The sequence below is a fragment of the Aliiglaciecola sp. NS0011-25 genome (assembly GCF_040370605.1).
GTDB classification, from domain to species: Bacteria; Pseudomonadota; Gammaproteobacteria; order Enterobacterales; family Alteromonadaceae; genus Aliiglaciecola; species Aliiglaciecola lipolytica_A.
Genome location: NZ_BAABWR010000002.1, coordinates 115343 through 173013, shown reverse-complemented (window position 1 = coordinate 173013; position 57671 = coordinate 115343). Strand labels below are relative to the sequence as shown.

The 57671-nt window shown below is 40.2% G+C and carries 50 protein-coding genes and 1 tRNA gene (2 of these 51 running past the window's edge); 23 read left to right on the top strand and 28 right to left on the bottom strand.

Going from position 1 to position 57671, the window contains the following annotated elements:
- A protein-coding gene (locus ABWV72_RS02610; protein WP_216046528.1) for an NUDIX hydrolase crosses the window boundary here: on the top strand, positions 1–471 show its 3' portion. Its footprint begins 168 nt before the window's first position; the window shows 471 of its 639 coding nt (coding positions 169–639); its start codon lies off the left edge, out of view; its stop codon occupies positions 469–471.
- A gap of 26 nt (positions 472–497) precedes the next feature.
- Here the strand turns inward: ABWV72_RS02610 and ABWV72_RS02605 are convergent, their stop codons facing one another.
- The 4 genes from ABWV72_RS02605 to ggt form a co-directional block, all read right to left on the bottom strand.
- Positions 498–857: a Fis family transcriptional regulator gene (locus ABWV72_RS02605; protein ID WP_216046527.1), complete on the bottom strand. Its 360-nt coding sequence runs from the start codon at positions 855–857 to the stop codon at positions 498–500.
- An 85-nt stretch (positions 858–942) separates the two neighbouring features.
- Positions 943–1227 (bottom strand): pyrimidine/purine nucleoside phosphorylase, encoded by a 285-nt coding sequence (gene ppnP / locus ABWV72_RS02600; protein WP_216046526.1) that lies wholly within the window; start codon positions 1225–1227, stop codon positions 943–945.
- 271 nt (positions 1228–1498) lie between these two features.
- A complete protein-coding gene (locus ABWV72_RS02595) occupies positions 1499–2116 on the bottom strand; it encodes a hypothetical protein (RefSeq protein WP_342808137.1) in 618 nt (205 codons plus the stop codon).
- A gap of 104 nt (positions 2117–2220) precedes the next feature.
- The gene (gene ggt / locus ABWV72_RS02590) at positions 2221–3960 is read right to left on the bottom strand and encodes a gamma-glutamyltransferase (RefSeq protein ID WP_252728723.1); all 1740 of its coding nucleotides are present in this window, start codon (positions 3958–3960) and stop codon (positions 2221–2223) included.
- Positions 3961–4071: 111 nt separating this feature from the next.
- Between ggt and rrtA the strand changes: the two genes are divergently transcribed.
- Positions 4072–4719: a rhombosortase gene (gene rrtA / locus ABWV72_RS02585; protein ID WP_353368544.1), complete on the top strand. Its 648-nt coding sequence runs from the start codon at positions 4072–4074 to the stop codon at positions 4717–4719.
- Between the two features lie 22 nt (positions 4720–4741).
- Here rrtA and ABWV72_RS02580 read toward each other — a convergent pair whose 3' ends face one another.
- Positions 4742–7246, bottom strand: coding sequence for a S9 family peptidase (locus ABWV72_RS02580; RefSeq protein WP_353368542.1), 2505 nt, complete (start codon positions 7244–7246; stop codon positions 4742–4744).
- A gap of 154 nt (positions 7247–7400) precedes the next feature.
- On the opposite strand from ABWV72_RS02580, the gene ABWV72_RS02575 reads away from it, so the two are divergent.
- Positions 7401–7943: a glutathione peroxidase gene (locus ABWV72_RS02575; RefSeq protein ID WP_216046521.1), complete on the top strand. Its 543-nt coding sequence runs from the start codon at positions 7401–7403 to the stop codon at positions 7941–7943.
- 244 nt (positions 7944–8187) lie between these two features.
- Here the strand turns inward: ABWV72_RS02575 and ABWV72_RS02570 are convergent, their stop codons facing one another.
- Positions 8188–9429 (bottom strand): cystathionine gamma-synthase family protein, encoded by a 1242-nt coding sequence (locus ABWV72_RS02570; protein ID WP_353368540.1) that lies wholly within the window; start codon positions 9427–9429, stop codon positions 8188–8190.
- Positions 9419–10045, bottom strand: a complete 627-nt coding sequence (locus ABWV72_RS02565; protein WP_216046519.1) for a 1-acyl-sn-glycerol-3-phosphate acyltransferase — start codon at positions 10043–10045, stop codon at positions 9419–9421. The genes ABWV72_RS02570 and ABWV72_RS02565 overlap by 11 nt, the downstream gene beginning before the upstream one ends.
- A 274-nt stretch (positions 10046–10319) precedes the next feature.
- Here ABWV72_RS02565 and ABWV72_RS02560 point away from each other — a divergent pair, with 274 nt between their 5' ends.
- From ABWV72_RS02560 to ABWV72_RS02540, 5 genes are all read left to right on the top strand, one after another.
- The gene (locus ABWV72_RS02560; protein WP_342808129.1) at positions 10320–11573 is read left to right on the top strand and encodes a S1 family peptidase; all 1254 of its coding nucleotides are present in this window, start codon (positions 10320–10322) and stop codon (positions 11571–11573) included.
- Entirely contained in the window at positions 11564–12529 is a 966-nt protein-coding gene (locus ABWV72_RS02555; RefSeq protein WP_303499861.1) for an FHA domain-containing protein, read from the top strand. The genes ABWV72_RS02560 and ABWV72_RS02555 overlap by 10 nt, the downstream gene beginning before the upstream one ends.
- A 3-nt stretch (positions 12530–12532) precedes the next feature.
- Positions 12533–13300 carry an NRDE family protein gene (locus ABWV72_RS02550; protein WP_353368537.1) on the top strand — a complete coding sequence of 256 codons (768 nt, stop codon included), beginning with the start codon at positions 12533–12535 and terminating at the stop codon, positions 13298–13300.
- Positions 13301–13382: 82 nt separating this feature from the next.
- Entirely contained in the window at positions 13383–14573 is a 1191-nt protein-coding gene (locus ABWV72_RS02545) for an amino acid aminotransferase (RefSeq protein WP_216046515.1), read from the top strand.
- A 175-nt stretch (positions 14574–14748) separates the two neighbouring features.
- Positions 14749–15987 carry a DEAD/DEAH box helicase gene (locus tag ABWV72_RS02540; RefSeq protein WP_216046514.1) on the top strand — a complete coding sequence of 413 codons (1239 nt, stop codon included), beginning with the start codon at positions 14749–14751 and terminating at the stop codon, positions 15985–15987.
- Here the strand turns inward: ABWV72_RS02540 and ABWV72_RS02535 are convergent.
- From ABWV72_RS02535 to topA, 3 genes are all read right to left on the bottom strand, one after another.
- Entirely contained in the window at positions 15984–16439 is a 456-nt protein-coding gene (locus tag ABWV72_RS02535) for a YaiI/YqxD family protein (RefSeq protein ID WP_353368534.1), read from the bottom strand. The two genes, ABWV72_RS02540 and ABWV72_RS02535, sit on opposite strands and share 4 nt — an antisense overlap.
- Before the next feature lie 54 nt (positions 16440–16493).
- Entirely contained in the window at positions 16494–17057 is a 564-nt protein-coding gene (locus tag ABWV72_RS02530) for a DUF2058 domain-containing protein (protein WP_216046512.1), read from the bottom strand.
- Positions 17058–17133: 76 nt separating this feature from the next.
- Complete coding sequence (gene topA / locus ABWV72_RS02525) at positions 17134–19770, bottom strand: type I DNA topoisomerase (protein WP_216046511.1); 2637 nt, start codon at positions 19768–19770, stop codon at positions 17134–17136.
- A gap of 334 nt (positions 19771–20104) precedes the next feature.
- On the opposite strand from topA, the gene astB reads away from it, so the two are divergent.
- Complete coding sequence (gene astB / locus ABWV72_RS02520; RefSeq protein WP_353368532.1) at positions 20105–21445, top strand: N-succinylarginine dihydrolase; 1341 nt, start codon at positions 20105–20107, stop codon at positions 21443–21445.
- Between the two features lie 62 nt (positions 21446–21507).
- Here the strand turns inward: astB and ABWV72_RS02515 are convergent, their stop codons facing one another.
- The gene (locus ABWV72_RS02515) at positions 21508–23682 is read right to left on the bottom strand and encodes an Ig-like domain-containing protein (protein WP_353368530.1); all 2175 of its coding nucleotides are present in this window, start codon (positions 23680–23682) and stop codon (positions 21508–21510) included.
- A gap of 122 nt (positions 23683–23804) precedes the next feature.
- On the opposite strand from ABWV72_RS02515, the gene ABWV72_RS02510 reads away from it, so the two are divergent.
- Entirely contained in the window at positions 23805–25166 is a 1362-nt protein-coding gene (locus ABWV72_RS02510) for a dicarboxylate/amino acid:cation symporter (protein ID WP_216046508.1), read from the top strand.
- A 52-nt stretch (positions 25167–25218) separates the two neighbouring features.
- Here ABWV72_RS02510 and ABWV72_RS02505 read toward each other — a convergent pair whose 3' ends face one another.
- The 7 genes from ABWV72_RS02505 to pnp all read right to left on the bottom strand — a co-directional run bounded on the left by ABWV72_RS02505 (position 25219) and on the right by pnp (position 34410).
- Complete coding sequence (locus ABWV72_RS02505; RefSeq protein ID WP_303499854.1) at positions 25219–26460, bottom strand: lipoprotein-releasing ABC transporter permease subunit; 1242 nt, start codon at positions 26458–26460, stop codon at positions 25219–25221.
- Positions 26457–27146 (bottom strand): lipoprotein-releasing ABC transporter ATP-binding protein LolD, encoded by a 690-nt coding sequence (lolD, locus tag ABWV72_RS02500; RefSeq protein WP_342808122.1) that lies wholly within the window; start codon positions 27144–27146, stop codon positions 26457–26459. Before lolD ends, ABWV72_RS02505 begins: the two co-directional genes overlap by 4 nt.
- A gap of 10 nt (positions 27147–27156) precedes the next feature.
- The gene (locus ABWV72_RS02495) at positions 27157–28215 is read right to left on the bottom strand and encodes a CNNM domain-containing protein (RefSeq protein WP_216046505.1); all 1059 of its coding nucleotides are present in this window, start codon (positions 28213–28215) and stop codon (positions 27157–27159) included.
- A 5-nt stretch (positions 28216–28220) separates the two neighbouring features.
- The gene (locus tag ABWV72_RS02490; protein ID WP_353368526.1) at positions 28221–30275 is read right to left on the bottom strand and encodes a S9 family peptidase; all 2055 of its coding nucleotides are present in this window, start codon (positions 30273–30275) and stop codon (positions 28221–28223) included.
- A 165-nt stretch (positions 30276–30440) separates the two neighbouring features.
- Positions 30441–31778: a M14 family zinc carboxypeptidase gene (locus ABWV72_RS02485; RefSeq protein ID WP_353368524.1), complete on the bottom strand. Its 1338-nt coding sequence runs from the start codon at positions 31776–31778 to the stop codon at positions 30441–30443.
- Positions 31779–31904: 126 nt separating this feature from the next.
- Positions 31905–32213 carry a DUF1244 domain-containing protein gene (locus ABWV72_RS02480; protein WP_216046502.1) on the bottom strand — a complete coding sequence of 103 codons (309 nt, stop codon included), beginning with the start codon at positions 32211–32213 and terminating at the stop codon, positions 31905–31907.
- Between the two features lie 85 nt (positions 32214–32298).
- The gene (gene pnp, locus ABWV72_RS02475) at positions 32299–34410 is read right to left on the bottom strand and encodes a polyribonucleotide nucleotidyltransferase (RefSeq protein ID WP_216046501.1); all 2112 of its coding nucleotides are present in this window, start codon (positions 34408–34410) and stop codon (positions 32299–32301) included.
- Between the two features lie 310 nt (positions 34411–34720).
- Here pnp and ABWV72_RS02470 point away from each other — a divergent pair, with 310 nt between their 5' ends.
- Both ABWV72_RS02470 and ABWV72_RS02465 read left to right on the top strand, forming a co-directional pair.
- Positions 34721–35455, top strand: coding sequence for a transporter family protein (locus ABWV72_RS02470; RefSeq protein ID WP_342808119.1), 735 nt, complete (start codon positions 34721–34723; stop codon positions 35453–35455).
- A 171-nt stretch (positions 35456–35626) separates the two neighbouring features.
- The gene (locus tag ABWV72_RS02465) at positions 35627–36898 is read left to right on the top strand and encodes an O-acetylhomoserine aminocarboxypropyltransferase/cysteine synthase family protein (RefSeq protein WP_303499850.1); all 1272 of its coding nucleotides are present in this window, start codon (positions 35627–35629) and stop codon (positions 36896–36898) included.
- A 134-nt stretch (positions 36899–37032) separates the two neighbouring features.
- Here ABWV72_RS02465 and ABWV72_RS02460 read toward each other — a convergent pair.
- The 7 genes from ABWV72_RS02460 to ABWV72_RS02430 all read right to left on the bottom strand — a co-directional run bounded on the left by ABWV72_RS02460 (position 37033) and on the right by ABWV72_RS02430 (position 43285).
- Positions 37033–37117, bottom strand: a tRNA-Leu gene (locus ABWV72_RS02460).
- Positions 37118–37139: 22 nt separating this feature from the next.
- Positions 37140–37487, bottom strand: coding sequence for a preprotein translocase subunit SecG (secG, locus tag ABWV72_RS02455; RefSeq protein ID WP_216046498.1), 348 nt, complete (start codon positions 37485–37487; stop codon positions 37140–37142).
- Between the two features lie 9 nt (positions 37488–37496).
- Positions 37497–38222, bottom strand: coding sequence for a triose-phosphate isomerase (tpiA, locus tag ABWV72_RS02450; protein WP_353368662.1), 726 nt, complete (start codon positions 38220–38222; stop codon positions 37497–37499).
- Between the two features lie 118 nt (positions 38223–38340).
- Positions 38341–39681 carry a phosphoglucosamine mutase gene (gene glmM, locus ABWV72_RS02445; RefSeq protein WP_216046497.1) on the bottom strand — a complete coding sequence of 447 codons (1341 nt, stop codon included), beginning with the start codon at positions 39679–39681 and terminating at the stop codon, positions 38341–38343.
- Positions 39682–39685: 4 nt separating this feature from the next.
- Positions 39686–40513: a dihydropteroate synthase gene (folP, locus tag ABWV72_RS02440; RefSeq protein WP_216046496.1), complete on the bottom strand. Its 828-nt coding sequence runs from the start codon at positions 40511–40513 to the stop codon at positions 39686–39688.
- Positions 40514–40607: 94 nt separating this feature from the next.
- Entirely contained in the window at positions 40608–42551 is a 1944-nt protein-coding gene (ftsH, locus tag ABWV72_RS02435; protein WP_353368519.1) for an ATP-dependent zinc metalloprotease FtsH, read from the bottom strand.
- Between the two features lie 104 nt (positions 42552–42655).
- Positions 42656–43285, bottom strand: a complete 630-nt coding sequence (locus ABWV72_RS02430; protein WP_303499846.1) for an SAM-dependent methyltransferase — start codon at positions 43283–43285, stop codon at positions 42656–42658.
- A gap of 94 nt (positions 43286–43379) precedes the next feature.
- Here ABWV72_RS02430 and yhbY point away from each other — a divergent pair, with 94 nt between their 5' ends.
- The 5 genes from yhbY to ABWV72_RS02405 all read left to right on the top strand — a co-directional run bounded on the left by yhbY (position 43380) and on the right by ABWV72_RS02405 (position 47314).
- Positions 43380–43676, top strand: a complete 297-nt coding sequence (gene yhbY, locus ABWV72_RS02425) for a ribosome assembly RNA-binding protein YhbY (protein WP_216046493.1) — start codon at positions 43380–43382, stop codon at positions 43674–43676.
- Between the two features lie 224 nt (positions 43677–43900).
- The gene (locus tag ABWV72_RS02420; protein WP_353368516.1) at positions 43901–44461 is read left to right on the top strand and encodes a GNAT family N-acetyltransferase; all 561 of its coding nucleotides are present in this window, start codon (positions 43901–43903) and stop codon (positions 44459–44461) included.
- Positions 44448–45254, top strand: coding sequence for an SAM-dependent methyltransferase (locus ABWV72_RS02415; protein ID WP_342808108.1), 807 nt, complete (start codon positions 44448–44450; stop codon positions 45252–45254). The genes ABWV72_RS02420 and ABWV72_RS02415 overlap by 14 nt, the downstream gene beginning before the upstream one ends.
- A gap of 114 nt (positions 45255–45368) precedes the next feature.
- Positions 45369–45590 (top strand): hypothetical protein, encoded by a 222-nt coding sequence (locus ABWV72_RS02410; protein ID WP_216046490.1) that lies wholly within the window; start codon positions 45369–45371, stop codon positions 45588–45590.
- Between the two features lie 2 nt (positions 45591–45592).
- Entirely contained in the window at positions 45593–47314 is a 1722-nt protein-coding gene (locus ABWV72_RS02405) for a tetratricopeptide repeat-containing diguanylate cyclase (protein ID WP_342808106.1), read from the top strand.
- A gap of 51 nt (positions 47315–47365) precedes the next feature.
- On the opposite strand, the gene ABWV72_RS02400 is transcribed toward ABWV72_RS02405, so the two are convergent.
- The 3 genes from ABWV72_RS02400 to ABWV72_RS02390 all read right to left on the bottom strand — a co-directional run bounded on the left by ABWV72_RS02400 (position 47366) and on the right by ABWV72_RS02390 (position 51252).
- Positions 47366–48154 (bottom strand): peptidoglycan-binding protein, encoded by a 789-nt coding sequence (locus tag ABWV72_RS02400; protein WP_353368513.1) that lies wholly within the window; start codon positions 48152–48154, stop codon positions 47366–47368.
- Between the two features lie 200 nt (positions 48155–48354).
- Positions 48355–48837, bottom strand: a complete 483-nt coding sequence (locus tag ABWV72_RS02395; protein WP_303499840.1) for an FKBP-type peptidyl-prolyl cis-trans isomerase — start codon at positions 48835–48837, stop codon at positions 48355–48357.
- A 27-nt stretch (positions 48838–48864) separates the two neighbouring features.
- On the bottom strand, positions 48865–51252 hold the full coding sequence (locus ABWV72_RS02390) for a Lon protease family protein (RefSeq protein WP_353368510.1): 2388 nt from the start codon (positions 51250–51252) through the stop codon (positions 48865–48867).
- Between the two features lie 244 nt (positions 51253–51496).
- On the opposite strand from ABWV72_RS02390, the gene leuS reads away from it, so the two are divergent.
- The 6 genes from leuS to mrdA form a co-directional block, all read left to right on the top strand.
- Positions 51497–54100, top strand: coding sequence for a leucine--tRNA ligase (gene leuS / locus ABWV72_RS02385; RefSeq protein WP_353368508.1), 2604 nt, complete (start codon positions 51497–51499; stop codon positions 54098–54100).
- A gap of 4 nt (positions 54101–54104) precedes the next feature.
- Positions 54105–54620 (top strand): LPS-assembly lipoprotein LptE, encoded by a 516-nt coding sequence (locus tag ABWV72_RS02380; RefSeq protein ID WP_342808102.1) that lies wholly within the window; start codon positions 54105–54107, stop codon positions 54618–54620.
- On the top strand, positions 54620–55642 hold the full coding sequence (holA, locus tag ABWV72_RS02375; RefSeq protein ID WP_216046483.1) for a DNA polymerase III subunit delta: 1023 nt from the start codon (positions 54620–54622) through the stop codon (positions 55640–55642). The genes ABWV72_RS02380 and holA overlap by 1 nt, the downstream gene beginning before the upstream one ends.
- A gap of 119 nt (positions 55643–55761) precedes the next feature.
- Positions 55762–56079 carry a ribosome silencing factor gene (gene rsfS, locus ABWV72_RS02370; RefSeq protein WP_216046482.1) on the top strand — a complete coding sequence of 106 codons (318 nt, stop codon included), beginning with the start codon at positions 55762–55764 and terminating at the stop codon, positions 56077–56079.
- Positions 56080–56110: 31 nt separating this feature from the next.
- A complete protein-coding gene (gene rlmH / locus ABWV72_RS02365) occupies positions 56111–56581 on the top strand; it encodes a 23S rRNA (pseudouridine(1915)-N(3))-methyltransferase RlmH (protein ID WP_216046481.1) in 471 nt (156 codons plus the stop codon).
- A gap of 2 nt (positions 56582–56583) precedes the next feature.
- Positions 56584–57671, top strand: partial view of a penicillin-binding protein 2 gene (gene mrdA / locus ABWV72_RS02360; RefSeq protein WP_216046480.1) — the 5' portion only. It continues 826 nt past the right edge of the window; the window shows 1088 of its 1914 coding nt (coding positions 1–1088); its start codon is at positions 56584–56586; its stop codon lies off the right edge, out of view.

Here is a 57671-nt window from a genome sequence, read left to right as displayed (position 1 = left end):
AAACAAATTTCAGACTTGGTTACCCCTTTTCATCGTCGGTATGTGACACCACAAGTTGAAGTGCGCGGTGCAGTGATAAAAGACGGCAAAATCCTTTTAGTGCAAGAAAAAAGTGATAAGAAATGGACTCTGCCAGGTGGTTACGCTGATGTTGGCTTGACCGCAGTGCAAAATATCAAGAAAGAGATCGAAGAAGAAGCAAACGTCTATGTCAGTCACACTCGTTTGATATCGTTACGGCACAAAGCCTCAGGAGACTATGATCCTGACATCCGCGATTTTTATAAAATGCTATTTTTATGCGAGCCCATTGAGCCAATAAATCAAACAGCTGGGATGGAAACCTGTGGAGCTGACTTTTTTACTTTGCAACAAATTCCCCCACTCTCTACTGGCAGAACAATAATGCGCGATTTACAGGATGCATTCGCCTATCATGCTGACCAGAACAAACTCACCACCATTGAATAATCGTTTAAAGCAGATAGATTTTTAAATTAATGGAATAACCTGAGACGTTTATCCCAATTTCCTTGATGGCTCATTGCGCACGCTTCTTCGCTATCAAAAAATACATTATGTTTGGGATTCTTCAATAAAATCCCCACTTTTAATAATTGTTTATGGATTAATTTTCGTAAATAGGCATCTTGTTGCTGTGCTTTTGCATCGATAACCTGTTGTTCCGTTAAAAACACGCAAGTAATGACTAAACTAGACGGGAAGTTACTGTAATCGGCTGTGTGAGTTAACCAGTCAAATCCTTGAACAGTTCGTTTCGCTTCTTCGCACACTTTAGTCAGTGCCTTAACGGTATTTTCATCTAACTTTTTTACTGTTGATTTTGCAGAGGACATTTGACACTTAAATTAATTGAAAATTGGACACTTTTTTAAATAAAGTGCCCGTCAGTTTTAACTAAACTTTAGCAAATAAAAACCACTATTTACCGTATGTACAAAGATAAGCAGTATCTACTGTTACTTTTACTTGAAATTTCACATTTGCTTCAATGGTAAAGACCTGATTAGTTGTAAAAGTTTGCCATTCTGTTTGCCCTGGCAACAACACAGTTAACGCACCACTCACCACTGTCATGGTTTCAAATTCGCTAGTACCAAACTCATACTCTCCTGGCGCCATCACCCCAACCGTAGCGGGTAATGTAGCGGTTTGAAACGCCATAGAAGTTACTTTTCCTTCAAAATATTCATTTACTTTAAACATGTTAAGCCTTTATCTAATTATTAATGGCGAATAACTTAGCAGTTTTCATAAAAAAACACACAATCAAAAACAGCTAAATTAGATTACCTAGCTCTAGAACAATAGGATTTATTATCAACGAGTAGAATATATCAGTGGTAATCGAGGCTAAAGAAAGCGCACAGCGACGCTCAATTTTTTAAGGCTGAATGTTTATAAACAGCGAAGCTAAACAATATTTGTTTAGCTTCGGGCATAACCTGATACAAATAAACCAACGATAGTGAGCTTACTACCCCGCCTCGCAAAGGTTCGTTTGTTTCAAATCAATATCGTTATCTTTGGCTTGTTCAATGACATCTACATCTTCTAAAAACAACATATAACCATCTTCTTTGACGGCTTGCAGAAACACATCTACTTCCAAGGATGCAAAGTTATTTAAATTACCAAAACAATTATTCTCAGTGCTGATGGCAAATTCTCCTCGTCCTTTAGCATCTAACGCTTTATATTGCTTGGCTTTAGCCAGTAAATCTTTCATTGCTTGGGCATCGCTATCAGATAACTTAAGAATAGTAACGCGCTCATTATCTTCAATGTCGTCTAACAAAATTTCAGGCATTTCTGAATGTTGATATTGCAGTATTTCCACACTAAAATTATGTTCTTCGTAAAAAGCAGGCAAGCTATCGTTTCCATCAGAACTGTAACTCATGAAAATTTTAGCTGCGCCATTTTTCACCTCGATACTTTTATCGGTGCGCAGTGCAATTCGTATATCCTGAGGCTCCATATCAAAAGGGGAAAATTGTGACATTTTGTACATGGTCGATATAGGCATACTCATGCAACCACTCAATATTACTGTGGCGACCATCGCACCGAACATTTTTAAACTAGACTTCATTATCATTCCTTTGGTTAAGACTTCTGCGCCTCAAATTTTTTAAACTATCATTAGCTATTGCTACCGTGGATGCCTTTACATTAAGCATAGGTTTAAACAATGCTTTAATCTCCAACCGCGACACCTTCCCTTCTCGGATCCGCACCACCTATAATTTTTCCGTTTTTAAATTGAATTCCGTGAAGCCCGCTATTTAAATCAATGATCTTAACGTTATGGCCCATAGCACTCAATTTAGCTTCCCACTTCTCTAAAGAAGTGCCTTTTTCTAGCGCAGTATAATCATTTCGATTGGTGATTTTAGGTAAATTAATAGCCTGCTGAATATCCAATCCCCAATCGACTACACCTACAATAGTTTGCGCCACATAACTGACAATTCGACTGCCGCCGGGAGAGCCTATTACCAACATTAGTTGACCGTTTTGGTCAAATACCATAGTAGGACTCATGGCACTACGAGGACGTTTATTAGGTTCGACTCGGTTAAGGGCTGGACGATTATTAGGACTAGGATTCAATGAAAAATCAGTTAGTTGATTATTCAGTAAAAACCCTTCAACCATTAACCCTGAGCCAAAGCCAAATTCAATACTGGTGGTCATGGCAAGAGCGTTACCTTCTTTGTCTACAATGGAAACGTGACTAGTATTAGGTAATTCAAAGGATGTATCCATGCCAATCAAAGAAGCATTGATATAAGGTTCACCGGCTTCAGCCTTGCCCATATCTTTATCTGCTTTGATTAATTCAGCACGTTGCGACAAATAAGTTTGATTAATCAATGCGGCAAAGGGCAATTGCACAAAATCACTGTCCGCAATGTATTTATCCCGATCGGCATAGGCTAATTTGGATGCTTGTGTGAATAAATGAATAGATTCTAATGAGTCTGGATCCATTTTTGACAAGTCATAGTCTTCAAGCATTTTAAGTATTTGTAATACGCTTATGCCACCGGAACTAGGAGGAGCCATGCCGCAAATTTTATATTTACGATAGAATCCACAAATAGGGTCCCGTTCTTTCGCTTGGTAATTTTCAAGATCTTGAACACTTAATTTACCGGGGTTAATTGTTGAATACTGAACGGTTTTCGCGATTTTATCCGCCAATTCACCTTTATACAGATAATCGGCTCCTTGTTCTGATATTTTTTCGAACACTTTAGACAGTTTAACGTTGGTTTTATTTGTCCCTTCTTTGAGTTCTATACCATTTGGATAAAAATAGGTTTTAGGATTTAAAAAGGCTTCTAAGCCAGGATGAAAACGCAATGAAAGAAGCTTCTCTAAACGAGCCGAAACCGTGAAACCTTTCTCTGCTGTATTAATCGCATCAGTAAACAGTGAATTCCAAGGTAATTTGCCAAACTGTTTGTGTGCTTTCTCTAATGCTTTTAACGCGCCTGGTACGCCTACAGAACGCCCACCAACTACGGCATCTCGCCATTTTAAGGGTTTTCCTTCATGCATGAACAAATAAGCATTAGCTTCTGAAGGCGCCGTTTCGCGACCATCAAATGTATGCAGCTTTTTAGCTTTATTATCCCAGTATAAAATGAAATTTCCGCCACCAATACCTGATGATTGCGGCTCAACAAGGGTTAGCATCGCTTGAACAGCAATGGCGGCATCGATAGCACTTCCACCATTACTAATAATATTTTTACCTGCCCATGAAGCATATGGGTTTGCGGACACCACCATATATTCTTCAGCAATCCGTGCTTTTTTCTGACTAACACCAGTGGCGGCTTCTGGCTCGCGATCTTCCCTAGTCGTTTGCTTAGCGTTAACTTGGTTAAACGATATTAAACAGAGTACGCATATTACTTTAAACAATGATTTCACAGACAATCTCAATAAACGGCTTTTGGGATGATGGAAAGATAACGAGCCACAGATTAGGATGCAACACAAAATGTAGTTATTAAAGCATTCTTGTACGAAATCATGGATTTAGTTAAGGTGTTCACCATTATTTATAAATATTATGTTGGCAACTTGTTAAATTTACCCATAAAATTTCAACAAATAACTGGACCTATTTTTATCGCGCTCTTGTGCTGTTTATTGTGGCTATTTGAACCTACCACTTCGGCATATCTAGCATTGCAGCGAGAAATGGTGCTAAACGGCGATTGGTGGCAATTTCTCAGTGCTAATTTTGTGCACACCAATAGCAACCACTTATTGCTTAATATTGCAGGCATAGGCTTACTTTGGGCTATTCACGGACAATATTACACCCTTAAAAATTATCTATTAAGCACCTTGCTGCTAAGTTTGTTTGTCACCTTTGGCATATTCCTTTATTCACCTAATCTAGATTGGTACGCAGGCCTTTCAGGCACATTACATGGCATCTTTGTTTACGGCGCATATTTAGACATCCGTCATAAAGTAAAATTTGGCTGGATTTTAATGTTAGGAGTTTGGGCAAAAATTATTAACGAACAACTATTTGGCGCAGACCAAATGATCACTGAATTGATTGCTGCAAATGTAGCTGTTGATGCTCATTTATACGGTGCAGTGGGTGGTTTAGGATGTATCTTAGTTTACTGGATAAAAAATAAATATTTGCCTCAGAATACCTGAGGCAAATAGACAATTAATAAGTTTATAAGTTTTCTTCAAACAATTTAAAGATTCTACGATACTCGTCTAACCAAGAACTCGGTTCAATGAAACCATGAGATTCAACTGGATAAATAGCCGTTTCAAAGTTTTGTTTTTCTAATTCAATCAATCGCTGTACCAAACGCACTGTATCAACAAAAAACACATTTGAGTCAACCATAGGTGCATTGATAAGCAGTGGTTTAGTCAGACCTTCGGCAAAATAAATAGGTGAACTGCGTTCATAGGCAATAGGATCAACGTCGGGAGTATTTAGAATATTGCTTGTGTATGGATGGTTATAATGTGCCCAATCCGAAACAGGACGCAAGGCAGCGCCAGCTTGAAAGAGGTCGGGCTCAGTAAACAGTGCCATAAAGGTCATAAAACCACCGTAAGATCCGCCATAGGTCCCTATTCTATTTCGATCGACATTAACGTTGTTCACCATCCAATCAACACCATCAACCAAATCTTCTATTTCAGGTTTACCCATGTGTCGATAAATAGCCGTGCGCCAATCTCTGCCGTAACCTGCGGATGCACGATAGTCCATGTCTAAAACAACATAACCTTTTTGCACCAGCAGATTATGGAACATGAATTCACGGAAGTAAGCTGACCAACCTAGGTGAGAGTTTTGTAGATACCCTGCTCCATGATTAAATATTACAGCGCGTTTTTTCTCTCCTTCACCTGCATCTTTAGGCGCATATAAACGAGCATAAATGGGTTGTTGAGCATGAGAAGATTTAATCGGAACAATCTCGGGAATCGTCCAGTTGATTTGCTTAAATGCCTCACTAGTCGTGAATGTTACCTGTTGCGCTGGCTCCTCAGAACCTAGTGTTTTCACGAATAGCTCTGGCGGCATGGTTAACTTAGAGTGAGTTAACAATAACTTGTTTTGAGCGTCATTAAATAAATAGTCAGTGACACCATTTAAGTTAGTTAACTCTTCAATATCACCACTGTTTAAATCAACCCGATAAATTTCGTAAATGCCAGGATGTTTTTTATTTGCTTTGAAATAAATATATTGGTCATTTGCGGTTAAAGTTAACTCATCAACTTCGTACTCACCACTAGTGAGTTGTTTTGCATTACTATTTAAATCTTTTAAATAGAGATGCGCATACCCACTTTTTTCCGATAAAAAGTATAATTTTGATGAGTGATTCAACCATCCAAAACTATTGAAGTTATAATTAATCCAAGCATCATCGTGCAATCGATCCTGGGTCACTAACGTTTGCGTCGCAAAATCTACTGTGGTTAACCAACGATCCTTGTTATCCCAAGCTTCCAACATGATCGCAACATTTTCACCATCCGCTTGCCAAGCAATAGCGCTCTGATTCCATCCCCAATCTACCAATAAACCTATATCTCTGGGCAGTCGATTACTTTGATAGGTTAGTCCTTTGGCTTCTGCATTTTCTCGTTTAACCTGCTCTAAAACGTCTTCGTTATATCCGGGCAAGCTCTTATAGGACAGTTCTTTTTGTGTGCCCGTTTGTAAATCTAACAACCACAAATATTGGCTTTTGGGCTTAGCATCCGCCACCCGGTGCCTAACTTTCTCAGCTTTAATACGGCCATCTTCTTTAATGTAATTGGGCATAATATCGCCTTCATCTCGACTTGGCGTATCTTTTTCGATGGCTAAAATAAGATATCTACCATTAGGAGAAAGACTTGCATCGGCGGTTTTATTATCAACAGGGAAATAAAAAGGTTCAGGGGTGGTTGATTGATTCTGTTCAGAAATTTGTGCATTAAACTCGAACTTGTCTTGTGTGCGCTGCCTACGATCACGCAAAACTTCAATCAAATTCAATTGCTGCTGAGCGATATAATCTTTAGCGGGTTCGTTGGCTTGCGGTGCTTCTTTGAATTCCCAACTCACCAATTGTTCAGTTATACCTGAGGCAACATCGATGGCATAAATTTTGTTATAAACTCGATAACTCAACCTACCATCTTTTAAAAACTGTAAATTAGTTAAATATTGGTCACTGCGGGTAAGCTGCGAAATCTCACCTGAGTTAAGGTCTTGCATAAATACATTTTGTTTAAACACCCATGCAACTTTGTTTCTGCTTTGGTTAAAAACCTTATTTTTATAGGAAACCTGATGGTAATTTGCAATTGGAACTAAATTGGCCGTTTTCGATGATACCGGCTGTTGAAATAAATCTTTGACCACAGATCCTTCACGTTTCTGTGAATAGAAATAACTATTTCCATCTAGTGACCAATATGGAGATTGAGGTTGTCTACCAATCCAATCTGGATCAGCCATTATTTTTTGTAGGGTTAACTCCTCGTTATTATCACTCAGATAAGAGGCTTGTTGTTTAATTGGCTGATAAATTGAAGCAACTTCCCTATCTGTATTAACCAGATTAGATTCAGCGGGGGCTTCAGAAGTTTGAATTCCAGAACAAGCGAGTAAACTTGAGGTGATAGTAGAAATAATGAGCAGTTTAAAGCTTTTTTGCATTTTTGACTCTCTGCTTTTTGTTATAGTCAGTAGAACGTAAAGCACTATTAAAACGCATGAAAGTATTTAGGTAAACAAGTGATCTAAAATTGCTTAATAAAGATAGTAACGTTTAGCTGCCAAATTTTTGTTCTGTCAAAGCAACGGAGTTTTCATGAAAAAATTAGTATTACTATGTAGTTTAGTTGTTACCCCTATGTTTGCCTCTGCAAACGAATGCCCAGATGTTCTAAAATTTATGAAACGTAAATTAAACTCTCAGGAAACTGTAAACATGTGCAGTGAATACCAAGGAAAAACACTGCTTATAGTAAACACCGCTAGTAAGTGCGGTTACACTCCTCAATTTGAAGGACTTGAATCCTTATACAGTGAATATAGAGATCAGGGGCTTGTGGTGTTAGGCTTTCCCTCACATGATTTTAAACAAGAATTTAGTGACGAGAGTAAAACCGCTGAATTGTGCGAACTTACCTATGGTGTGGAATTTCCAATGTTTGAAGTCACACGGGTAAAAGGCGCAAACGCCGATCCGTTATTCCGTAAACTATCCAAACAAAGTGGTATGGAGCCTGGATGGAATTTCTATAAATACTTAGTGGATAAAAATGGCAACGTCGTAAAAGGGTATAAATCCTCAACCAAACCATCTGATAAAGAATTTCGAAAAGATATAAAAGAAGCGATAGCACTCTAACTGTTTTAGTCTTGCTAGCCTTCACTGATGTTTAAAATATTAGACAAAAAAAAGCCCCGATAAACGGGGCAATAAACACACATCACTTGGAACACACAATGAAATGTTTTACTGTTTTAGCAATAAAACATCTTTACAACTAAATATTAGTCAATGATAAAAATAATTAGTTCATAATATTTTGTGAAATTTAAATATTTTCATCCAAGTAATTGAATTTTATGGATTTATTTCGATTAAATAATTAGATCTTAGTAAATGCTTGTTCAAAGTCTGCAACAATATCGTCAATATCTTCGATACCGACCGAAAATCTAATCATATTCTCATTAATCCCCATTTGAGCTCGTTGTTCAGCGCCATTTTCATAAAATATTGTAGAGGCTACCGGCAAACATAAGGTACGAGTGTCACCTAAGTGCGTCGCTATCACTACAGTCTTCAATGAATTGAGAAATTTATGAATATCCAATCCAGGTGACAAATCCATACTAAATACACCACCATAATTACCATTAAACAATTCTCTGGCGATATAGTGTTGTGGATGGTCAGCTAATCCGGGGTAATAAACATTGGCGACTTTACTGTGCCCATGTAAATAAGTAGCAAGTCTTAGCGCGTTTTGACAGGTTCTTTGCAGTCGTAATGCTAAGGTTTCTAAGCCCACAGAAATTTGTTGCGCTGAATGAGGCGATAATGTCGCGCCCAAATCACGCAACCCTTTTTTACGAATTTGCGTCATTCCCCAGGTGGCAGGATCTCCCACTCGGTACAAATCAAAAATATTTGGATACGCTGACCAATCGTAAAAGCCGGTATCAACCACAGCACCACCTAATACATTGCCGTGACCAGCAATATATTTAGTCAATGAAGTAACCGTTAATGATGCTTTCACTGCTTTAGCATCAAATATATACCCTGGTGTCATAGTATTATCGATGATAAAGAGCAGTTTATTTGTTTCACAGAACTCACCAATAGCTTGTAAATCGGCAACCTGAGTCACTGGGTTAGCTATAGTTTCGGTAAATACCATTCTGGTATTTTCTTTAAGCTCTTGAGTTATCAAATTGATATTCGTGGTATCAACATAGCTAACTTGAATGCCTAAACTTTGCAATGTCACCATTAAACTACTGGTATTGCCGAACAAAAATTGGCTGACAATAATATGATCGTCTTTCTTCAATAGCGCCAACAGCATAGAGGAAATTGCCGCCATTCCAGTGGCAAAAGTAACTGCTGCTACGCCTCCTTCTAAATCAGCCAACATATTTTGTAAGGCTGCGTTAGAAGAAGAAGAAGATCTCGAATATACATGTCCTAGTTTCTTTCCTTGAAAAACGGCAACTAAATCATTGACGTCTTCAAACTCAAAAAGTACAGAATTACTAGTAGGAGAATGAACAGAACCATCTTGGGGCTTGTTTAAAATGCGGTCTGCATGCACAAGCCGTGTTGTAAAACCTTTATTTTTCAATCGAACTCTCCGCGGGAAAGGCTACCTGGGAAGGAAATTTTGCGTGCACTTTAGCATAAAACCCATAAACTTTTTGCATTTCTAAAGAGTTATCTTCTTTAGGATGAAAAACCGGTCCTAAAACGATGGATTTATGACGATAATCTAAGCCAATTAAAAACACCGGAATATTCGCTTGTTTAGCAATATGTAAAAAACCACTTTTCCAAGGATAAATTTTACTGCGGGTGCCTTCAGGGGCAACCGCTAACAGCATTTTATCTTTTTGTTTAATTTTATCAATCATTTGATTCACTACCCCATGGGATTGTGAACGTTCTATTGGAATCCCTCCCCAACGGATTAACAACGATTTAAACGGTGGAATAAAAATACTATGTTTACCAAAAAAGGTGATTTTAAGCTTTAACGCAAACACAGCGGCCATGCCAATTACGAAGTCCCAATTAGAGGTATGAGGCGCTACGGCAATGACCATTTTACTATAGGCAGGAAATTCACCTTCAAATTTCCACCCCAAAACATGCAAGACGGTATCCCCTAAATATTGACTGAATCGATTACCTAAGCGGGGAAGATTTGCAGATAATTTTAGCTTTTTTAATGTTTTAGGCATGTAATAAAATTATTTAGAATATTAATTGCGTTCATATTCTCCTATTATACACTCAAACCAAAGGAATAAAGTTGTTACCCCACTTTGACCTTTTAAATAAATGCTAGTGCGCAACTTTTTGCGACCTACAGGGTCAAGTAAAGTAAGTGAGGGAGAATAGTAACACCGTTTATTTTAGCAAGAACAAACACCCGAGATTAATCATTGCAGCAATTTTTAATCGGGATCCAAACAATTCCTTGTTTCCATCATCAGTATTTTAATGGGATTTTTAGTGCTAAGAATTATTATTTTTATATCCTTGTTATATAGCCAACATACTTTTAGTCAGCAAACGGCTCAAAACCTGTTTAGCCAATACCGCAATTCACTCTATCAAATTCAGATGATTGATAAGGAGTCTGGTAATAAATCGTCCATCGGTTCTGGATTTCGAGTCAGCGAGGATGGCGATATTATTTCAAACTATCATGTCATTTCTGATTTTGTTTATTTCCCCGATAAATATCGAATTCAATATTTAGATTCAAATGGCAATACTGGCAGTTTGAAACTTAAAAATTTCGATGTAATCAATGACTTGTCGTTGCTGCAAATCGCCCCTGAACAAACAAGTGGTTTGCCGTTTAAGTTAGCTCAAGACCTACCTCTACAAGGTTCAAATATATATTCATTGGGTAACCCCCACGATTTAGGCATGATAGTGGTTCCAGGTACCTACAATGGTTTAAAAAAGAATAGTTTTTATCAACGTATTCACTTTACCGGTTCAATCAATCCAGGAATGAGTGGCGGGCCAGCGGTAAATGGGCTCGGTCAAATCGTTGGCGTCAATGTTGCTACAGCGGGCAATCAAATAGGATTTTTAATTCCGTTACCAAAAGTGAAAGCATTATTTAACTCACAAGAACAAATAGACGTCGAAGATTACAAATCACATATTCAAAAACAACTACAAAAAAACCAAGGGAAGATGATAGCTGAAATATTGTCGACACCTTGGTCTCACTCGCCTCTAGGCAAAGCGAGTGTCCCCGAAAAAATCTCAGACTTCATATCCTGTTGGGGTGGTTCAAACGCCAGTGAAAAAGATGTTAAGTTTTTATCGGTTTCAAGTCGGTGCCGAATCGGAGAAGCGATATTCTTAAACGGTAGATTACAAACCGGAGAAATCGAAATAGAGTTTGAATGGCTCACTAGTGAACAACTCAACACCTTTCAATTTCATAATTTTTTGACCCAAAAAATTGCCTTTACGCGACCAGGAAATCAGGCTGGTAAAAATGATGTGACCAACTATCGTTGTCAGCAAGATATAGTGTCAAATCAACACCAAGTTTCTCAGAAAAGTATTTTGTGTGCTCGAGCTTATAAAGATTTTGACGATTTATATGATGTTTTATTTATCTCCGCCAGCAATGACTACTCAGATGGAAGTTTAATCAGTCACTTTACCCTAGCAGGGGTGAGTGCAGATTCAATGAAACAATTTTCTAATCAATTTATGGATTCCATGTCATGGCAATAGTTGTTGAAGTACTGTCGAAAAACGGCAAGGTGTTAAGTTATCAAACTTTTGGAAAAGAAAAAATTTCGATTGGCAGAGCATACGATAATGATGTCCGCATTGACGACCCTTACGTGTGTCCAGAACATATCGTTATTCAGGCAGAGGATGATACCGAAGCTCTGGTGTTAACTGATGTTGATTCATTAAATGGTGTGAAAATTAACGGTTCTCCAGGTGCTAATGCATTAATTGGCTTTGATGACATAGTCACCATAGGTCGTTCTCGTTTGCGCATCTTTAAAAATACGCAAAAAGTTTCGCCGGCCATTGTTCTAAGTAAATTAGAAGAAAAAATGGAATGGTTATCCATGCGCAGATTATGCGCAGGTTTAGCCATTGTGTTCATTGCGCTTGTGTCAGCTAATTTCTATTTCAACAGCATCGTTGAGGTTAATGTTTCGCAGGTAGTGAAAGTGAGTTTAAGCGCCGCTGCTGCAGCCTGTATATGGCCTTTTTCCTTTGCATTGCTATCAATTTTAGCGAAGAAAGACGCCCATATTGTGAGCCAATTTAATTTACTTTGGCTGTTTTTAATTAGTCATGAACTACTCAGTTATTTGCAAGCCATCTTGCAGTTTAATTTAAGTTCGGTGCAGTTTATTTACTGGTTTATTTTATTGATAAAAGGTGCGCTATTCTTTGCGTTTCTGTGGTTTACGTTATTTATTGCCTTCCACCAGTCGAAGAGAATGCGAAATAGCATCAGCATTACTGGTACAGCTTTACTGGCAATGTACGTGTTGGCTCCGCATTTGTTCAATACCCAAAACTTCGTCGCAGCGCCCCGATACACTTCGCAAGTTCTGTCTCCAATTTTCAGGATTACAGCACCAGAAACCACCGAGAAGTTTGTTGAGCGGTCCGACAAACTAATTGAAGGATTGAAACAAGAAGTTGAAAAGGGAAAAGAGTAAGCAATGTGTATTCTTTTCATCGCAGTTGAGCAACACCCAGAGTACCCGTTAATTATAGCGGCTAACCGTGATGAATTTCATCAACGGCCGACTGTACAATCTGATTTTTGGCAGGATCATCCGAGTTTGCTCGCGGGTCGAGATTTAGAAGCAGGTGGTACATGGATGGGGATGAATAAAAATGGTCGACTTTGCGCATTAACCAATGTCAGAGATCCGCAAAAAATTCTGAACAATGCGATTTCAAGAGGCCACTTGGTTAGTGAATTTTTGATTAACCAAGATTCTCAACAGGATTATTTGGCTAAATTGCGTGACAGCAAACAACAATATAATGGCTACAATTTGATGTTTGGCGAATGGAATGACCTATCTGTTTACAACAATCATACCGATAACGTCAGTAAATTGGGGCCGGGTGTATATGGTCTGTCAAACGCTGACTTGAACAGTCCTTGGCCTAAAATAAATCAAGGTGTCACTAAACTGCGCGAGCATTGCCAACAAGCTGTATCGTTAGATACGGACAAATTATTTGAAATACTGCTTGATCAAACCCAAGCAAAAGATGAAATGTTGCCTAAAACTGGCGTTCCTATAGATTGGGAGCGAAAATTATCGTCAATTTTTATTCAATCTCAGGATTATGGAACTCGCTCTTCAACCTTGTTATTAGTGAATAAAAACAAGCATGTAACTTGGTTAGAGCATACATTTGACCCTCAAGGTATTAACCGCAAACAACGTGAGTTTAACTTTTACATTCAATAAGCTCATATATTACTCGAAATCTCTCTAATTACTGGCATAATAGCGGCTTCTTTTTTTGCCTGTTATTTATTGAGGAATTGCTGTGTTAGAAGTGTTACCAAAATTACCCGCTGATCCTATTCTAGGTTTATCTGCTGCATATCGTGAAGATCCGAATCCTAACAAGATAGATTTAGGTGTAGGTGTATATAAAGATGAAAACGGTAATACTCCAATTCTCAGTTCTATTGCGAAAGCTCAAAAAATTCTATTAGCACAAGAGACAACCAAAACTTATATCACTCCACAAGGTGTTCAAGGTTACATTAACGGTATGTTGCAACTACTTTTAGGTAAAGGTCACCCTGCCCTAATTGAAGATCGTGTTGCTGCTGTGCAAGCTCCAGGCGGATGTGGCGCATTGAGAGTTCTTTCGGAATTAATTAAACGTTGTAACTCAGAAACAACCGTTTGGGTAAGTGACCCAACTTGGGCCAATCACATCCCCCTAATCGGTAGTGCTGGATTAAAAATCGAAACCTATCCGTATTTCGATAAAGCAACTGCAAGCATTAAATTTGATGAAATGGCAGATTGTCTTAAGCAAGTTAAAAAAGGCGACGTAGTGTTATTGCACGGTTGCTGCCATAACCCAACGGGCGCAGACTTAAGCAAAGATCAATGGCAATCAGTGTTAGAATTAGCCCAACAACAAGGTTTTGTGCCTTTTATTGATGTGGCTTACCAAGGTTTTGGCGACGGACTAGAAGCTGATGCCTACGGTGTGCGTTTATTAACTGAAAACTTGCCAGAAGTAATTATTGCAGCGTCTTGTTCTAAAAACTTTGGTTTGTATCGTGAGCGTGTTGGTCTTGCAGTGGCTGTGACTAACAGTAATGCGGTTAGACAAAGCATGCAAACTCAAATTCAATCAATCGCTAGAGCGATTTATTCAATGCCTCCTTCATACGGCGGTGCGTTAGTAGATATAGTGCTAAATGATCCTATTCTAAAAACCGAGTGGCAGTCTGAAGTGGAAGATATGCGTGTTCGCATGCAGTCCTTACGTCAACTATTAGTCACTAAATTAGCCGAAAAAGGCGCAACCAAAGACTTTAGTTTTGTGACTCAGCAAAAAGGTATGTTTTCTTATTTATGTATCAGTCCTGAACAAGTTAAAGCAATCAGAGACAAGCATAGTGTATACTTTGTTGATTCAAGTCGAGTCAACGTAGCTGGTATAAGCTTAAAAAATGTCGATGCGTTAGCTACCGCTTTGGTAGATGTTTTATAAACACTCTTCAAAATGCGCTCTTCACTGAGCGCATTTCTTATCTTGTTAGCCAACGTGTTGTCATTTAATTAGCAAATAGCACTTCGGCTCAAATTATTTGTATTTTCTTGCGTTTAATACTTAGATATTAAGCAATGAACATATCACCTGTATTTTACTTAATAGAGAAACTTTAATGAATTTTAATACCCTTGGTTTAGGCCAAAACATTGCCAATGCCCTTATTGAAAAAGGCTACAATGAGCCTACGCCAATTCAAGCACAAGCCATACCTGCAATTTTAGACAATAAAGATGTCATGGCCGCGGCACAAACAGGCACAGGCAAAACAGCCGGCTTTGTACTCCCAATTTTAGAAAAATTAAGCCATCAACCCCGTCCTAAAGCGAATCAAGTAAACGCGTTAGTTTTGACCCCTACACGGGAATTGGCCGCTCAAATTGCGGATAACGTTAAGGCCTATAGCAAAAACTTAAACGTCAGACACACTGTTGTTTTTGGTGGCGTTAGTATTAATCCACAAATGATGGCATTACGTAAGGGTGTAGATATTTTAGTGGCGACACCTGGACGTTTATTAGATTTATATAATCAAAAAGCGGTGAAGTTCGATAATTTACAGATTTTGGTGCTTGATGAAGCTGACAGAATGCTCGATATGGGATTCATTCACGATATTAAACGTGTCATAAAATTGCTGCCACAAAAACGCCAAAACCTTTTATTCTCTGCTACCTTTTCTACCCAAATTCGCGAATTGGCTAAGAGCATTGTCAATAATCCAGTGCAAATTTCAGTGGCTCCGGCAAATAAAACGGCGGATAAAGTTGAACAATGTATCCACCCTGTTGATAAGAGCAAAAAGTCTGCTTTACTGTCTCACATTATTAAACATCAAAATATGGATCAAGTATTGGTGTTTAGTAGGACTAAACACGGCGCTAATCGCTTAGCTAAGCAATTAACTGCTAAAGGCATCATATCATCAGCGATACATGGCAATAAGAGTCAGGGCGCTCGTACGAAAGCGTTAGCGGAGTTTAAATCGTCAACCATCCAAGTACTTGTCGCTACCGATATAGCAGCTAGAGGTTTAGACATTCACCAACTACCCTTCGTAATTAACTATGATTTACCCCACGTAGCAGAAGATTATGTGCACAGAATAGGACGCACAGGACGCGCCGGTGCCACTGGGCATGCCATATCGCTAGTTACTGTAGAAGATGTGAAGTTATTAAAAGATATCGAACGTGTAATCGGCGAAAAAATTAATAGAGTTGAAGTCAAAGGCTTTGAGCCAACAGAGAAGTTAACGGAAACGTCTGCCAACCCTCAGCCTAAAAAAGCACCTAGACCTAAAAAACCTCGTAAGCCAAGACCAGCAAGGCAAGCTAGACCCAAAGCAGATTAATTGGGGCGATGGAATTGCGTTAGCATCCGATCTAAGTGATTGGCAAAGTTTTGTCGGTCTGTTTGATTTAGCGCCGGAGGCCCGCCAGTGTTAACACCGCTGGCGCGCATGGTGTCCATAAAGTCACGAATATTTAGTCGGGAACGCACATTTTCCTTGTCCATCAACTCACCTCGAGGACTCAAAGCGTTACACCCTTTTTCAATCACTTCTGCCGCTAAAGGAATATCGCTAGTAATAACTAGATCACCGGATTGACAGCGCGCAACAATCTCATCATCAGCCACATCAAAACCTGAAGATACTTGCACAGAAGTGATGTTTTTACTTGCTGGTACACGAATAAATTGATTCGCAACCAACGTCATTTCAACGCCAGTTCGTTGCGCTGCTTTAAATAAAATGTCTTTGATAACATTCGGACAGGCATCAGCGTCAACCCAAATTTTCAAATTATCATGCTCCTACAAAATGTTGAAATACAAACTCAGCAAATTATTAGCCGTTTACCACACTAAATCATCAGGGATCTCATAGTCTGCATACCATTCGTCTTCTTCAGCGGTACTGGTAGATTTAGCTTCGGCTTGCTCTGCAGCATCCGCACGATAAACTACCGCGTCTTTGTCACGCAAGGCTATTTTATCTGCAACTGGCATAGGTACAATTTCGTATGCACCATCGAGCACCACTATCGCTAGCTTACCTTGGCTAATTCGATTACGGGTCTGTTGATTCACATACAGACGTTTGATCAAATTATCATGGCTAAAATTACACGGAATATCACCGTTGTCTTTGGGTTGCTTATTCAGCTCTACAAGCTGTTTAATCTGCGCCAATACCGCCTTAGATTCGGCTAAAGCTTTCGCTTCTTGGTTCAGTTTTCGGTCTTTTTCTTGCTTTTCACGAAGCGCTTTTTGAGCCGCAATTTGCGACTCATTTTTATTCACAACTTTATGTTTTTGTTGCTGTTTAACTTGCTTGTGTTTTTCTTTTTTAGCTTGCTTAACTTTGTTTTTATCGGTTAAACCGGCTTTCAATAATTGTTCTTGTAATGACAGTGCCATAATAAAATACTCTTTGAATATTCTAGAAATAAAAACGGCAGTTTTCACTGCCGCTAAAGGTAAATTGTAAACAAGGCTATTTGCCTTTTTTACGCTTATCTTCGACAACCCATTTACCATCTTGATACCAAGCTGACCAACCAGTTGCTTTGCCTTCTGCATTTTCAGACGTTACATATTGTTGTTTAGTTTTACGACTAAATCGAACCATTGTTGGATTGCCATCAGGATCTTTTGCAGGTGCATCAGCCAAATAATAAAACTTGGGTGAAATGCGATCCCTAAACCTGGCTAACTCATGCACCATCGGCGCTCTTGTTTCACGAGATTTGGGGAAATTATGGGCTGCCATAAAAATACCCGCAGCACCATCACGAAGCACAAAATGCGCGTCCGATTTTTCACATTCCAATTCAGGCAAATCAACCGGATCTTCTTTAGGTGGAGCAGCTTCACCATTTCTTAGTAATTTACGGGTGTTTTTACACTCTTCGTTTGTACAACCGAAATATTTACCAAAACGACCATTTTTAAGTTCCATGTTCGAACCACACTTATCACATTCGATAATAGGTCCATCATATCCCTTAATTTTAAAGGTCCCTTTTTCAACATAAGTACCCGGACAGGTCGGTGCATTACCACAAACGTGTAACTTGCGGGTCTCGTCAACCAAATAACTATCCATAGCTGTACCGCAAATATCACATCGACGCTTAGATCTTAATACTTCTGTTTCCAGTTCATCTTCATCATCCACTTTAATGACTTCGTCACCTGGGGTCAGATTTTTAGTACCAGTGCAGCGCTCTTTTGGTGGTAAGTTATATCCTGAACACCCAAGGAACACCCCTGTTGATGCAGTTCTTACATTCATAGGGCGACCGCAAAGATGGCATTCAACATCGGTTTCAATAGCTTGATTAAGGCGCATACCACCTTCTTCAGGCGGTAATTCAGCTTTCAGCAAACGTTGATAGAAGTCTTCATAAAATTCATTTAAGACATCTTTCCAGTCACGAATTCCATTGGCAACATCATCGAGTTGTTGCTCCATGTTGGCAGTGAAATCAAAACTGATTAAATCAGAGAAATTATCCACTAAACGGTCGTTAACGATCTCTCCCATTTTTTCTGCATAGAAACGTTTGTTGTCTAGTTTAACGTAACCACGGTCTTGAATAGTGGAGATAATACTGGCGTAAGTTGATGGACGACCAATTCCTCGTTTTTCCAATTCTTTAACCAATGACGCTTCATTAAACCGTGCAATTGGTTTGGTAAAATGTTGTTTAGGATCCAATGCTTTAAGATCAAGTTTCTGACCTTCTTTTACATCGGGTAAATTAAGATCGTTATCGCCTTTACCTTTAACTTGAGTTTGAACCCGCGTCCAACCATCAAATTTCAATACCCGACCTTTGGCAACTAATTCGTACTCACCGGCCTTCACCTTGATAGTACTAGCATCGTATTTCGCCGGCACCATTTGACATGCCACAAATTGACGCCAAATTAATTCGTACAATCGTTGAGCATCACGCTCTACTTCAGTTAATGACTCAGATTTCACAATCACATTGGAAGGACGTATCGCTTCGTGAGCCTCTTGCGCACCTTCTTTACTGCCATATGAAATAGGGTTATTGGGTAGATAGTTAGCACCAAATGATTCTTCAATATAACCGCGACAAGCATCCACTGCGTCTTTACTTAAATTGGTCGAATCTGTACGCATATAGGTAATATGCCCAGCTTCATACAGACGCTGTGCCATCATCATGGTTTTCTTAACACCAAAGCCTAAACGAGTACTTGCTGCTTGTTGCAAAGTAGAGGTAATAAAGGGAGCAGACGGTTTACTTTGAGTTGGCTTTGATTCGCGGCTAATGACTTCATAGGAAGCATTTTTTAATGCCTCTAAAGCGGTGTCAGCTTGCGATTTATTGATCGGTTTAAAAGCGCTACCTAAGTGTTTAGACACTAACATACGCAAATCGGTTTGCTTGGCATTTAAGTCAGCATGAATATCCCAAAACTCTTCTGGAACAAAGGCTTTAATCTCGCGCTCACGTTCAACCACTAATCGCACAGCAACAGACTGAACGCGGCCAGCAGAAAGTCCACGAGCCACTTTTTTCCACAGCAGTGGTGACACCATGAAACCCACAACACGGTCTAGGAAACGACGTGCTTGTTGCGCATTTACTCGTGCAATATTGAGTTGGCCAGGATCGGCAAAAGCCTCTTGAATGGCGTTTTTAGTAATTTCGTTAAAAACCACTCGTTGATAGGTTTTTCCTTCACTACCTAGCAACTCCTGCAGGTGCCATGCAATGGCTTCCCCTTCTCTATCCAAATCCGTTGCGAGATAAATGGTGTCTGCATCTTTAGCCAGCTTTTTTAATTCATTTACTACTTTTTCTTTGCCCGCGAGAATATCGTAATGGGCTTTCCAATCGTGTTTTGGATCAATTCCCATTCGATCAACCAGCTTTTGGTATTCGAATTCGCGAAGGTAAGTTTCGCGTTTTTTCTCGCTCCACTCTTTTAGCTCTTTAGCTGGTTTTTTAGCCGGAGCTTGACCTAATGCCTTTGTTGGTAAATCTCTAACGTGTCCAACACTAGATTTAACAATAAAATTTTTGCCGAGATATTTATTTATTGTTTTCGCCTTAGCTGGCGACTCGACAATAACCAATGATTTTGCCATAAATTATTCATTAACCTTTGTTTTATATGGGTTTTACGCCATTTTTAGGGAGTTTCGTTAAACTTCCTGTCGCATTTTGCTTTTTTAACATATATCGGCAAAGTGAATAGAAAACAAGTTCTTCTTAATACTTATCTACTTTTTGAACTTTTAGCTGCACCAAATATGCTCAGAATTTATACAGGCGCATTGGCAAGTACATTAAAAGACGTATAATCCCCACCAATAGTAAACAGAGCAAGCCCATTTCGCCTAGTTTTTTATAAATTTATTAACGAAGACGAACGAATAGTGGGCAAGCTTGAGTGCATTTTTATTGCAATGAGGTGAGCGAGTGAAACAAGTTGAAGTCAATTTTGATGGTTTAGTGGGTCCAACCCACAATTATGCAGGTCTTTCGATTGGTAATGTTGCATCCCTAAGTAATGCAAAAGCGTTTAGTAGTCCTAAACAAGCAGCATTACAAGGATTACAAAAAATGAAAGCCTTGCATGATATGGGTATGGTGCAAGGAATATTAGCCCCACAAGCAAGACCTGATATTGATACTCTCAGACGTCTAGGCTTTACAGGCAACGATTCAAGTGTGCTTGAGCAAGCCTCAAAACGTGCTCCTGAGGTTTTCAGGGCTTGTTGCTCCGCTAGTAGCATGTGGACCGCCAATGCCGCTACCGTGTCTCCTAGTGCCGATACGAGTGATGGCAAAATTCACTTTACCCCAGCAAATTTGACCAACAAGTTTCATCGCTCTTTGGAACCTGAAGTCACTGGCAGAATATTGCAAGCAACCTTTTCCAATGACAAATACTTCCAGCATCACACCCACTTGCCAGACAATGAACACTTTGGCGATGAAGGCGCAGCCAACCACACCCGGCTTTGCACCGATTATGGTCATGCTGGTGTTGAGATGTTCGTATACGGTCGGTATGCATTTGACAGCAGCAAGCCTGCACCTAAGAAATTTCCAGCTAGACAAACCTTAGAGGCCAGTCAAGCGGTAGCCCGTTTGCATGGTTTGAGTGATGACACTACCGTGTTTGTACAACAAAACCCTGACCTGATTGATCAAGGTGTATTTCACAATGATGTGATTTCAGTGGGTAATCAAAATGTACTGTTTTATCATCAACAGGCGTTTCTTGACACGCAAAATGTGTTAGATGAAATTCAACGCAAATTTGGTGACCAAAAATTGCATTTCATCCAAGTGGATACCAAAACGGTCCCCGTTCAAGATGCCATAAAAACCTATTTATTTAACACCCAAATCATTACTCTGGCAAACGCTGAAATGGCCATCATCGCCCCTACTGAGTGTCAAGAAAATTCCACGGTTGCTAATTATTTAGAGGAGTTGATAACCCTAAATACGCCGATTAAAAAAGTGCACTATTTTGACGTAAAACAAAGTATGCGAAATGGCGGTGGTCCCGCTTGTTTAAGACTAAGAGTAGCAATGACGGGTTCTGAGCTAGAAGCAGTTAATCAACACACTTTGATGTCAGACGCAGTTTTTGCACGTCTAAACAAATGGGTTAATAAACACTACCGCGATCAATTAAGTGTTGACGATTTGCGCGACGCGGCTTTACTCGATGAAACCCGCAGTGCTTTAGATGAATTGACCCAAATTTTAAACTTAGGATCGATTTATCCGTTTCAACGACAGTAAATAACCACAATTGAGACATAAAAAAACCTCGTAATTACGAGGTTTTTTTTATGCTTCAGAGGTTAAAGAGCGTCATCACATGAAGAACCGGTTCCAAACGGACTGCTAGGCGGTGGTGAAGCTTCATCATCCAAATCGTCAGCGGCAACTGATAAAGTGAAATATTGACTTTCAATAGCTTCACTGCCAGAAGATTGGCCAAATACTGCGACTTCAACATCTGCCCAACCGCCATAAGCCCTTGGGTAACGAACTTCTAATTTTGCTTGACCGTTTGAATCAGTTTCATTGTTACCATCGGTAAAACCAATAGTCCCAACAATACCTGGAGTTAATTCTTCATCTCCATTGGTATCTTCACCACTGTCAAGAATCCCATTGCCATTGATATCTTCGTTGGCGCAAGTTGCAGTTACATTCATCACCCACACATCAGTAGCGTAAACCCAAAACCCTTTTCGATAAACGCCATCTTCTGTGAATTTAACCGGTGTTAAAGATGCGGTTAAAGAAACATTTTCCACGGCTCTACCAACAGAGTCACTGACAAACACAGAAAACTCTTTTAAATAACTTGAATCATCTGGCGATACCAATAAGTTCCCTGTTCCTAATGAAATATCAAAGGCTCTATCACCCACAGTTAGGGTGGTAAAATCAGTCACAGATTCATCATCAGCAACGTCTGCATAAACAATGACTGCATCTTCACTGCTCACCGCATTAGAAGTATAAACAGTGGAAGCGATTCCGTTACTGTCGGTTGTTGCCGAGTTTGGCGACACAAAACCACCACTGACATCGTCCACTCTGAAGTTTATGACCTTGCCTTTAACAAGATTTCCGGTGATATCACGTACGACAGCGGTAATGGTGGATGTTTGTCCATCTGGTCCGATTAAATCAGGTGAAGCATCAACAATGATAGTCGCCGGCTCAGTAGCAATAAATTCAAATTGCGTTCTGGCACTCACGGTATCCTCGTTTCCATCAGTCCCTAGCGCCGTAATAGAAGCTAATCCAGCATTGCTTGAATGTATCTCAAAAGAAGCAACCCCGTTGCTATCGGTTATCGCTGAGGAAGAAACAAATTCTCCACGCGAAGAACTCAAAGTGACTTCACCACCAACATATGCAATATTGTCTTTTAACCAAGTAACTTCCAACGTTGAGTTGGTATTAAGTGGAACATCTTCGGTTGGCACTGTGGTGAAGCTAAAGCTATCTTCTTGCACAGTAAAGGTTAAACTTCCTTCGGCATTTAACGCACTGGCGGTAATTTCATTTTCACCAGAAGTGGTGGCCACATATTGAATACTTACTTGCCCTTCTGTGTCAGTTGTTGCTGAGGTTGCGATATCCCCTTGTGACGCACTTAGTTGAACACTTTGATTCGCCACCCCGTTGCCATCGGAATCAGCCACTTTAATAGTGACATCTATGGTATCGCCTAGCACCACTGAAATAGGGCCGTCTACATTCACTTCGGTGCCGACAACCTCAATATCGACTGTTTGATTAAAGGTACCCGAAGAAACAGTTGCGGTAATCGTTCTGTTTTCTGGATTATTGCGGCTAGTCAGCGTTGCTCTGGCGGTGCCATCTTCTGTTGAGGTGCCTTGTACAATTTGCAATTCCGCACCATTGTTAGCAGAAAAAGAAACATCTACACCGGATAACAAAATATTTTGTGCATTTTTCACTACGGCAATTAGTTCTATTTCATCAGAACCACTGGATGCCAGTTGAATTGAGCTAGCGTATAACTCAAGAGAAGCCGGTGTCACACCTGATTGCGAAGTACCAGAAGAACTAAAGCCCACTTGCCCTTCTGTCCCGTCTGAAAGCGCGCCAGTAACCAAACCATCACCAGAGCTTGCACCAACCAGCAAACCTATAGTGGCAACACCGTCAGCATTGGTCAACGCAGTGCCCGTATCGTTATCAAAGGTCGCTAGGCCGTCTTGGCTAAAGGTGAATGTCACTAATTGATCTTCTACACTACCACCGGAACTAGTTACTGTCGCAGTCACTATTAATGGTGAAGTGGAAGTCAGTTCGTTCACTGTATTTCCATTTTGATCAGCAATAGTTAATGTAACATCGTAAGTTACTGTAGTGTCGGTTCCGCCAGTGCTTGTACCAGAAGAATCACGCTCTACTGAGCCTCCTCCGCCACATGCTGACAGAGTAAAAATCAATAGAGCTGCGAACAACATCTTCAAACGTGAAGTCATGCAATTTTTCCCACAAATAATGTTTTTCAATTCAAGTACCTGTTCTAAGTCATTTTATAGTTTTGCTGAAGACCTAAACTTGCTACGCTATCCAAAAATCAATAATAACTTTAGGACAAAAAATGCAGCAATCTCCAAAAAAACTTGGTCTCACCGCTAAAATCTTTATCGGCATGATTGCCGGGATAATTACCGGTGTTATTTTAAAATGGTCATTTGATGATAGCGGAGATTTAGCATTTAGTGTATTCGGGTTAACAGTTTCTACGTATGACGTTTTAGTCAATGGTATATTTAATGTAGTTGGCCAGATTTTTATTAACAGTTTAAAAATGCTAATCGTCCCCTTAGTCTTTGTATCTTTAGTCTGTGGGGTTTCTAACTTATCTGAACCAAGCAAGTTAGGACGTCTGGGCGGTAAATCTATTTTGCTGTACATCGGCACCACAGCAGTTGCTATTACCATCGCGATGGTTGCAGCGCTCATTGTACAACCCGGTGCAGGTGTGCCTATTCCTACTGATGCGGTATTCGCAGCAAAAGAGCCGCCCTCTTTGGCTATGGTGATTATCGATATCTTCCCATCGAATCCTTTTCAAGCATTTACTGAAGGGAAAATGTTGCAAGTCATAACCTTTGCGGTTTTATTTGGCTTAGCTATGGCCATGGTAGGCGATGCTGGTAAACGAGTAGCAGCATTATTTGAAGATTTAAATGCTGTAATTATGAAGCTAGTTACCATATTGATGAACTTAGCCCCCTATGGTGTGTTTGCGCTTTTGGCAAAACTATTCACAACCATCGATGAAGGACGAATTGCTTCTTTGGCCATCTACTTTGTATTGGTATTTGCAGTATTGATATTTCATAGTCTGGTTAACTATTCAATTATTCTTAAACTGTTGACCGGACTGAATCCCAAGTTCTTATTCTTAAAAATGCGTGAAGCCATATTATTTGCTTTCAGTACTGCAAGCAGCAGCGCAACTTTGCCCGTTACCATGGAAACAGCAACTAAAAAATTAGGGGTGAGTAAATCAGTTGCATCTTTTGTAGTTCCGTTAGGTTCAACTATCAACATGGATGGGACCGCAATCATGCAAGGGGTAGCAACCGTATTCATTGCACAGGTTTATGGTATCGACCTTTCAACTGCTGATATGTTAATGGTGGTATTAACCGCTACGCTAGCCTCCGTTGGCACAGCTGGCGTGCCTGGTGTTGGCACATTAATGTTATCTATGGTGCTAGTACAAGTTGGCTTACCTGTTGAAGGCGTAGCCTTGATACTCGGTGTAGACCGCTTGTTGGACATGACGAGAACGGCAGTCAACATCACTGGAGATTGTATGGTTTCTTGTGTTGTCGCGAAGAGCGAAAATGAACTAGACGAAGCTATGTATTACGATATGGATGCAGGTGTAGATTTTGAAAATGTGGACCTCCATGATTTTAAATCCACCGCACCAGAGTCGAAGGATTAATATTCCAGATGAAAAAACACTAAGCAGCAATGTATTCTACTTGAATAACTGCTTAGTGTTGCCCTAGTGCCTCTGCAGGATTTATTTTAGTTGCTTTGAAGGCCGGATAAATAGTTGCCAACAAACTCAAACAAATAGCGATTAACGCGGTAAAAAAGACTTCACTCCAGCGCAACTGTGAAGGTAAAAAATCGATAAAATAAACATCCCCTGAAAGAAATTTAACGCCACTGACGTTTTCAATAAAAATCGCTATCGGGGTTAAGTATTCTGCCAATAACACGCCACATATCACCCCAACCAAAGTTCCAATGATACCGTTTACCGCACCTTGCAATACAAAAACTTGAATAATTAATTTATCCCTTGCGCCCATCGTTTTGAGCATAGCTATCTCCGCTCGCTTTTCACTAACAGCCATAACCAAGGTTGAAATAATATTAAAGCATGCGACACCAATGACTAAAGTGAGCGCCACATAGACGACCGCTCTAACCAATTGAATATCTTGATACAAATGTCCTTGAGTTCGCATCCAATCAGACATAAACACGTGCTGTGTGAATGAAAAACCAAACTCCCGTATGGCACTATTGGCGATGAAAGGATCATCGAAACGAAAACGTAATCCTTGCGCCCCAGTAACAGTGCCGAGAGTATCTGCCGCTAACTTTATGTGCATAAAACCTATTTGGGAGTCTAACTCGCCACCAATGGCAATTTCTCCAGCCACATTCAACCACACTGTTTTCGGAGCTGAAAACGACAAGTCATCGGAAATTTGCGGTAGCACCAATTGCACTTTGTCACCCACATTCACTGCAAGTTGTTGCATAATTGAGCGCCCTAATAACACACTGTTAGGGTCGGCTTTAAAATTTGCCCAATGATTTTTGCCCACTTGCTGTACTAGTCTGTTGTTTTGCGCGTAATGCAAATCAATCCCTACCAACTCAGGCACCGCTTTCATTTTATTGCCTTTTTGCAATAAGCCTGAGGCCTTAATATAAGGTTCAATCGAGGTTATTCTTGGATCGGAAGACAAGCGGTTGAGTTGTTCTTGCCATTTTTCCAGACCAGTGCCTTCATATGCATATATCTCACCGTGAGGGATATAGCTTAAAAGTTGATTTTTCAGCTCTCGTTCAAAGCCATTCATCACCGATAGCAACAATATCAGCACCATACACCCTAAAGCGATACCCAAGGTAGATGATGCGGAAATGAATGAAATAAAACCATTTTGGCGTTTACCTGAACGGAATCGCCAAGCTAATTGTGCCACTAAACTCATACAGCAGCGCCCTGCTCTACGAGTTTTCCATCAGTAATATTGAGGGTCCTATCTAATTTAGAGGCCAACTCGGTATCATGGGTTACCACTATAAAGCTGGTCGCTATTTGCTCGCGCAATTCGTTTAGTAAATGATAGATACTTTGCCCTGTTTTGTGATCCAAATTACCTGTAGGCTCATCCGCTAAAACGAGATCTGGCTGAGTTACAAGCGCCCGCGCAATGGCAGAACGCTGTCGTTCTCCGCCAGACATTTGTGACGGTTTATGGTCTAGTCTGTGGCCTAACCCTACCCGTTTTAGAATATCTTCTGCCTTGTGCTTAGCTAGGTCACTCTTGGTTTTACCAATTAATAGCGGCATAGCCACATTTTCTAGTGCTGTAAATTCGGGGAGTAAATGGTGAAATTGATATACAAAGCCTAAGCATTTATTGCGAAAATCAGCTTGCTGTTTTTCATTAAATTTAAAGATGTCTTGCCCTTTAAACAAAACGTTACCTGAAGATGGCGTATCCAAGGCACCCAAAATATGCAATAAGGTGCTCTTCCCCGACCCTGAGCTGCCAAGTATGGCTACTTGCTCTGCTTTACCCACCTGAAAATTAACCTTATCTAAGACTTGCACTGAAGAGTCATTTTCTTGATAGGTCTTACTGACATTTTTACAGATTAACAACTGTGACATATTCTCTACTTTATTTTTGTTCTTGCTGTTGGTTAAACAATTCCCGTTCACGCCGTTTCCACATGAGCCTTGCAACTTTTTTCATACTAACGTGCTTATCTTTCTCATCGACAATTTCGAAACCTAAAAGACTCTCAAGCAAATCTTCTAAGGTCAAAATACCATCCATACCACCATACTCATCAACCACTAATAGTATGTGCGAACGTGATTGCAGGAAATGTGGGAAGGTTTCCGCAAGATTTGTGCTACTCAGCAGAGCAACCATGTCTTTGCGATATTCTGAAAGCAATTTAGACCCATTGCCCCGCGCTTGCGCTAATATCAAATCTGATTTGAGCACGAAGCCACTGATTTTTTCAGGCTCTTCGTCTTCATACACAGGAATTCTCGAATACACTTCAGTTGCATGTTTATGATAGAAGGTTTCAACAGTCATATTTTCAGACACTTTAAATACCACAGTCCTGTGGGTCATCGCATCCCGGACTTTTAAGTCATCTAAACTCAGTAAACTCTGCAGTATATTGGCTTCTTGGTGATCCAATAGTCCTTCGTGTTTAGATAATTCGGTCATTGCGTGGAGTTCTCCACGACTCAGTCCTTTCAAAGGACTTTCTTCGGTGAAGCGACTGGTTAACGCATTCGCCATTTTTACAAAGGGGTACAAAATCCAAACCAGATATTTCAGAAAATAAGCTGTAATTGGCGCAAGTTGACGCCAATAAGTCGCTCCTAAAGTCTTAGGAATGATTTCTGAGAACACTAATATCAACAAGGTTAATATTGCCGACGCCGCACCTAGGTACGCATCGCCAAAAACCACTGCGGCTTGGGCTCCGGCTCCAGCGGCCCCCATAGTATGGGCAATGGTATTGAGAGTTAATATCGCCGCTAGCGGTTTATTAATATCGGCGGTTAAATCATGTAAAATCTTCCCTGATTTTTCGCCTTTATTCATGGATACAGATATGTATGCTGAAGAGATACTTAAAATCACCGCTTCAGCTACCGAGCATAAAAAGGAAAATCCCAGTGCAACAACTACGTATATTATTAGTAGCACCATAAAAATTAACTATCGCCCTCTTTTTTCGGTTTATGTTGCTCAAACCACCACAAAATGTATTCTACCTTAGCCATCAAATTACTCGGTTTACGGTAAATACTATGGGAGGCATTTGGAATTCGAACCATCGCACTTTCCACACCTTGAATTTTTAGTGCCTGATAAAACTGCTCTGATTCAGATATGGGGGTTCTATGATCCGACTCGCCAGTTAATAACATAGTTGGTGTAGTCACATTGCCAACATAACTGATAGGTGAATATTTCATGTATTCGTTTAGATTATCCCAAGGTTTTCCACTAAACCAATATTGATAAAAGAATGGATAGAAATCAGCAGTTAACACAAAGCTGTACCAATTAATCACGGGCTTAGCTACTACCGCGGCAGCAAAACGTTGAGTGTGTCCAATTGACCATGCTGTCAGAGTGCCACCACCAGAACCACCGGTAATAAATAGCTGCTCAGTATCGATAAAGCCTTTTTCAATCAGGCTATCAACTCCAGACATCAAATCATCGTAATCTTGACTCGGATAATTTTTATCTATGCTATGAGCAAATTCTTTTCCGTAACTAGAACTACCACGAGGATTGAGATACAAAACAACGTTTCCTGCCGCGGCAAACAATTGTATTTCCATTGAAAAATGCGGTCCATAAGCAGTCACAGGACCACCATGGATCTCCAAGATTAATGGGTATTTTATGCTCTTATCGAAACCAGGAGGATAAGCTATCCAACCTTGAATATCTTGATCATCTGCACTCGATTTAAACCAAATCTCTTCAATCTGGGCCAAGGTTTTATGGCCTAACGCATCATCATTGAGGTGGGTTAATTGCTTGGTTTGTTTATTATCTACAATGCCTACATCAGCAGGCCGCAAAGGATTGGAGTATGAAATCGCTACTTTGCCATTTTCACTAACTGCAAACTCTGCACCTGTGTAAGGTCGGCCATACGATTGGCCTCCTAATTTATCAGACAAAATGCTACGTTTATCTGCAGATTTTAGGGATTGCATGGCTAAAATTGTTTTGCCTTTGTCATCATATTGGATATACAGATTTCGACTTTTCTGATCCCAGGCGATAGCGTCTATACTGCGATCCAGTCCTTCTGATTGGAAAATAGTTTCACCATCTGAAAGTTGTTTAACATACACTTTAGCATTGTCATAATTTTTACGTTGGTCATCAAAACCAATATATGCAATGTATTTCCCATTCGGTGACACCTTAGGACTAGTGTCAGGACCATCACGATCAGTCACCTGCTTTATCGAACTATCGGTAATTGATAAAGCATAAATTTCACTATTTAGTGGCTCAAATTCGCGATTCTCTGAGCGATTGGCGGAAAAATATATGAATTGACTATCTTTACTCCAGCTTAAGTCACCACCATTATCAAACTCATCATTGGTTAACTGTCTGGGCGTACCACCGTCGGCGGATAAGATAAATAATTCGGTTGTCCCCGGAACGCTGTAGCCCCCACCATCAAATCGGTAATAAACATCATCAATATAAATGGCCTGCTCTGCCCATTTTGCCCCAGGTGGTTTACCAGAAAGGCTAACCGGTGATTTAGGTTTGCCATTTACGAACATACTAAAGGCGATGTATTTTCCGTCAGGAGACCAACTCAAACCGCTAGGAGAAGAAACCAAATTAGTCAGTTTTGCTGTTTTACCGCTTTCTAACCAAGTCACATAAATCTGAGGTTTACCAGTTTGAGTCGAGATATACGCGAGTTTACTGCCATCGGCCGATAAAACCGGGTTGAAATCTAACTGTTCGCCAGTAGTGACCGGAAGCATAACGCCAGTTTTAGTATCTACAGACCAAATATTGCCAAGCTTCCTGTCGCTTTGAATATCCATAAAATGACGGACAAAATATACTGTTTTGCCATCTTGGCTTATGCTTAAGTCTGCCGCATACTCAATATCAAATATATCCTGAGACTTGAGCACCTCTATCTCGGTTTTCGCATTAATTGTTGGAGAGATTAACCCACCAATCAACATAAAAGTGACTATAACTTTTTTCATTTTTATCCCTAACCTTTTTGGGCGAACAAATAGCTTATCGCATTTTCTAAAAAATGCCTTGTAAATACGACATTTAGCTTAAGAAATTTTAACGGTAATGAACGGTAATCAAGACGTTTCTATAGGATTTGCTTAATTATGTATTGATAAGATGAATTCCGACATCTACTCCAAAACGATCAATTTCCCTTCTAATAACGCAGCTTTGACTTGGTCATTAAATAACATTAACCAAGTTGGAGGCATGTTTTTACGCCAAAACCCAGCAGGTTCCGACTCCCCAGGTACTTTAATAATCGGCCAGTCAGTTAATTGATTAATTAAAGATATATCACCACTGAACCGACAAAATCCATTACGTAACAACGATATATATTTATCTTTGTTTAAATCAATAGGTTGGTTTACTTCAAAAGTATTGCCAGGTGCATAGCTAAAGTTATGGGCATTTAATACTTCATAAGCACCTAATTGTTGTAAGTCACCTAATTCACTAATAAGTGCTAGCTTTTGGTGCTGCTGTTTAATCGCCACATCGACACTGAAACTGGCATTTACGGTATCGACGTTCAAGCCCCGTATGATTAGATCGCTCAACCCGTTTTCAATATTAAATGGTAAAGAATTGTAATCGAAATCTAGCACTTTGTTGTATGACTGCTCGGCAATATGATGAATACTATGCAATAAACATAAAAAGTTTAAGCGTCTAGCATTTTGTCTATTTGAATCGTTAAAAGTTGCCCCAGATTCGATTAACACACAAGCAATTCCTTGGCTGCAAGCGAGATCACCAAAAGCCCGCGGTGAATAACTATCTTGATACTTTGCAACCTTTGCAAATAATTCATCGGACATATCTGAAAGCATCGCAGCGATTAATTTCATGGCATTACACCTATGTTCAGGGATACTTTCCTGAGCGTCGCCTGCGGGCGCGAGAAACGCCATTTCTACCGGCTTCAAAGTGTCCTCAATACGATAATATTTCGACTGATCGTGGAGGTTGAAAGCAAAAAGTGGCTTAATATTGTCGAACAATGATTTTAATACTTTACCTTCGGGGGTTTGTAACGCTGCAGCATCTCGGTTTATGTCGATGCCTTGTGCATTTTCTCTAGTTTGCTGCTGTGCACCATCTGGATTTAACATTGGCACTATATGCAAGGTAACTTTGTCTAGAATCTCGTTCAACCAAGGACGTATTTTGTTTTGCTGGAAAAACTGAATTAAATCCAACAAAGCCGCGGTTGCCGTTGGCTCATCACCATGCATTTGTGACCAAAATAAAATCGCTATGTTGCCTTTGCCAACAGTAACCATTTGTATGGGTTGACCTAAATATGAATGCCCCACAACTTGCTTGCTCATAAAATCAGTATCAACAAAAAAGGGGTCGGCAAGGTGTTCCAATACATCTTGGGGAAATACGTGGGGTTTGTCTAATTGAGCAATTCTGGCGCTGCTATAAAGCTGTTCTAATACGTTATTCTCGGGGAACATGCTTACTCCGAACTGTCGTTACTTGTTATGTCTATGTATAAATTAGAACGGTTGACTAGATAATTTAAATAACTTTAGTTGCTAATAAGCATATTCGCAATTAACTAAGTTACCGTCATCAGTAACTTAGTTACAGCCGCCTTTTTGTGCTTGTCTGGCATCAAAAGCCGCTAATTGTTCTGGCGTTGCTTTGGCTTGGTATTTTTCCTTCCACTGTGCGTAAGGAATACCGTATATTTTTTCACGGGCTTGTTCGTAATCGATCTCTATCCCTTTTTCTTGTGCTGCAGCCTTGTACCATTTGCCCAAACAATTACGGCAAAAGTCCGCCAAAATCATCAGATCGATGTTTTGTACATCTTTATTATCATCTAAATGTTTCAACAAACGTCTAAAAGTTGCCGCTTGTATTTCAATTTCTGTTTGTTTATCCATTATAAATCCTGCGATTGATAATCAATTTAGTAAAAATCAAAAAAGGAGCTTAGCGCTCCTTTTTTATGTCATATAAATTTGAAGATTAGTCTTCAGATGGTGCTTCAGCAGCTGGTTTTTCTAACAGCTCTTTGATGCTTAAGCGCACACGGTTCTGACGGTCAATTTCCATTACTTTCACATCGACCATTTGGCCTTCAGAAAGATAATCAGAAACTTTATTCACACGCTCGTGAGCGATTTGTGAAATATGTACAAGACCTTCTTTACCTGGTAACACTTCAACAAATGCACCGAAATCAACGATACGAGTCACTTTGCCGTGGTAAGTTTTGCCCGCTTCTACTTCAGCAGTTACTTGCTCAATTTTAGCAATCGCAATTTCTGCTTTAGCTAATTCAGTAGCAAATATCTTAATAGTACCGTCGTCTTCAATTTCAATATTAGTATCTGACTCTTCAGTGATCGCACGGATCATTGCGCCGCCTTTACCAATAACATCGCGGATTTTATCCTGGTCGATTTTAAGAGTATAGATACGCGGGGCGAATTCAGACATTTCATCGCGGTGACCACCAAGCGCTTCATCCATAACACCCAAGATATGTAAGCGAGCTTCTTTAGCTTGCTTAAGGGCTTTTTGCATGATTTCTTGGGTAATACCTTCGATTTTAATGTCCATTTGAAGTGCAGTAATACCATCAGTAGTACCAGCAACTTTAAAGTCCATATCACCTAGGTGATCTTCATCCCCTAGAATGTCAGATAAAACAACGAAGTTTTCGTCACTTTTCACTAAGCCCATAGCAATACCTGCTACAGAAGCTTTAATCGGAACACCCGCATCCATAAGTGCCAAAGATGTACCACATACTGAAGCCATAGAAGAAGAACCGTTTGATTCTGTAATTTCTGACACAACACGAACTACATATGGAAACTCTGCTTCAGACGGCATAACCGCTTGAATACCACGTTTTGCCAAACGACCATGACCAATTTCACGACGCTTAGGAGAACCAACAAAACCAGTTTCGCCTACACAGTATGGAGGGAAGTTATAATGCAACATGAAGCGACTGCTAGCCATGCCACCTAGTTCATCAATCATCTGTGCATCACGTTCTGTACCAAGGGTAGCAGCAACTAATGCTTGAGTTTCACCACGTGTGAAAAGAGCAGAACCATGAGTTCTAGGAAGAATGCCAGTGTTGACATGTAACGCTCTGATCATATCTGGTTCGCGACCATCAATACGCGGCTCACCAGCTAGTATACGAGAACGTACAACATCACTTTCAAGATCGTGCAGCATTTCCGACACTTCTTTCGGGTCTTGCTCAGGATCAGCTTCTAAAATAGCGGCTACCGCTTTTTCAGTGACAGCAACAACAGCGTCTTTACGCACCATTTTGTCTGAAATCTGATACGCTTCTGTCATGCCAGCTTCAGCTAATTCTTTGATTTTGCTCTTAAGTTCAGTGTTTTCTTCAACAGCTGACCATTCCCACTTAGGCGTCGCAACTTCTGCAGCAAATTCACGTACAGCATTCACTACAGCTTGGCTTTGCTCGTGTCCGTACATTACAGCACCAAGCATCACTTCTTCAGAAAGAATACTAGCTTCTGATTCAACCATAAGTACTGCACTTTCAGTACCAGCTACAACCAAATCTAATTCGCTTGTTTCAAGTTCTGAAGTTAGGGTATTTAGAATGTACTCACCTTCTTTGTAACCAACACGTGCAGCGCCAACAGGTCCGTTAAATGGAATGCCTGAAATCGCAAGAGCCGCAGAAGTACCAATTAGAGAGATGATATCGGTAGGAATTTCTGGATTAGCAGAAACAACGGTAATGATAATTTGAACTTCGTTCATGAAGCCGTCTGGAAATAGAGGACGGATTGGACGGTCGATCAAACGTGCAATAAGTGTCTCACTTTCAGAGGGACGACCTTCACGTTTAAAAAAGCCACCTGGTATTTTACCAGCAGCGTATGCTTTTTCTTGGTAGTTAACCGTTAATGGGAAGAAGTCTTGCCCAGCTTTGGCATCTTTTTTACCAACAACACTGACTAATACAGAAGTATCGTCCATGCTGGCCATAACCGCAGCGGTTGCTTGACGAGCAATTACACCCGTTTCTAGCGTTACAGTATGTTGTCCATACTGAAATGTTTTAGTAATAGGAGTCACTATTTATCCTTTTTAATATTTTCTTATATCGCTTTCAAATGCGGCGCATAGTATAGCTATATGAAGGGCAAATCGACAGTGAAATTTATATTTAATCTAGGTTAATTTACGTTTTTCGGCATTTTTACTGATTAACTTCGTTCAAATAACAATAAGCAGAGGATCACTAAGCAATAGTTGAGTGATATATTTTAAACCTTGGTCTAAAGTAATAAGTAAATCTAGGTCGAAACCGCAAATTAGTTTTTGCACTAATAGTTATTTAGATTACACTCTCAGTTAGTCATAAAAACGTAACAAAAATGTAATAATGTCATCAATCAAGCGAACAAAGTTATCATTTAAAATTCTGTTTGTACTTTGTATTAGTTTTAATGCAAATGCGAATAACACCAGCGGTGTGACTGGTCCAATAGTAAAACCCAACGATCAATCCTTCCAATTTCGTGCTGCTTACACACCAAGTGAAGATGGTGAAAGAGAACAAATGGTAGCAAGAATGAACGTTCAAAAATCGATTAGTGATTCTGTGCGATTACGCTTAGTTGGTCAGGTACGAGATACTACAGGAAGCTATGAACTTGACTCTATTTCAGCCGATTTGTTATGGCAATTTCAGCACAAAGAGGATGGAATATGGGACAGTGCCGTTCGATTTGATATAAAAACTCGCAAAGCCCATCGAAGTGAAGGCTTATCGTTCAAATGGACGAATAGGTGGTCATTTGCTCCTAAATGGGCTCTGACCCAAGTACTTTCGTTTAGTTGGGATATAGGTGGTGACAACCCTGCCACTGGAACCTATTTAGAATCGCGCACTGGCATAACCTTTAAAACCGACAAAAACCTCTCATTAGGGCTCAGTTCCTTCAATCAGCTAGGTAAAATTGGTGATTTTGGTAGTACAAATCAATATAGCCACCAAATTGGTCCCTCGATTTCTGGCAAGGTAGAAGGCATTTCATATTCAGTTAGTTATTTAGCCGGCGTTTCCAGTGCCGCCAGAGATAACGTTTTTAGAATATTTATCGGAAAATCCTTTTAATTAATCATCTGTCAATCACTGCAGATTTCAATTGGCAGGGTTATTAATTACCTTCTAACGGTTTTGAATGATTAATAACTAAATCGATTTTACTGGTAATACTTCCTTAACTATCATAAGTTTTCCAAATACTTAAATAAGTAGATCACCTCAACCTTACAGAGAAAAATAATGAAATTAGAGTCAATAGCATTACATGAAGGGTATAAATCAGAAGAAACCACTAAAGCCGCTGCGGTTCCAATATATCAGACCACCTCTTATACGTTTGATGATACACAACATGGCGCAGATTTATTTGACCTTAAAGTTGCAGGAAATATCTACACACGAATAATGAATCCAACAACTGACGTCCTTGAGAAGCGCGTCGCAGCAATGGAAGGTGGTATTGCTGCGGTCTGTGTATCTTCAGGTATGGCAGCCATTACCTACGCGATTCAATGCATCTGTGAAGCCGGCGACAACATTGTAAGCACAAGTCAATTGTATGGCGGTACTTATAATCTATTTGCCCACGCTTTGCCTCGTCAAGGTATCGAAACTCGCATGGTTTCATATGATGATTTTGATAACTTTGAAAAATCCATTGATGATAAAACTAAAGCGATTTTTTGTGAATCCATCGGCAACCCAGCAGGTAACGTGGTTGATATTAAACGCTTGGCAGAGATTGCCGACAAGCATGGTGTACCATTAATTGTTGATAATACAGTTGCCACCCCCTATTTATGCAGACCCTTTGAATTAGGCGCTCATATTGTTGTGCATTCACTCACCAAATACATTGGTGGACACGGAACGTCAGTAGGCGGAGTTATCGTTGATTCCGGTAAATTTGATTGGGTTAAAAACAAACAGCGTTTTGCAATCCTAAATGAACCTGATCCATCTTATCACGGTGTGGTGTATACCGAAGCCCTAGGTCCGGCAGCATACATAGGTCGTTGCCGTGTGGGTCCACTTAGAAATACCGGTGCAGCAATATCTCCTTTAAATTCATTTCAAATACTACAAGGATTAGAAACCCTTGGTTTACGGATGGATCGCCATTGTGAAAATGCAGAAAAGTTAGCGGCTTATTTACTCAAACACGATAAAGTCGAATGGGTGAACTATGCAGCCCTACCTGATAGTCCTTACCATGAGAACTGTAAAAATATCACTTCAGGCAAAGCATCTGGCGTCTTGAGTTTTGGCATCACTGGCGGCCTTGAAGCAGGCACCAAATTTATCGATGCATTAAACATGATCCTACGCCTAGTGAATATTGGAGATGCAAAATCATTGGCTTGCCATCCAGCATCAACGACCCATCGCCAGCTAAACGAAGAAGAACTGGCTGCTGCGGGCGTTAGCACTGATTTAGTCAGAATTTCGGTGGGTATTGAGCACATCGATGACATCATTGCCGATGTTAGCCAAGCTCTAGATAAAGTATAGAAGCCTGCAATTACTCTTAGATCCTTAAAGCGTTATTTTGGTTAAATTAAAATAGCGCTTTTTAATCCAAGCTAAAATGTTAAGTTTAGGCACAAAAAAAAGGCCACAGTAATTACTGTGGCCATTTTTATATTTGGTGCGGATGGAGAGACTCGAACTCTCACGGCCTAAGCCACAGCCCCCTCAAGGCTGCGTGTCTACCAATTCCACCACATCCGCGATGTTTAATTTAATCTAATACTTAGTTAGGGATCTCGTTTGATTCTTTATTATTTTCTTGGTTTGGAATATCAGAATCTACTGGCTGTTCAATTACCCCTAAGTTCTCAAATTCATCAACAGATTGGCTTTTATCAGCAGTTTGATTTCCTAAAATCAGACTAATCACGAAAAACAAAGTGGCTAGAATCGCTGTAGTTCTAGTCATAAAATTACCAGAGCCAGTAGAGCCAAAGACGGTATTTGAACCACCGCCACCAAAAGATGCGCCCATATCTGCACCTTTACCTTGTTGTATTAGGACCATACCTATCAACATCAAAGCAACTACTAAGTAAACAACTATCAAAATTTCGTAAAAATACGTCATGTTATGTCTCTAACCTTTTGCCGCTAAGCAAATATTTAAAAATTCCTGTGGTTCCAAACTGGCCCCACCTATCAACCCGCCATCAACATCGGGTTGTGAAAACAATTCATTGGCATTGGCCGCTTTAACACTGCCACCATACAAAATACGCAAACCACCGGCAACACCAGTGTCTAGCTTACTCAAATACTCACGAATAAATGCGTGCACTTCTTGAGCTTGAATAGGGCTTGCCGTTTTACCAGTGCCTATCGCCCAAACCGGTTCATAAGCAACAACAATATTGTCAAAGTTAGCAATTCCAATCACATCAATTACAGCATCTATCTGCCTTTGGATATGATTAAAAAACTCACCACTTTCACGCACAGCTTCTGGTTCACCTACACACAATACTGGAGTTAAACCATGTTCTAAAGCCACACTCACTTTTTTCGCAACTAGGGCATCACTTTCGCCATTATCAGTTCTTCGTTCAGAATGACCGACCAGCACAAAGTCACAATTTAGCGCTTTAAGCATTGAACCTGACACTTCACCAGTGTGCGCGCCAGAATTAAATTCGCTTAGATTCTGTCCACCAATTGTTCCGTCAAAGTGTTCAAAAGCGCTTAGAAACGGAAACGGAGGACATACCAAAACATCGACTTCCTGCAAACTGGCACCATTAAGAGTGTCCATCATCTGCTTGGCAAGTTCGATACTGCCATTCATTTTCCAGTTGCCTGCAACCATAGGGCGACGTTTGTTCTGCACTTTAATCTTCCTTAGCCCAGCGAAAAAGCGGGCGAGATATTAACTAACCCTAGTAAAATATACAAGTAGGCTAGCGTTAATTTATGATGCTAAATAGCTATTTGGTTAATTTACGCACTGCATCTGCAATAAATTCAGCCCAATTAGTCGAATCTTCTTGTTTTTCGGCCTCTACCATTACGCGAATAAGTGGTTCAGTACCACTTTTTCTTAACAACACTCGGCCGGTTTTACCCAAATTTGTTTCAGCTTCGATTACAGCTTCTTTAACTTTAGCGTTTTCTAACGGATTCTCGCCTTCCTCAAATCTAACATTCACCAATGTTTGAGGGTACATATCCATACCTGAGCATAATTCATGGAGACTCATTTGAGAACGCAACATTGCAGTAATAACTTGCAAACCGGCTAATATTCCGTCACCTGTAGAAGTAACATTTAAATTGAGTACATGCCCTGAGTTCTCACCACCAATTGCCCAACCACGTTCTTGCAACAATTCCATTACGTAGCGATCACCGACATTACTTCTTACAAAAGCTACACCTAGTTTGTTTAAGGCAATCTCTAACCCTAAATTACTCATTAAGGTGCCAACCACTCCTCCATTCAAACGTCCCGATTTTAATGAATCTCGGGCAATGATATAAATGAGTTGGTCGCCGTCAATAATGTTACCTTTGTGATCCACCATCATAATGCGGTCACCATCACCATCTAAGGCAAAACCTAAATCTGCGTTGTGTTCTAACACGCTTTCCTGAATCGCTTTCATTGAGGTTGCTCCCACCCCTTTATTGATGTTTAAACCATCGGGAGTAGTACCAATTTCAATAACTTCAGCGCCTAGCTCCTCCAGTACATTCGGAGCTATATGGTAGGTCGCACCATGGGCGCAATCGACCACTATTTTTAAACTTTTGAGATTCAGATCAGAGGGGAAGTTACCTTTACAAAACTCGATGTATCGACCTGCAGCATCTTCGATCCGATAAGCCTTACCTAATTTATCAGAGGCAACGCATACCATAGGTTTTTCCATTTCCTTTTCAATAGCTAGTTCTATTTCGTCATCTAATTTATAACCATTAGCGGAAAAAAATTTTATTCCGTTATCGTAAAATGGGTTGTGAGAAGCACTGATTACAATTCCCGCTTCAGAACGAAAAGTTTTGGTTAAATAGGCTATAGCTGGAGTTGGCATCGGACCGAGTAGCCCAATATTAATGCCCGCAGCGGATAAACCAGCTTCCAAACAAGACTCAAGCATATATCCAGATATCCGTGTATCTTTACCGATCAGTACTTTGTTTGTACCTTGGCCTGCTAGCACCTTTCCAGCCGCCCAACCTAGCTTCATTACAAACTCAGGATTGATCACACTTTCGCCAACTTTGCCGCGAATACCATCTGTACCAAAATATTTTCTTGAGCCCATTACATTAATCCTTATACGCACTCAACGCTAATACTACTTTTACAGCATCAACTGTTTGTTTGACATCGTGCACTCGCAAAATCGATGCACCTTTAGTTAACGCTATTGTCGCAGCTGCTATACTGCCAGCTAATCTTTCGTCAACTTCTCTATCGAGTAGATTTCCAATCATCGACTTACGTGAAACGCCAATCAACATTGGTAAATCCAATTCTTTCATTTCTTCAAGTCTATCAAGTATTTGATAATTATGCGGTAATGTTTTACCAAAACCAAATCCAGGATCAATCATTAATAACGATTTTGGAATTCCTGCTCGCAAGCACTGTTCTATTTTTGATTGTAAAAATGCTATAACGTCGTTAACCACATCATCATAAGTTGGTGCCTGTTGCATATTTTTAGGTTGGCCTTGCATATGCATTAAACAGATTGCGGCACCCGTTTTAGCGGCGGCTTTTATTGCCCCTTCTTCGGATAATGCGCGGATATCGTTGATCAGCCCTGCCCCAGCATCAACGGCATGCTTCATAACTTGAGGTTTACTGGTGTCAATCGAAACTACGACATCAAAATTAGCATGGATAGCCTCAATCACTGGAATGGTGCGATCAAGTTCTTGTTGAACACTGACATCTTGAGCACCGGGTCGAGTCGATTCTCCTCCAACATCTATAAAATCAGCGCCTGCTGAGATCATTATTTCTGCTTGAGTTAGCGCATTGTCAAGACCCACATATTTACCGCCATCGGAAAATGAATCTGGAGTAACGTTCAAAATCCCCATCACTCGAGGAATAGTTAAATCAATGTGTTTATCTTTAAACTGCATAACGTAATTTACACACTACAAAAATGGGATAGTAAATACAAAAAAGGTCGAGTCAGCACTTGTCTGAGTCGACCTAATTTTAATAAGTAACGATTTAACTAGTTATATCGCCTGGCTTACCAACGGTTGGAGGAGGAGTACTTTTATCCTCATCCACGCTAACTGTAGCACCACCAGTGGGTTTGTCATCGGAACCTGGGTCACGACTATCCCAATCAGCAGGTGGTCTTACAGGACGACGAGCCATTAAGTCATCAATTTGCTTAGCATCGATGGTTTCATATTTCATCAAAGCATCTTTCATAGCATGCAAAATATCCATATTTTCGTTCAAGATATTCTCTGCACGTTCATAATTACGATCGATGATTGATTTGATTTCAGCGTCAATCGCACGAGCTGTATCATCGGACATATGCTTAGCTTTAGACATGCTACGTCCAAGGAACACTTCGCCTTCTTCTTCAGAATAAAGCATTGGTCCCATCTTGTTAGATAGTCCCCACTGGGTCACCATCTTACGGGCAATATCAGTGGCTCGCTCAATATCATTTGAAGCACCAGTAGTGACACCTTCTTCTCCAAGGGTCAGTGCTTCGGCAATACGACCACCAAATAAACTAGAAATCATACTTTCTAAATGCTGCTTACTGTGACTGTATTTATCTTGTTCAGGTAAATACATTGTCACACCTAAAGCCCGACCACGGGGAATAATAGAGACCTTATAAACCGGGTCGTGTTCTGGAACCACGCGACCAACAATCGCATGACCAGCCTCATGATAAGCAGTATTGGTTTTTTCTTCTTCAGACATCACCATAGATTTACGCTCAGCGCCCATCATGATTTTATCTTTCGCCTTATCGAACTCTTCCATGGACACAACACGTTTATCAGAACGTGCCGCAAACAATGCAGCTTCATTAACGAGGTTAGCTAAATCAGCCCCTGAGAAACCAGGTGTGCCTCTTGCAATAAGTGAGGCTTCAACATTGTCACCAATAGGAACTTTACGCATATGTACTTTAAGAATCTGTTCACGTCCGCGAATGTCTGGTAATCCAACCACTACTTGACGGTCAAAACGACCTGGGCGCAACAACGCAGGGTCAAGTACATCTGGGCGGTTAGTTGCCGCGATGACGATAATTCCTTCGTGACCTTCAAATCCATCCATTTCAACCAACATTTGGTTCAATGTTTGTTCACGTTCATCGTGACCACCGCCTAAGCCGGCACCACGTTGGCGACCAACAGCATCTATCTCATCAATAAAGATTATGCACGGTGCTGATTTTTTAGCCTGTTCAAACATGTCACGTACCCGAGAAGCACCAACACCAACAAACATTTCAACAAAATCTGAACCTGAAATAGTAAAGAACGGTACTTTAGCTTCACCTGCAATGGCCTTAGCTAGTAGTGTCTTACCGGTTCCAGGAGGGCCAACCATCAACACACCTTTAGGTATTTTACCGCCCAATTTCTGGAATTTAGTAGGGTCTCTTAAGAAATCGACTAACTCAGATACATCCTCTTTTGCTTCATCACAACCAGCTACATCAGCGAAAGTTGTTTTGATTTGGTCTTCACCTAACAAGCGCGCTTTGCTTTTGCCAAAAGACATTGCTCCACGACCACCGCCGCCTTGCATCTGACGCATGAAGAATATCCACACACCTATTAGCAATAACATTGGGAACCAAGAAATAAAAATCTGAGATAGGAATGAAGGCGTTTCAGGCGGCTTGCCTTCAACTACAACACCATTGCTAATCAAATCGTTCATTAAATCAGGGTCTGTGTATGGAATATAAGTTGAAAACACGTCTCCGCTGGTTGTAGTACCAGTGATCTCGCCTGTTTGTCTGTCTATGGTTGCTTGTCGCACAGTTTTTTGATCTACATTACGTACAAACGTAGTGTAATCAATTTTCGCCTTGCCTGTTTCGCCTGGCGTAAAACTATTAAACACGGACATCAACACAACGGCGATGACCAACCATAGGATTAAATTTTTTGCCATATCGCTCAACGCTTTTAACCTCTAAAAGTAAAATTCTGTCTGTAGGCTCACGCTTAATTCGATTACTTAACAATCAATCAAGTCTTTGCCCGGTTAGCAGTACTTCAAGAGTACTACAGTTTATATCCTGCCGCTACCAGATAAACCTCGTTTGATTTTGCTTGTGCGTAAATCAGTTCACTGGTATTCACTACGCTAAATGCGTCTTTCAACTCACTATAAAACTCATCAAAACCTTCACCTTTATATGCTTTGACTATAAAAACACCGTTTGGTTTTAATATTTGCCTACATAAATCAAATGCAAGTTCCGATAAATAGGTATTACTTGCTTGCACCGCCGTAGCAGAGCCATTCCCGTTAGTTGTTAAATCAGATAACACTATATCTACGGGTTTACCGCCTATTTTGTTCAAAAGTGTATTAAGTACCGCTTCGTCACGAAAATCACCTTGGATGAAATCAACTTTTTCAATTGGTTTCATATCCAAAATATCACAGCTAAACACTTTACCTGAATCACCAACTAAACTTGCAACATATTGTGACCATCCTCCAGGCGCGGCACCTAGGTCGACAACTCTCATGCCTAATTTGATGAAATTAAACTTCTGTTGGATTTGCTCTAACTTAAAAACATCTTCGAAACAGTCTCCTTGATTTTGTTGCTTTTGAACACTTAGATCATCAAAATGCTCTTTTATCCATAATTTACTGCTTACTGAATACGTCTTTTTTGCCATGCATGTCGTTTCTTATTAGGTATAAAAGCAAGATGGCGTTAGAATAGCTATTTTCAACCGTAAATTATCAATAAAATTGTAAGAAATAATCTAAATGAAGTTATCTAATAAACAGAAACAATATTTAAAAGGCTTGGCCCATCCTTTAAAACCCATAGTACAATTGGGTAATAATGGCCTTACCGAAGGCGTATTAGCTGAAATCGAAAATGCCTTAAGCTTCCATGAACTCATTAAAGTTAAAGTACCTTCTGATGATCGAGAAGAAAAACAACTTATTATGGATGCAATCATTCGTGAAACATCGGCGATTCAGTTGCAGGTAATTGGACACACATTAATTATGTATCGTCAAAGTGAAGAGAAAAAAATCAGTATTCCAAAAGTTTAACTGATTTTTCTGGATTTCATCTATTACCTTTTTGCTAGGTACACTGTGCTGGGATTTATAATTTAGATCCCATGTTAGCCTCCTTGCTCCAGTTCCCCTTCTCATTTCACAGTTTACTGCTTAAATTTTGGGGTATTGGTATTGCCACTAATTACTGTACGTAAAATAGAATGTTTGTGCATATACAAATTCTGTAACAATGTATGTAACTACTTTGCTAATAAATGGATATGGAAATTCTAAAAACACAGTATCAATCGAAAAGATTTCGATTTAAAACACTCATAAATGAAGATCTAGACCTGTTCTGCGAGCTCTATTGCAACGACATTGTCATGGGTAAAATCATGCCCAAATTAACCCGCCAGCAAGCCAAATCTCTATTTCTAGGCATATTAAAAAAGCAACAACAATGTGCAAATGAATTTTGGCGTATTGAATGTATCGTATCGGGACAATCCATAGGTATCCAAGGTTTTATGACCGATAAGAGCCAGCGAAAACACAATGATGCAGAATTCGGGATTCTATTAAGTCCTGAGTTTTATGGTAAAAATATCGCAACTGAATCGGTTACCGCGATGTTATTTTACGGTTTTAGACACTTAGGTCTGATGTCTGCCCACGCCTATTATAATGCGGACAATATCGCTATTCAAAAAATTGCACATAAACTTAATTTCAAAATAGAGGCTGACAATAACCAAGCCAACAAAATGCGTTGTTCTATTAGCAAAGATGATTTTTTAAAATCTAATGAGGATACAAATCTTGTTATCAAATAGCCATAGTGAAAAAGCAGGCAGTATCGTATGTGTGGGTCTAGGAATGATTTTAGGGTCGCATATTGCTCCTTTGTCGCAGCAATTTATACAACAAGCTGATGTGGTTTTTATGAGTGTCACCGATCCTTTAACCGAAGCATGGATTCGTAAAATGAACCCTAAATGTCAAAGTCTGCAAATATTTTACGCTGATGGTAAAGATAGACGAAAGAGCTATCAGGAAATGGTCGACACTGTTATGGCTGAAGTTGAATTAGGCAAAAATGTGGTTGCTGCCTTTTATGGCCATCCAGGTGTTTTTGCTTGGGCTCCTCATAAAATAATCGAACTCGCTAAATTAAAAGGGTATCACGGCCACATGGAGCCAGGTATTTCTGCTGAAGATTGTTTGTATGCAGATATGGCAATAGATCCAGGTCGATGGGGGGCGGTACATCTAGAGGCCAGCCAATTTATGCTATATGAACGTAAAGTGGATGAATCGGCTTATTTAATTCTATGGCAGCTAGGCTTTGTAGGTGATCTCAGTATGTCAAAATATGAAACAGACGCTGCCTACCGTCATCTTTTACAAGAATTATTAACTGAATATTATCCACCGACGCATAAAATAGCGATTTATGAGTCACCTACTCTACCTACCGAAACACCAAGAATTGAATGGTTTCCGTTAAATCAACTAAGCCAGATCAGTGTTGAACATTTTTCTACTTTAGTGATTCCACCGTCTATACCCAAAAAAATTGACGCTGAAATGCATCGAAAAATGAAAAACCTCTCGAAAGTACAATAAAAACCTGAAAAATAGCAGATAGTCCCTTCCACAAGTATGCCAAGTGTTTAATAATACGGGCCGTTTAAATTGTTTATTCATCCGATATTTTTTTAATCAAAATAAGGTGCCAATATGTCAGCGTTACAATTATTAGAACAACTAGCTGTTAACCCCGACTTTAAAAGAGAATTGTCTGAACAGGGACAACATCCTCTAGCCTTAAAAGCTAAAAAAGACATAGAAGAAATGCGTCAAAAACAAGGAAAATTTTGGTGTGCGTTGATGCCAGCAAAAGATGATGAGCAAAAAGAAGAGGAGTCTGAAGAGCAGGAAGACGCACCAAAAGAGAGTTGAAAATGCGTTTTGTTGTAATTTCTGTTGTTTTTTTATTGAGCTTATCGACTCCACTTACGTCGCTTGCAGATGTAACGACGCTGTTGCATAAAGCAGATAAAATAAGAAGTTCTGATTTTAATGCTTTTGAAGCGCTAATGGCAGAGTTGGAAGAAACTGATGAACCATTTGAAACCCAGCAAAAGCATTTCTATCACTTGCTTAAAGGTTATCAACTTACTTTCAACGGAAAAGTGGATGAAGCCATCGAGCTGTATAAAAATATAGAAAGTAGTAATGCTTCGGAAACGTTAAAATTGCGAGCGCTAAGCTCTTTAGTTAATAATTACGCAGTTAAACGTGATTTTTACTTTGGGGCGAAGGCAATTAACCGTTTGTTCGACCAACGTGAAAAAGTACAGGATGAAGAGGCCTTAAACAGTAGCTTTGGCATTGTTGCAATTTTTTATAATCAAGCCCAGCAATACGAATTGGGATTAAAAGTAGCCAACCAACTTTTAGCAAGAAATACAACTAATCGAACTCAATGTTTTGCGCGGCAAATAAAAGTTGAATCAGAATTTGAACTGGCAAAAGTGCTTACTGATTATCAGTATGCGCAAGAAAGTATTGATTTTTGTAAAAGTAACAATGAATTTTTAGTCGCAAATATCATTATTATGACGGTGGCAGAATCATTAACCAACGAAAGTCGCATCAAAGAATCCCTCAAATTATTGCAAGACGCCGAGAAACAGACTGTAGAGAGTAAATATCCACCACTAATTGGTGTATTTTATAGTTTGATGGCAAATAATTATTTACTTTTAGATCAACCTGATTTAGCTAAAACATATGGTTTAAAAGCCTATGACAGTATTCAAAATTTTGGTTTAACCAAAGGCTTAGTAAGGTCATTGGGGGTGTTATATAAAGCTGCCGAAGCTCAGGGCGACTACCAACAAACCGTTGAGTATTTAAAACGATTTAATGAAGCTGAAAAAGCCTATATAGATGACACTAAAGCTCGAGGTCTTGCGTTTCAACAAGCTAAATACGAAAAGTTGGAGCAAGACAATACAATCGTTATTTTAGATAAACAAAATGCACTATTACGCACACAAGCAGAATTAGCCGCCGAACAATCACGTAATAATCGACTTGCCCTTACTTTGGCTGTCTCTCTACTTATTTTGCTATTTGTTTGGTTATATCGCAGCAGAAAAATCCAAATAAAACTGCGAAAGTTGGCAGAGACTGATGAGCTAACGGGGATCAGTAATCGTCACCATTTCAATCATCGAGCGAAAAGAATAATTGACGATGCTGAAAATCAGAAACAGCCTGTTAGCTTTGTGTTGTTTGATTTGGATCACTTTAAAAAAGTGAATGATACTTACGGTCATCAAACCGGAGATTGGGCACTTAAAAAATCAGTAAAAGAAGCAAAATTAGTATGCAGATCAATTGATCTTATTGGCCGCATGGGTGGCGAGGAATTTGGTATTGTATTGCCAGGTTGTAACGTTGATGAAGCTTGTAAAGTTGCTGAAATCTGCCGTGCTGCCATTGCCAGCATCGATACCCACGAAACCGACCATCAATTTAAAATCACCGCTAGTTTTGGTGTTGCTGATGCTTCGACTTGTGGATACAGTTTAGAAAAACTATTTGCTGGTGCAGATACTGCTTTGTACGAATCTAAAGAAAACGGTCGTAATCGGGTTTATCAATTTAACCAATGATAACCCCGCCTCTACCGCAAATCTAAATACGCCTAACTAGGTGCTAACATGTTAAGCACCTAGTTTCTGCCAAGTGGATTTGCCCACAATACCATCTTCTTTCAAACCATTGTCCTTTTGGAACATGATAACGGCTCCTTCCGTGCCCGCACCGAAGTCATTATCAATTGACAGCACATAACCTTTGTCAGCTAGCATCTTTTGTAATTCCCCCACCTTATCACCAAAGGATCCGCGACGAAGAACCACTGCGTTATCGCCATCATTCAACGCTATCCGGATACCTTCAATACCAGCTAAAGCTCGTTTGGCTTTTTGCAGGTATTTACGCCTATCATCTAGACCGTTAGTGCCACCATTTACAAGCTTTGTAACCCTGATTAGGTCGTCGAGATCTGCGGCAGCATTAATTTTTCTGGAACGCCAATATTCACAGGCAATTTTAAGGGAAATGGCCGGATCAGCAGCAATTTGAGGATCATCCTCCAAGGGCAAGTTGAGTTTTTTACCATACTGACGATAATTGGCTCTGCCAGTTAATTGCAACAGTCCACGTCCTTTGTAGCGTTTACCGTCACCAATTTGATCATTACCCAAATCACTCCTGCCTTCATAAGCTGCACCTGAAGCGAACTCTTCGGTGGTTCGAAAACCTGCACACTCATGGGTAACTTGTCCCATGAAATGAGCAATCCGTAGTCTGGTATTAATTTGATAACTGGCTAAGGTTGGCGCGAATATCGCTGAAAGCTGACCAACTATTCGCATTTGTGCTTCTGCTTTGTCACCTGAGAATCGCGGTGCGACCGCCAAGATGAAATCGCCATCCACTGGAATCATGTTAGATGTCCTTATGTAATGAAAACAAAGTGCATTCTAACTGCGATGCATTAATTACCTATCCATGTAAAGTAATGTGTTGTTAAAAAGGATAGGACTTAATTAAGATAGCGTAAATTCGCGAAATCGTTAAATATTTAGCGTAAATTTTTTAATTTACGCTAAATATACTTGATGGCCGTTGAAATGAATAACTTATGTTAGTGATGGTGGCCGCCAACTCCGTGAGCGTGACCATGAGACAATTCTTCATCAGTGGCATCACGTACATCTTCCACTTTTAAATCGAATTTAAGGGTTTGCCCAGCTAACGGGTGATTAATATCCACAGTAGCCATAAATTTACCCATCTTAACAATGGTCACTTCCCTAGCACCGTTTTCAGTTTGCAAAACAGCTGTCATTCCCGGTTTCCATTTTTTAGCCCCTTGCAAATGCTTAACGGAAACCCGCTGTTCTGCATTTTTAATCACTTCACCGAAGGTTTCTTGGGCTGGAAGTTCAACGCTGAACTCATCTCCAACGCTTTTACCTTCTAGGGATTTTTCGATGCCAACCATCATATTGTTATGACCATGCAAATATGCCGCAGGATCACTCGCAAAACTCGTTTCTAACTCGTTACCTTCAAGATCATTAATTCGATAATGAAACTGAACCACTTTATCTTTACTGATTGTCATATTTTTCTCTTACATTTCATTGTGTTGTTAATCTCCGTCTGCACCGTTGACTATTGAAGCTATGTTATACAAGCGATTTACCGCCAAGTAATTCATAGTGCCTTTCGGATAGCGTCCTCTAGAATTTAGCTCACCGGCTTCTTTACCGGTCAACAAAGACAAAGCTTGGTCTACAGTGGCAACGGTGTAAATGTGAAATACACCTGATCTTACGGCTTCGATTACTTCGCTATTAAGCATTAAATTAATATGATTAGAATGCGGGATAATCACACCTTGAGTGCCATTCAATCCGCGATGTTGACAGAGCTTGAAAAAACCTTCAATTTTTTCATTTACACCGCCAATAGTTTGCACTTCACCATATTGATTTATTGAACCCGTAATGGCTAGGTCTTGTCGTGCTGGCACTTCTGTTAACGCTGAGATCAGCGCGACTAATTCACCTAATGACGCGCTATCTCCATCAATATGCCCATACGATTGCTCAAGGGCTATATTAGCAGACAGTGTTAAAGGGAAATACTGCGCATACTTGTTACCCAAATAGCCGGTAAGTAACATAACCCCTTTGGAATGAATGGGTTGGCCTAACTCGACCTCCCGTTCTATATCAACCACGCCATTTGCACCCGCGTACACGGTTGAGGTGATTCTTGCAGGTGTGCCAAAGACACTGTCACCAATTTCCAGAACCGTCAGGCCATTAACTTGGCCAATAGCGGTTCCTTCGGTCGCAATCAATATCTGACCTTGCTTAATATCTTCCAATAATGCCTGACTTACCCGCCCTGTCCTTTCAATTTTTGCCTTTAAAGCGGTTTCGATATGACTAGTTTGAATTTCACTTGAGTTTTCTAAACTGCAAAAATAATGAGCTTCATTAATTAACTCGATCACATCTGAAAAACGTGCAGACAGGTTCTGCTGATGTTCGGCAAGTCGTAAACTGTACTCGACCAAACGGTACATCGCCGAATCAGAAATACTATTCAAACCAAGTGATATCACATGATTGCGTACCCGGCCGACAAAATCATAAAGGGTACGTTTATTGAGCGGTATTTCATGATCGAAGTCGACTAATACACGAAATAATTCATCGAATTCTTCGTCATAATCTTGTAGTAAATAATATAAATCTCTGGACCCCAATAACACCACTTTCACGTTCAGCGGAATTTGTTGCGGATTCAACGTCATAGAATTAACCATTCCCACGTCAAGTTGCGGCAACTCCATTTTGAGCTGTCCAAATTTTAATGCGAGTTTTAAGGAATCCCAGACAAATGGTTGGTCAATCATTTTATCTGCATCTAACAAAAGATAGCCGCCATTTGCCTTATGCAATGCGCCACTTCGAATCATTCGATAGCTGGTGTACATCGAACCTTGCACATTTGTGTATTCAATTTTACCAAATAGACTTTGATGGGTGGGATTCGGTTCGTAAACTACCGGAGCCCCATCGTTTAAATGATGAGATACCAAAATATTAGGTAGGTATTGTTCTTCTAAAACATCACGTTTATCGTATTCATCTTGCTTATCATCTTTAATATCGCCAGCAAGTAATTCAACGATGGTATCGACTAAATGGGATTTCAATTGCCTTAAAAATTTTAGAATGGCTAATTCGTTGGCATACTTGTGCTCTAAGTCTTTTAATAGCGGTTTGATGCCTTGCTCAGCGGTATCACGCTTGAGTTTACGTAACTGTTCAGATGATTGACGTTTCCACTTAGGCAACTCCAACAAAGCTTCACTTAAATAATCCTCTAATTTGTCAATTAGTTGATAATAATGCTGACGTTGCTGATCATCTAATTTAGTGAAATCCGCATCTGTAATCGGTTTGTCATCTACAATTGGTGAAAAACTTATGGTGCCATTTTCTTCAAACAAGGCAACGTTTTTAGATTGTGCATACTGTTCTACCTTATCAATAGCCCTGTCATAACGTTGATCGAACTCTCTAGCAATGGCCGCTTTTTTACGTTGGTATCCAGGGTTATCGTAGGCGGCAGGAAAGGTATCTAAAAGCTCGTCAATTAAGCCCTCCATATCTTTATGTAGCAGCTTACTCTCGCCGGGTTTTAAGCGCAGAACGAAAGGTTCCCTTTCTTCTTCAAAGTTATTGATGTAGCACCACTCGTCTGGTGTAGGGACTTTATCTACTGATTTGGCAATATATTCTTGAACTAGGGTAAACCGGCCCGTGGCATGCTCCCCCATAACATAGAGGTTATAACCTTTGGCTTGTATGCCCAAACCAAAAGACAGTGCTTCTCTGGCTCTTTGTTGTCCGATAAATGTAGCCAACAACGCATTATCGTCGCGCAGCGCTTGATTAATCAAACGACGACTAGGGATTGCGGTTAATTGTTCAACACTAAGTGATGTAGGTTGCAGCATATGTCTATTTTGAAGTTAATTTGGCCACAGTGAAACCTTTATGTTGAATTGTGTCAACTGTCAAACCCCTTAGTAATTTCAGTTTCGGCTAATTAATAATCATACTAACCGTTTTTAATTGCTCTAAACTGCATTTCCGGTTGTTTGCATACGGCTAGCTAAGGTATTCTTGAAGGAATAACATTAAGAAGTCCTTTTCGCTTCTTTTAACAGATAAATATACTATTTTTGGAATTCCGTGTTAATGGCTGACAAACAATACGACCCGCAAGAAATTGAATCAAAGGTACAATCCCATTGGGAACAAAATGACATATTCCGAGCTGAAGAAGATGCTAGTAAGGAAAAATTTTATTGTTTGTCGATGTTTCCCTATCCAAGTGGTCGTTTACATATGGGCCATGTTAGAAATTATACCATTGGCGATGTAATCAGCCGTTTTCATCGTATGCAAGGCAAGAACGTATTGCAGCCGATGGGGTGGGATGCATTTGGACTGCCAGCAGAAAACGCGGCGATTAATAATAATACTGCTCCTGCGAAATGGACCTATTCAAATATTGATTACATGAAGCAGCAGCTCAAATCTCTTGGATTTGGCTATGATTGGAACCGTGAATTAGCAACCTGTAAACAAGATTACTACCGTTGGGAACAATGGTTTTTCACTCGATTATATGAAAAAGGCTTAGTTTACAAGAAAAATGCTACAGTAAACTGGGACCCGGTCGATCATACCGTATTAGCTAACGAGCAGGTGATTGATGGTCGCGGTTGGCGCTCAGGAGCCTTGGTTGAACAAAAAGAAATTCCTCAATGGTTTATTAAGATAACCGACTATGCAGAAGAGCTTCTGCAAGATTTGGAACAGTTGGAAGACTGGCCAGAGCAAGTTCGCACTATGCAAAAAAATTGGATTGGGCGTTCTGAAGGGGTAGAAATTAAGTTTGAGCTTGCCCAAGCAATCGATAATATCAGCGAATTTGAAGTTTATACCACCCGTCCTGACACGCTATTGGGTGTGACTTATGTTGGTATTGCGGCGACTCACCCTATTGCCCTAGCAGCAGCAAATAGTAATCCAGAATTGGCCGCATTTATTGAAGAGTGTAAAAACACCAAAGTAGCAGAAGCGGATATGGCCACTATGGAGAAAAAGGGCTGTGCAACAGGTTTGTATGCAGTACACCCTATTTCCGGTATCAAAGTCCCGGTCTGGGCCGCTAACTTTGTGTTAATGGATTACGGCTCAGGTGCGGTTATGGCGGTACCAGGACATGATCAACGAGATTATGAGTTTGCCACAAAATATAAACTGAATATTACCCAAGTAATTGAACCACTTGATAACAGCGGTCTTACCTGTGACTTAAGTGAAGCGGCATTCACTGAAAAAGGTAAATTAGTTAATTCTGGACATTTTGACGGATTAACCTCAGAACAAGCATTTGAAAAAATTAGTCAAGAATTAGAAACTCAAGGTAAAGGTCAGCGTAAGGTTAACTACCGTCTTCGTGACTGGGGTGTTTCGCGCCAACGTTATTGGGGTTCCCCGATTCCTATGCTGAATCTGGAGAATGGCGAATCTGTCCCCGTTCCAGAACAAGATTTGCCAGTTGTCTTACCCGAAGATGTCGTGATGAATGGTGTTGTTTCACCTATTAAGGCGGATCCAGAATGGGCTAAAACCGAATACCAAGGCCAACCTGCGCTACGTGAAACAGATACCTTCGACACCTTTATGGAGTCATCTTGGTATTATGCACGCTATACAAGTGCACAAAATGATCAAGCCATGTTAGATCCAGCACAAGCAAACTATTGGCTGCCAGTAGATCAATATGTAGGCGGTATAGAACATGCCATATTGCATCTATTGTATTCGCGCTTTTTCCATAAGTTATTGCGGGATGAAGGCTTAGTAGAGTCTAGCGAACCATACAAACGGTTGCTTTGCCAAGGTATGGTTTTAGCCGACTCTTTTTATCGCGAAGATGAAAAAGGCAAAAAGCAGTGGTATTCACCGGCAGATGTGGATACTCAAAAAGATGAAAAAGGCCGAATTGTTAGTGCAACATTAGCCAGTGACGGTAAAGAAGTTGAATTTGGCGGCATGACCAAAATGTCAAAGTCGAAAAACAACGGCATCGACCCTCAACAGGTCATTGATGTTTACGGTGCAGATACTATTCGTTTGTTTACTATGTTTGCTGCGCCACCGGAGCAAACGCTAGAATGGATTGATTCTGGAGTAGATGGTTCTAACCGCTTTTTAAGACGTTTTTGGAAATTGGTGCAAGATCATTTAGCCTTAGGACCCGTTGAAAGTTTATCTGTTTCAACCCTTAGCACTGATCAAAAAGCACTGCGTCGCCATATTCACAAAACCATTGATAAAGTTAGCGATGACCTAGGTCGTCGTCAAACCTTCAATACAGCGATAGCGGCGATTATGGAACTGCTAAATCACCTACAAAAAGCGTCTCAAGATTCAGCCCAAGATCGTGCGTTGTTAGATGAAGGTTTACAGGCAATGGTGCTTATGTTGAATCCTATAACACCGCATATATGCCACGAATTATGGGAACAATTTGGACACACAAGTGAAATTTCTTTTGAAGCATGGCCACAGGCGGATCAGTCAGCCCTTGTTGAAGACGAAAAACTTATCATTGTACAAGTCAACGGTAAGGTTCGAGCTAAAATGACGGTGGCGGCCGACATGCCAGAAGCAGAAGTTAAAGAACTCGCTATTGAGCAACCAAACGTAACCCAATTTACTGATGGTAAAACACTTAGAAAAGTAATTTATGTACCAGGTAAATTAGTTAACATAGTGGCAAACTAATAAGATGAAAACTCTTTCAGCCCGTGCTTTTTTATTATTTCTTTTGATCTTTGGTATACAAGGTTGCGGCTTCAAACTGCGAGGTTCACAGCCTTTGCCAAACGGTATTCAGCAGGTCTACCTGTCTGGCCCTAAGGAATATTCACCTTTAAAACGCGCGGTGAAAGAACACTTCGATTTCTATCAGATAGCCTATGTGGCTAACATTCCTGTGCAACAAAAAGACAGCACTATTGCTATTTATTTGTATCCAGACAGCCTTGATAGAAGGTTACTTTCACTTTTTAGTAGTGGCCAAGTCGCGGAATATGAGTTGGTATTGACCATTAAACTGCAAGTCATTTTTCCTGATAAAGAACCGCAAATTGTAGAATTTGATATTACTCGGGAATACCAAGATGATCCCGATGCTATTTTGGCTAAATCTCGGGAATTAGACTTAGTGCTTAAAGAGATGCGTAATCAAGCCGCAGATCGCATTGTCAGAATGTTACCTAGTTTGGATAGCCGAGAACTTTAATGCAGGTCTATCCAAATCGCTTGGCCCAACATGTTAAACAAAATGACCATAGTTTTTATATGGTTTTTGGTGATGAACCACTGCAAAAAATGCTGAGTATTGAAGCAATACGCAAACAAGCATTACAACAAGGATTTGACGAGCGCCAGCAACTCACAGTAGACAATCAATTTCAGTGGTCCAGCCTAATCGAAGCAACCCAAACTTTATCACTGTTCAGCTCAAAACAGTTTATCGAATTAGAACTACCTACAGGCAAACCGGGAACGGAAGGCAGCAAAGTGCTTTGTGAACTCGCTGCGAATTCTCATGCTGATACTATCGTACTCATACACGGGCAAAAGATTGGACGTGATGTACAAAATGCTAAGTGGTTTAAAGCATTAGACAAACAAGGTATTTATGTTCCCTGTTTTGCCCTAGAAGGCAAGCAACTGCAGCAATGGGTTGCAGGTTATATGAATGAGACAGGCTTAAAAACCGGACCTGAGTCAATCAAACTGCTAAGTGATTATTGTGAAGGAAATTTATTAGCGGCCAAACAGGAAATCGACAAATTACTGTTGTTGTATCCTAACGGCGTGGTCACTGAACAACAAATCATTGAATCCGTGGTTGATCAGTCTCGATTCAACGTATTCCAATTAGTCGATGTCATGCTTTCAGGTGACGCTGATAGAATGGTCAAAATGTTGTATCGATTAGAAGCTGAAGGAGTAGAACCGACTATAGTGTGTTGGGCTTTGACCCGAGAATGGCAAGTTTTAAGCTCCTTACTAGCGGATAAACAAGCAGGTAAAGCGATCAATTGGAACCAACATCGGATATGGAAAAATAGACAAGGGTTCTATATGAGTGCCTTGCAACGGATTTCCTTAGCAACCTTAGACAATATCCAGCAAAAACTGCAAATATTGGATCAACGAATAAAACAATCGCAAGTAATGCGTCCCTATGTTGAGCTGTGTCATTTGTGTTTATTATTTATTCCGTTTGACTTAACTTCTATACCATTAGAATAACTGCAATCGTTACGCGTAACGCTGTAACCCCTTTATAATTGAAGTAATAGATAGCTATGCTAGTTTGTTATTATTTCTGATACAATTCACGTTGAGAAAACGTTTTAAGAGGAACACAATTGGAAAGCGACGAATTCAAAAAATTTGTAATCGATAAAATCGAAGACCTTAAGGCCAGAGACATCGTTGATATTGATGTAAAAGGCAAGTCTACAGTAACCGACACTATGTTGGTTTGCTCGGGGAATTCGAAACGTCATGTGGCGTCAATTGCACAAAATGTAGTTTACGAAACTAAGAAAGCGGGCCATCCGCCTCTCAGCGTCGAAGGTCAAGCCGAAGGCGAATGGGTGTTAGTAGATCTTGGTGAAATTGTAGTGCATGTAATGCAAGATCAGACTCGTGATTTCTATCAGTTAGAAAAGCTTTGGGCATAGCGACTAAACTCAATCTAGGAAATTAGTTCTAATGCGCATTCAACTGATAGCAGTAGGCACCAAAATGCCCTCGTGGGTGGAAACAGGTTATCGAGAATATGAGCGCCGTTTTAACGGCGATTTATCGTTAACCTTAACCGAAATTCCTGCAGGGAAACGAGGCAAAAATGCAGATATTAAACGGATTTTGCAAAAAGAAGGGGAACTTACCTTAAATTCAATACCCAAAGGTAACAAAGTTGTCACCCTTGAAGTAACAGGAAAAGCCTTGACCACAACTGATTTGGCGCAAAACCTTGCCGCTTGGCAAATGGATGGCAGAGACGTGAGCTTATTGATCGGTGGTCCTGAAGGACTCGCGCCAGAGTGTATCCAAGCCAGTGAACAAAAGTGGTCGCTATCTGCCCTCACCTTGCCACACCCTTTGGTTCGTATAATTGTTGCTGAGAGTTTATATCGTGCTTGGTCGGTGAATGCCAATCACCCTTATCACCGAGAATAGTTTTGGCTGTTAATCGCGTAACTATTAAAGACCATTCAGCGGAAGCCAACCTTTTTGCAAGACGCAGCTTCATTGCAATGCTATTGGTTTGCGTGGCGATGGTGTTAATAATAAGCAATTTATATTATCTGCAAGTATCAAAATTTTCCGACTATCAAACACGCTCCAATGGCAACAGAATAAAAGTGCTGCCGGTTGCTCCCAATAGAGGTCTTATTTACGACAGAAACGGGATTCTACTAGCTGAAAATCGACCTGTTTTTTCATTAGAGGTAATTCCCGAAGAGATAGAAGATCTCGATGCAACCCTTACCGAACTAACTAGTTTACTTAATTTAAGTGAAGATGAAATTTCTGACTTTAAAGCCAATATGAAACGAGTAAGACGGTTCAAACCTGTATCCTTACGTAATCGCCTAACGAATACTGATGTGGCTTTATTTTCAGCTAGCCAACATAAATTCCCAGGGGTGTCGATTGAAGCCAGATTAACCCGTCATTATCCTTTTGGTAGCGCACTTACTCATGCGTTGGGCTACGTAGCAAGAATCAATAAAAAAGACTTACAAAAACTCAGCGAAGCCGGGCAAGAAGACAACTATGCTGCTACCCATGATATAGGCAAGCTAGGTATCGAAAAGTACCATGAAGAATTACTCCATGGCGAAGTGGGATATCAAGAAGTAGAAGTGAATAGTAAAGGACGGATTATCCGTACGTTGAACTTTCAACCACCTGAACCAGGCCAAGACTTGATCCTCAATATTGACGTTAAAATGCAATTAGAAATACAAAATATTTTGGGCGACACTCGAGGTTCAGTGGTTGCACTGGATGCAAAAACCGGTGGTGTTTTAGCGCTTTATAGTAACCCCAGCTATGATCCCAATTATTTTGTGCACGGTATCAGCAGTAAAAACTATTCAAAACTACTTCAATCAACCGATAGACCACTGATTAACCGCGCAACACAAGGTCAATATCCGCCTGCATCAACGGTTAAACCGCACTTAGCGTTAGCAGGCTTAGAAGAAGGTGTTATCGACAGCGAAACTCGTCTTTTCGACAATGGCCGTTATCAACTAAAAAA

Excerpts from the sequence above, each read along its gene's own strand:
- rlmH (WP_216046481.1), top strand. The coding sequence starts at position 56,111 with ATGCGCATTCAACTGATAGCAGTAGGCACCAAAATGCCCTCGTGGGTG.
- lolD (WP_342808122.1), bottom strand. The coding sequence starts at position 27,146 with ATGTCACAGTTGTTAATCTGTAAAAATGTCAGTAAGACCTATCAAGAA.
- ABWV72_RS02380 (WP_342808102.1), top strand. The coding sequence starts at position 54,105 with ATGAAAACTCTTTCAGCCCGTGCTTTTTTATTATTTCTTTTGATCTTT.
- ABWV72_RS02530 (WP_216046512.1), bottom strand. The coding sequence starts at position 17,057 with ATGGCACTGTCATTACAAGAACAATTATTGAAAGCCGGTTTAACCGAT.
- ABWV72_RS02470 (WP_342808119.1), top strand. The coding sequence starts at position 34,721 with ATGTCATCAATCAAGCGAACAAAGTTATCATTTAAAATTCTGTTTGTA.
- yhbY (WP_216046493.1), top strand. The coding sequence starts at position 43,380 with ATGAAGTTATCTAATAAACAGAAACAATATTTAAAAGGCTTGGCCCAT.
- ppnP (WP_216046526.1), bottom strand. The coding sequence starts at position 1,227 with ATGTTTAAAGTAAATGAATATTTTGAAGGAAAAGTAACTTCTATGGCG.
- ABWV72_RS02595 (WP_342808137.1), bottom strand. The coding sequence starts at position 2,116 with ATGAAGTCTAGTTTAAAAATGTTCGGTGCGATGGTCGCCACAGTAATA.
- rrtA (WP_353368544.1), top strand. The coding sequence starts at position 4,072 with ATGGATTTAGTTAAGGTGTTCACCATTATTTATAAATATTATGTTGGC.
- ABWV72_RS02565 (WP_216046519.1), bottom strand. The coding sequence starts at position 10,045 with ATGCCTAAAACATTAAAAAAGCTAAAATTATCTGCAAATCTTCCCCGC.
- ABWV72_RS02395 (WP_303499840.1), bottom strand. The coding sequence starts at position 48,837 with ATGACAATCAGTAAAGATAAAGTGGTTCAGTTTCATTATCGAATTAAT.
- ABWV72_RS02510 (WP_216046508.1), top strand. The coding sequence starts at position 23,805 with ATGCAGCAATCTCCAAAAAAACTTGGTCTCACCGCTAAAATCTTTATC.
- ABWV72_RS02465 (WP_303499850.1), top strand. The coding sequence starts at position 35,627 with ATGAAATTAGAGTCAATAGCATTACATGAAGGGTATAAATCAGAAGAA.
- leuS (WP_353368508.1), top strand. The coding sequence starts at position 51,497 with ATGGCTGACAAACAATACGACCCGCAAGAAATTGAATCAAAGGTACAA.
- ABWV72_RS02550 (WP_353368537.1), top strand. The coding sequence starts at position 12,533 with ATGTGTATTCTTTTCATCGCAGTTGAGCAACACCCAGAGTACCCGTTA.
- holA (WP_216046483.1), top strand. The coding sequence starts at position 54,620 with ATGCAGGTCTATCCAAATCGCTTGGCCCAACATGTTAAACAAAATGAC.
- ABWV72_RS02540 (WP_216046514.1), top strand. The coding sequence starts at position 14,749 with ATGAATTTTAATACCCTTGGTTTAGGCCAAAACATTGCCAATGCCCTT.
- ABWV72_RS02405 (WP_342808106.1), top strand. The coding sequence starts at position 45,593 with ATGCGTTTTGTTGTAATTTCTGTTGTTTTTTTATTGAGCTTATCGACT.
- ABWV72_RS02505 (WP_303499854.1), bottom strand. The coding sequence starts at position 26,460 with ATGAGTTTAGTGGCACAATTAGCTTGGCGATTCCGTTCAGGTAAACGC.
- ABWV72_RS02480 (WP_216046502.1), bottom strand. The coding sequence starts at position 32,213 with ATGGATAAACAAACAGAAATTGAAATACAAGCGGCAACTTTTAGACGT.
- ABWV72_RS02580 (WP_353368542.1), bottom strand. The coding sequence starts at position 7,246 with ATGCAAAAAAGCTTTAAACTGCTCATTATTTCTACTATCACCTCAAGT.
- tpiA (WP_353368662.1), bottom strand. The coding sequence starts at position 38,222 with ATGGTTGCAGGCAACTGGAAAATGAATGGCAGTATCGAACTTGCCAAG.
- ABWV72_RS02430 (WP_303499846.1), bottom strand. The coding sequence starts at position 43,285 with ATGGCAAAAAAGACGTATTCAGTAAGCAGTAAATTATGGATAAAAGAG.
- ABWV72_RS02515 (WP_353368530.1), bottom strand. The coding sequence starts at position 23,682 with ATGACTTCACGTTTGAAGATGTTGTTCGCAGCTCTATTGATTTTTACT.
- ABWV72_RS02400 (WP_353368513.1), bottom strand. The coding sequence starts at position 48,154 with ATGATTCCAGTGGATGGCGATTTCATCTTGGCGGTCGCACCGCGATTC.
- ABWV72_RS02390 (WP_353368510.1), bottom strand. The coding sequence starts at position 51,252 with ATGCTGCAACCTACATCACTTAGTGTTGAACAATTAACCGCAATCCCT.
- folP (WP_216046496.1), bottom strand. The coding sequence starts at position 40,513 with ATGCAGTTTAAAGATAAACACATTGATTTAACTATTCCTCGAGTGATG.
- secG (WP_216046498.1), bottom strand. The coding sequence starts at position 37,487 with ATGACGTATTTTTACGAAATTTTGATAGTTGTTTACTTAGTAGTTGCT.
- glmM (WP_216046497.1), bottom strand. The coding sequence starts at position 39,681 with ATGGGCTCAAGAAAATATTTTGGTACAGATGGTATTCGCGGCAAAGTT.
- ABWV72_RS02555 (WP_303499861.1), top strand. The coding sequence starts at position 11,564 with ATGGCAATAGTTGTTGAAGTACTGTCGAAAAACGGCAAGGTGTTAAGT.
- ABWV72_RS02495 (WP_216046505.1), bottom strand. The coding sequence starts at position 28,215 with ATGGTGCTACTAATAATATACGTAGTTGTTGCACTGGGATTTTCCTTT.
- topA (WP_216046511.1), bottom strand. The coding sequence starts at position 19,770 with ATGGCAAAATCATTGGTTATTGTCGAGTCGCCAGCTAAGGCGAAAACA.
- ABWV72_RS02485 (WP_353368524.1), bottom strand. The coding sequence starts at position 31,778 with ATGTTCCCCGAGAATAACGTATTAGAACAGCTTTATAGCAGCGCCAGA.
- ABWV72_RS02420 (WP_353368516.1), top strand. The coding sequence starts at position 43,901 with ATGGATATGGAAATTCTAAAAACACAGTATCAATCGAAAAGATTTCGA.
- ABWV72_RS02575 (WP_216046521.1), top strand. The coding sequence starts at position 7,401 with ATGAAAAAATTAGTATTACTATGTAGTTTAGTTGTTACCCCTATGTTT.
- ABWV72_RS02490 (WP_353368526.1), bottom strand. The coding sequence starts at position 30,275 with ATGAAAAAAGTTATAGTCACTTTTATGTTGATTGGTGGGTTAATCTCT.
- ABWV72_RS02410 (WP_216046490.1), top strand. The coding sequence starts at position 45,369 with ATGTCAGCGTTACAATTATTAGAACAACTAGCTGTTAACCCCGACTTT.
- ABWV72_RS02605 (WP_216046527.1), bottom strand. The coding sequence starts at position 857 with ATGTCCTCTGCAAAATCAACAGTAAAAAAGTTAGATGAAAATACCGTT.